Source organism: uncultured Thiothrix sp. (genome assembly GCF_937873765.1).
Classification (GTDB): domain Bacteria; phylum Pseudomonadota; class Gammaproteobacteria; order Thiotrichales; family Thiotrichaceae; genus Thiolinea.
Map to the genome: position 1 here is coordinate 1 of NZ_CALMZC010000050.1, position 57671 is coordinate 57671.

The following is a 57671-nucleotide window of genomic DNA, read 5'->3' on the forward strand; positions in this document are numbered from 1 at the left end:
TCGCTTAAGTTACTACCGCTTTAGTGGCTCTTCAACTCCTCTGGTGCATGACCTAAAATATATATAGTTTTTATACCACGAACAGTTGAGACTGAAAGTGAGACTGGACTAGCTTACTTTCCAGACAGAGCTAGCAATGAATGTTGGGCTGAGGTTTATTCTGGTGGTAGAAGTTTAGCTGAACCAGACTGGACTTCTTTTCTTATAGCCCATGAAATAGCCCATTGCTTTAGTTTTTATAATATCCATCACAGCTCGTATAATGTATTCGAACGTAATTTCGATAGAGATGAATGGAGAGAAGAAAGTGTGGCTGACTGGCTTGCTAACATTATCTACCCTAAAGCTAACTATGAGTTTAGACATACTCAAAAATTTGACTTAACTTCAAGAGACTTCAAACAGCCTTATAAGGCTAATTGGTTATTTTCTGAGTATGCGAGGAAACATGGGGATTACGCCACTGTGCGCTTTGCAAAAGATATACTCGATCATCAAAGAATTCAACAGTTAAGCCAGTTTCTAGCACGCACAGATTATAATACTTTATTTCATGATAGCTATTTAGGTTTATTAGATCATAATCTACCTGACTTAGGCGGAGGATTAATTACTAAAAGCGCAGAAGCTATTACTGAGTTGCCTAGTATACAATTAGATGATTCTCGTCAACAGATCTTAATACCACAATTACCACAAGGACGACTAAATATTATTAGCGTAACTTTGCCAGCTTCTAAAATCATTAAATTTAATTCTTTAGCTGACCCAAGTGTTCAACTTACTATTGAACCCTCACCTTCACAGCGCTTCCGCCCCACAGAAACAGAGCAATGGCTGAAGTCACAATGTAATCGAGAGCAGAGTATTAAACTATATCTTACTCATTTAAATGAGCAGGATTTGAGAAAAATCCCCTTATCTTATGAGGTAAAGCCTGATGAAGCTTGTACTTGTGATTTTAAAAAACCTATTATTGATAAATGTTTGATTGGCTCATGGCAACTTGATAATAAGCATTTAGTTGACTATATTTTAAACTACCCAAACACTCCACCTGATTTAAAAATAGAAAACTATGAAGATAGCCAGATTACTACTACATTTACTCAACAAGGCCTAGGAAGCAGCGACGATACTGTGAGTTATAAATTTACGTCAGGTTTTGGTCTTGATATGTCAATACTTTCGTCTTCGGTATCAAGTGAAAAGTTTGCATATACAACTAGATCTACCAATGGAACCACAATAATGTGTACTAAAATACTTGACTCAACGCTTAAGGGCAGCATGACTCTTCTTCCTAGTGGAGTATCAGAACCCATGAAGAACTTTCCTGATATAGGTCATATTGAGGACAATATAGCTTACTCCTGTAAAGGCAATGAACTCATGTTTTTAGCTCCACCCCCACTACCTTCTTTTCGTTTTTTACGTACAGGATTTTAGATATTAACTAATACCCATTATTAGCAATAAATGATGCCAAATTAATTAAATTAAAGTAGGCATAACGAGACCGGTTAAGCAAAATTTAACATAGCTAATGCCTTAAAATGCGTCGATAGATTTTATGGTCGATTAATAAAATTCGTCCACCAGTAGGCTGTATCTGAATCGTGCGTGGCTCAAAACCTTGGCTTTCCTCAGGTACTAAAGCTACTTGATAACCGCCCTGCTCACTCATCTCGAAAGCATAGTTGCCATACGCGTAAATATTAGGATAGCCGCTGACTCGAAAACGTCTCTGCTGAAACTCATAAGTTAAAGAGGATCTCACATGAGGCAGTACCCCATCTGAGTAGCGCCATACTCCCTGAATTTCCGGAATACCCCCCGACTCTTCGCTGACCATACTACAAGCGGTGTTCAGCATTAAACAAGCAAGCAGTATGCTTACTCGTTGACTTCCCCTTAACCAATTCATATTTATTGTCTATTCCAGCTTTACAAACAATCGCTTAAGTCTAGTGCAGAACTTGAGAGTTTTGCGAAAAATTCCCAAGCTAACGAACGCTGCTTTTTAGACCCGTGTCGGCAAAGACCTTGTATAGAAAGCCACCAATAACAAGAAGATACCAAAAATATAGTAGACCGTGTAGAAAGGTAGCATTAGCAAAATAATCGAAATGACCAAAGGCGTGAGTAACTCCGACATTTCCCGCCATGTTGAAAACACCATGGTCATTTCAGTACGCTCGTAAGGCTTTACCGTGCGCATAAAAGGTATATTACCGAGGACATCTACAAAAGATGCCCCCCAAGCCCCTGCCCACCACAATACCACACCAATTTTTTGAGCCTCACCCAATAAACCTAAACCTAATAAGGAAGCTCCACATAAAGATAAACCAAAAATCAGCACATTTTTAGTATGAAAACGCTCCGCTAAAGCTCTAACCCAAGGGCTGAAAAATAGCATGGCACAGCCTAAAGATAATAAAGCAGCGCCTACCCATTTAGGTAAACCCGCCTCCACCGCATAAATAGGGCCATAGACATATAAGAGCACCCAAAATACCGAACGGCTTAAAGTAATTAGATAAGAAATACGTAAGAATTTTTGCTTAAAAAAATGCGGGACTAAGATTAAAGGGTGAATGGCTTTGCGTGGTTTAGCAGCAGTTAGAACAGGATTATCACCTAAACGTAGACGCCAGAAGTAAGCCAGCATCACTAGTGCACTAATCATGGAAACTAAGAAGGCGCTGAACGGCATGCCATGTTCCCATAAAAAAATACCTAATAGCGGCCCGACTAACCAAGCAACTCCGTTATACAGCATACGCCGCGATTCAGTGCGTGCAAACTCGAGCTTTTCGATATAGTCCATGACATAGAGCGAAATACATACGGTAAAAATGGAAGCCGCCGCCGAACGCAAACCAATTCCCGTTGCGAATAGCCACCCACTGCCAAAATACATGAGGAGTGATGACACTACGAGCATCACTGCACCTAAGCTTAGCACCCAGCGGCGCTGTAAGAGCTTTTCTAACCGACTAAAATTAAGGGTTATCAATAGGGTAACGAGTGCGGCTACTAAATAAATTTGCGCAACCGCTTCTTTACTACCTAAAGCTTCAAAAGCAATGAGTGGAATAATGCCAACAAGAACTGCACGGGCTAGTCCCTCTAAAGCAGTTAAACGAGCTAAAGCTCCGCCAGTATCGGTGTCTGCCGCTAAGGCAATCACTCCGGACGGACGTGGTGGTAACATAGACGATGCCCCATTTTTGTGAATATTATCTGAAAACGCGCATGGTAACGCTTTCAACGAACACGAGTAAAAGCCTTTATTCTTAAAGATCTTTTAAGCTAACAATTCCATTCCAAGCCGTAGGAACTTGATAAGCACTAGCTTGCATACGTCTTAAAATTAATGAGTAATAATGACTCGGCTGCTGAAGATTTAGTTCCTCTAAATTAGCTTTAGCTAAGTCCCAATCCCCAGCTAAATAGGCTTGAATCGCGGTCTCGTGTTTAACCAATAAAGACTGCTCAGCAGCTAGCTCTGAATTTAAACCCAAGGGCTGATAAATCATGACTGGCTGTTGCCGCCCACGTACACACACATAATCTAACAGGCGAAATTGGATATTGGGGCAAAGCTGCACCGTTTCTAAACTAACCAAGCTTTCGACTTGGTAATATTTAGTTAATTCCTGTAGACGTGAAGCTAAATTGACCGCATCCCCAAGCACCGTATAAGCACGTCGATAACTTGACCCCATATCACCGACAGTCATTTCACCACTATGAATACCAATCCCAGCTTGTACTGTGCTTTGAATCCCCAAGTCATTGAAGCGTGGCTGGATAGCTTTAAGAGTTTTCTGCATCGCGAGCGCAGCCAAAACGGCGTGTTCAGCATGGGACTTATCCGGTAGGGGAGCACCCCAAAACGCCATAATCATATCACCTACATATTTATCGACCGTGCCGTGATATTGAAAAATAATTGAAGTGAGTGGAGTCAAGTAAGTATTAAGGAAAGTTTGTACTTGAGTTGAGGAAAGTTGCTCCGCTAAGGAGGTAAATTGACGAATATCTGAAAACAATACAGTCATCTGGCGACGCTCACTTGCCATACTGGTATTGAGCTGCTTGTTCGCTAACAACTGCTCAATATGTCCAGAAGGCACATATTGGCCAAACATCTCTTGGATTCGCTGCCGCTGTCGATGTTCGTTTAATAAACGCTCTAAGCCGAATAACAAACTTATCGCTAACACTAACAGCAACGGTGGCAATAACGGGGTATTGACCCGCCCATAGCCCCATAACCAGACATTCAAGCTGGTCACCAGAATAACCAACATGCCTCCAAATACTAGCATTCCATAGGGCTGCAGATGTGGATACAACCAGAGCATGGCACTACCCAATAACAACATTTCTAAAATAATGGCTGCATCCAACCACTCTGGAGTAACCGGAATAGTTTCTGGATGTAATAAGGCATAAATCAATGTGGCTTGCGCTTCTACCCCCGGCAAGCCAGACTGAAAAGGTGTCGAGCGTAGATCGGCCAAGCCTTTAGCCGAGGTTCCAATCAAGACAATAGCATCTGCCAAGTGAGCAGATACCGGCTGGCGTAAAATATCGGTAGCAGCGATAAGCTCAAACTGCCCCATTGCCCCCAGAAAAGGAATAATAATTTGCCCAGTAGGATCGGTACGAATGACTTTACCAGCGAATTCAATTTGGGTGATGACTTCAGCGTTGCCTACCCTGTTAGTAGTCAGTTTGATAGGCTGTTCATCCAGCAAATATTGGCGGGTCGCTTGTAAAGCTAGACTCGGATAGAGCTGCTGTTTAAACTCTAAAACTAAAGGCGCTGAGCGAATAACCCCATCATCATCGGGAAAAATATTTAAAAATCCAGTTTGTGCAGCTGCTTCAGCCAATTTAGGCAAATTGGCCGTCACCCCTAACATCACTAAGCTCGTAGGCAAGCTCTTAGCATTAGAGTGCCAATCAATCAGCGCTGGTTTTAATAAACCTTTTTGAAAATTATCGGATTGATGAAATAAATTACCTAGAATCACATTTTTTCCCACTAACACACTTGCTAAGTGCTCATCTCCATCTAATTGCTGGTAGTGCGCTAATAAGCTTGGGTCAAGTTGGCTAAAGCTCGGTAAACGCTGCTTAATTTCATCAAGTGGGTTGATTTCAGGCTCAGGGAAACTCATATCTAAAACGATCACTGCAGCACCCGCCGTATGTAAACGTTCAATCAGACTAGCGAGCTTGTAACGTGGCCACGGCCACTGCCCTTCGGTTTGCAGACTGACTTCATCAATATCAACAATCAGAATGGGAGGATTAGACTCTGGTTGCTGTTGTATGGTTAAACGCATGCGTAAGTCATAGGCTAGCGCTTCCATGCGTTGAAAAACTAAGGGAACTACTGATAGATGCCCTAGGTACATTAAACAACTGATAAGCAGAAGCGCTATGCCAAAACCTAAGACATATAATTCTTGCCCTCGACGCCAGCGCTGTAATAGAGGCTGATACATAGTGATTAAATGACTTAGTTTAACGCTTTAGCAGGCTTAAACCCGTTAGTTATGCACAAGGTTTGAACTTATATTGAGGATTTTACTACTAATTAGCAACTGGCTAATTTCTGTTAGTATAGAGTTTCTAATTTGGTTGCTTATAAAAAAGCAAATACGCTCTACGAGACTACACCTTCCACCTTGGATAAAACGAAGCAAGTTTACTTGAAGGCGAACCCCATTAATGCAGTTTTATATCAATCAGTTAACTCTACCAAAACTTTGCATCACTTGGTGGTTTATTTTTTCCAGCCCAAGCTGCTTGGCAACGTCACCTATAACACTCAATGGTTTACAACAAGCCATAGCCACTGATCAATATGCTCTGGCTTGGGAACAAGCCAAAAAATTAAAAAATCAATACGAAGGCGAGCCAGAATTTGACTATCTCTATGGTTTAGCGGCTCTAGAAACAGGTCATTTCGACTATGCTTTAATGGCTTTAAAACGAGCTGTAATCAATCAACCTAAGCAAGTCCGCCCACACTTAGAATTAGCACGCACTTATCTAGCTTTAGATAATCGAGATTCAGCTATACTTGAATTCAAAATGGCCTTAGAACTAACGATGCCTGCGATAGTCCGTAGCAATGTAGAACAACAACTACAAGCATTAACCTTAGAAACGCCAGATAATAGCCAGAGTAATTGGCACAGCTCGGCCAGTTTTGCTCTAGGACATGACAATAATGTGAATTTAGGGGTGAATAATGCCAGTATCAATTTGCCAATTTTCGGTGGAGTAACTCTCGATAACACTTCCATCAAGCAAGACTCTAGTTTTAGTGAACTAGGAGCGCAATTAAACTATAACCGCATTCAAACTGCTGAGCGCACTTGGTTTGTAACTACTAACTTTAATCATAAACAATACTCACATGCTGTAGCTTATAGCACTAACAGTTTGAATCTGAATGCTGGTCAAGTCTTTCTTAATGGTAAGAAACGGTATCAATTAGGTCTAAATCTGCAAACTTTGAATTTACGTGAACAGAATTACAGTAGCTCACAAACTTTAGAGGCCAGTATTAACTATCAACAAGACTTAGCGAGTTATTGGCAAGCTGCTATCCATTGGAATAATACAGATTATCATAAAGCTAATAACAAAAATCAGAATAACCAAACTTTACAAGTAAATACTCAATATCAATTCAATGCTAATGAACTAGGTCATCAACTAGGGCTTTCCATCAGTCACGAAACTCCAGAAAAAGACAAATTCAAATACCTAAATCGTGATGTAGTTAGCCTCGGTTATGGGGTCAGTAAAACTTGGAATCCCAAACATACTAGTTCCATAGGTATTAATGTACAGCGTCGAGTCAACCAAGATGTTGACCTAACTTACCGAGCTAAACGCAAAGATAGGCGTCTGACTCTACAACTTGCACATCAAATTCAACTAAGCAGTAAAGCAAGCTTTTTTACTAATGCTGGTTATGTTAATAATGCGAGTAATCTAGATCTGTATGATTCAGAAAAAGCCTTTATTAAAACAGGCCTTAATTACCAGTTTTAGCTTCAGGAGCACTTACCCATGCTAAATAAATCTATTGCTAGCTTTCTTTGCTTACTCCTGAGTTCCCCAGTCGTATTGGCTACCACCACTACGAGTGAACACTTAGGTACAACCTTGTTAGCTAAAGGCCGCATTCAAGCCGATCGCTATGGAGCACAAACTGCAATTAAACGCTTAAGCGCTGTGTATCGAGCCGACATTATTCGCTCTGCGCAAGATTCTACAGCCCAATTTCGCATGGTAGACGATGCCTATATTGAATTACATGAAAACTCTGAATTGCGCTTAGAAAAATATCAGCTCAATGCTGATGGCAAGCATGGTAGTGTAATTATGGAATTAATTTCTGGAGGCTTGCGTACTATTTCTGGAGCGATTGGCAAACAAGATAAATCTGAATACCAATTAAAAACTCCGACTGCAACCATTGGAATTCGTGGAACTTTTTATGAAGTTAGCCTTGCTAAAGAGGGTATGTATTTAGCAGCATGGAAAGGTGGTATTAGCGTTAAAACCTATTCAGGGGCTTGTAATTTAATGATTGGCAATGGACAAGCTGCAAATTTTGCCTTTGTTAATCCTAAGGGAGAATGCGAGCTTTTGCAGGAAGCACCTCGGGTCTTTACAGAAAAGAAAACTAAATCTAAGCCAACTGCCACTACAGTAGCTATGTTACCTAAGGAAACTTTCGAGAGCGAAGTGCTAGTAAAACCTAGAGACGGTGAACTACCAGAAGAGCCAATTGACCCTACGACTCTAGCGCGTAAAGCCATTATTATCACCCCTTCAAACGCTGCCGTTAATAAGGGTTCTGCCAGTAAAGACCAGCAAGGCACACCCACTTTAAAATTGAAGAATGAGTATTTGACTACGACGCTCAATCATGTAAAACAAAATGAGCAACCCTTGAATCAGTTTGATGTGAAATGGGGACGTTGGGATGACTACACTGCTCAATCGGGCAGACCCGTGCCTAATGAACAGGGACTGATGTGGATTTCCTACCAAGGCACACCGAAGACTATTTTAGAACAACGTAGTGGCTCAGCTAACTACAACCATATCCTAGCCAGTTCTGTACAAAGCAGTATGGGTTCAGTCAGTCAACTGAAGGTGGGTATGAATATTAACTTCGATAGTGGCAAAGTCACCAATGGACAGATTAGCGCTAATGTACCTGATCATACTTGGCAGGGACAATTTGATGGTCAGCTCAGCTCGGGTGACTTAAGCCTGAACTTCCAAGGTGGTCAATTAACTAACAATACAACACATCAATCCAGTCAAGTGAACGGCTCGATTAGTGGTGATTTTGTTGGTGACAACGGTCAAGGAATTGTGGGTGGCTTCAATATGACGGATAGAAATAATGCGGCTAACCATATCAATGGTGCTTTTCTTATCCAACAGCCAGATGGCAACTAAACTTAGCGTAATAAATCTGAGGAGTAAGCCATGCCTAGCCTAAATCGCACTGATTTTTTACAAGAGATGACGAATAAGAACCTAAGCACCTTCCACGCTAGCCAAGACCCACGTTTAGCAGGCTTAAACTGGTCAAGTTTGGATTTAAATCGTAATGGTGTGCTTAGCAGTACTGAGTTTACTTATCTCTTCACTGCCCTTGATCGCTTCGATGTCAATGGTTCTTCACTCTCATTGGATTTGGGTACGACCAACGCGCCCACAATTGTAGGAAAAATGGTCGCAGCTATCCGCGAATTGGTCACTACAACTTCAACACCCCCAACAAGCACTGGCAATTTAGCAGATAGAGCATTGGCCAAAGCTTTTCCGCGTGGACTCACTAGCAATTTGGTACGTGGATCTTCAGGTACGGAGGTCGTAGCTGTGCAATATGCACTTGGGCGCTTAGGTTTTTTGCGTGGCTTATGTGATGGTAGTTTTGGTGGCATGACAGAGCTTGCAGTCATTAACTTCCAAAACTCCAAAGCTCTAACTGCGACCGGTAGCCTTGATACGTCCACATTAATGGCTTTAGATCGAGCAGTCGCTGCTCTTGATCTGCGTGCACCTGCAGTTAAATCGACTGATCCTTTGGCTTATCTATCTAATTTCCGCGCATTAGGTTTGCCTGTTTTAAGTATTCACAGTACTGCAGAAGTCTTTACATGGGGTAGCCCAGAAATTCGTACTGCCTTTGGTCAGTTTGTGGCCTTTTACTGGGAAGTTATGAAGCGCAATCGGGTAGAGGGCGATTGTAAAAATATTGCTCTCTTCTTCATGGATCAATTCCGCAAGCAACTAAGTGAAGATCGGATGATCAATTTGCCGCATCCAGTATTACGTAGCGCGTTTGCTGAAAAGAAATGGATTATAGCAACCAGTGATAAAACCCAAGGTTTATTTAGCCGCGCTGATAAATTGCTGAGTAGTGAAGGTTTGCGTGTTTCGCGTCCCGGCTATGGGGCGATTGTAAAAGTGCAAGCGCTCGACTCGCAACATTCGATGTTATATGGCGTGAACGTACATTATCCCCAAATCAGTGCCGATCAAGTAGCCAAATCCTGTACGCGCTTATTTGATTGGCGTTCTAGCTACGATAATCGGGGGGATAGCTCCAAGCCTGAGTTGCCTGTTGACCAACTAGCTGCGGGTAATATTATTTTCATCGACCATAGCGGTGACGGAAAATTTGATCATACGGTTACAGTCGTCAAGGTGGAAAAAGATACTGCCGGACATACCCGTAAAATTGTTATGGCAGTAGGTTCTTATGATGATGTACGTGATACCTCTTCCGCCACTAGTGTTGAGGGTGTAGGCTTATCGATTGTAAATACCTATTCTGAAGAAGTGACGGTTGAACTGAATGAAGCAGGCCAGATCACAAGTTCTGAAGTGACTTACTCCTCCGAACCTAGTTATCTTGTTGATACCCGCTACAGTGCCCGCACGACCTTGATGGAACAGAAAGCTGGCGGCAAACTGATTGTAGCTCGCTGGGGCTAAAACATAAAAAGGGGCTTTAAGCCCCTCTCATTGCACTAATCCCCTTACTCAATGGTGTCCAGACTAATAGGACTAAACCACCTGCTACCACGCCAATAAAGGTGCTAAGCAAAGTAGGAGTGATAGCTCCTAGCCCATTACCAAGACCACTGACTTGACGCACAAACGCTGCACCCCCTTCTAAAAACTCATGTGAGTGTGGTAGACCATGCGCCAAAATACTCCCACCCACCATAAACATCGCTAAGGTGCCAACGATAGATAAAGTCTTCATCAGAATCGGTGCAAACGCTAATAAGCCGCGACCTAAGGAACGTTTAAACCCAGCCCAAGTACTTTGCGCGGTATCTTTCAATAAATGTAAACCGACATCATCCAGCTTCACAATCCCAGCCACTAAACCATATACCCCCACCGTCATAATCAGTGCGATGAGCGAGACCACTAAGACTTGCGAGCTAAAAGATGCATCTTTCACTGTGCCCAATGCAATCACAATAATTTCGGCGGAGAGGATAAAATCGGTACGAATCGCACCTTTAATTTTATCTTTCTCAAAATCCACCATATCGACAGCGGGATCAGCTAAAGCTTGTAGCTCTACATGATGGTGTTGCTCTTCCTCAGCTTGATGAAAGATTTTGTGATAGATTTTTTCAAAGCCTTCAAAGCACAGGTAAGCACCACCAATCATTAATAACGGTGTAATTAACCAAGGCGCAATGGCACTAATGGCTAGAGCGGCTGGAACTAAAATCACTTTATTCCAGAACGAGCCTTTCGCTACCGCCCACACCACCGGCAATTCGCGATCGGCATTCACCCCTGCAACTTGCTGAGCATTCAAGGCTAAATCGTCGCCTAACACCCCTGCAGTCTTTTTGGCAGCAACTTTAGCCATGACGGAAACATCATCTAAAATGGCAGCAATATCATCAAAAACAGCTAATAGACTGGCCCCCGCCATAGCGACTCCGAAATTTTATACTTTAAATGTTTATTTAATAGCCGGTGCTGGTGTAGTTTGCAAATTATTAGGCTGATTGGGCGTACCTACCACAGGCTTAGCTTGCACTTTTAGAGCTTCATCAGGCCCATCACAATAGCTCCAAGTTGCTTCCCAACGGGATGGAAAATTCTTATCCAAAAACTTTACATTGAAACGCCCCCAATAAGCTGTCATTTGCCCATTGATACCAGGGCGCTGTGTATCACAAGCTTTCTTCGCGGTATTCTTTGCCCAATATCCCGGATAACTAGTACGATTGCTATAGACTTTCGCTAAACCTAGCACGTAAATCACCCCCGGCTCTTGTTGATTCCCATACGACCACACAGCAGTTGGCCCCATTTCTGCTTCATAGACAACTCGCCCTGAATTACTGTCCCAGACCTCATCAGCCTGTACCTTATTCACCACAGCCAAACTAGCGAGTACGCCTAAACTCACCACAATTTTATTACGCATGATCTACTCCAACTGGTTAACGGAATTTTCCACGACCTAACCAACCAACTACTACTAAGGCAATCGTTAGGATAGGGATTAAGAACCAGTTGCCCCAGCGGATATAGGGAGTACTGCCTTGCATAGGTTGGGCAAACTCTTCAACAACCACTTCTTGATACTGTGGCCCTGTGACAACGATTTTGCCTTTCTCATTAATAATTGCGCTAATGCCATTATTGGTCGCCCGCAACAGATACCGCCCCGTTTCAATAGCTCGGAAGCGCGCTATTTGAGCATGTTGAGCGGGTTCAATCGAGCCAGTGAACCAACCATCATTGCTGACATTGACCAGCATAGTGGCTTCAGGCAAACCAGTAATCATTTCCTCGCCATAAGCATCTTCATAGCACACTGACATACGCATCGGCTGACCTGCAACCTGCAAATTAACTTTACCCTTCCAAGGAGCAACGTTCTCGTAAGGCAAGATAATAAAACTCTCTAGCCAGCGGAGATATTCCAAGAAAGGGGTATATTCACTGAAAGGCACTAAATGCCGCTTACCATACACATCCAAGTCTCGCACTGACATAATCGCGTTATACATATTGTCAGTGGATTGCTCATACTGAAAGCCACCCATTAGCAAGTCGGTTTCCGCGGCATTAAAAGATTCTTGTAAGGGCTTGACTACATCGTCCATCGACTGTTGGAAGGTATCAAAAATCGCTGTTTCCGGCCAAATAATAAGGTGCGAGCTAGTAATCCGCGGCTCCATCATATCAATATGCTTTTGAATATGCTGATTACGAAACTCTGGCAACCATTTTTCTTCTTGTGGAATATTGGCTTGGATCAGACTTACGAATAGCTTCTCACCTACTGGCTGAGTCCAATTAATGAAGCTCAAGCCATAACCACCCGCGAATAGCAAAGCAATCAAAGCAACCGCATAAATTTTCTGTAAGCGCTCGCCGATTAGAATTAAAACTAAAGCACCTGCACCCAACGCTACTAGCCAGCTAACCCCTAAAGAACCAAAGATGGGGGCATAACTAGCTAAAAACGTATCCGTTTGAGTATGCCCCAATTGTAACCAAGGAAAACCGGTTAAGAACCAACCACGAAACCACTCCGTGATACTCCAAGCGGCTGGGAATACCGGTAAGAGCTTCACCCAACTAGCCTGATAGGGAAAAAAGGACACAATCAAACCAAACAACATCAGCATCAAAGCAATGAGCACCACAAAGGCTGCCACCATCGTCGTTGCTAGGAAAACATTTGCACCACCAAAGTAGTGAATACTAAAATAAATCCAGTGTGCGCCCCCTGCAAATAGGCCAAGCCCAAACACCCAAGCAAGGCGTAAGCGTTGCCCACGTAATAGTGGCTTCAGATTTAACCAGAAAAATACAGCGGGTGTTAAGAAGGCCAGCGGCCACCAAGCAAAGGGGGCAAAGGCAAAAACCGACACTAAACCAGCGAGGAAGGCTAGGAAATAATCCCACCAAGAAATTTGGGCGCGAAACGACAACATGCAAGACGCTCAAAAGGAAAAGGCTGGATTATACTCCAGCCTTCTGCTTGTGCCATGCATTTTCTATGCTTTAGGCCAAAGCAACCACTGCATCCGGTAAATTCAGTGCGGCTTGTAGATCATTCAAATACACACGCTCGGCTTCTTGGCTCTTATCTAATAGCAGCGAAGATACCAAATACAGCTCTAAACCTGCCTGCTTATCTCCTTTAGCCAAAGCGGCAACTTCTTTTGCACCCAGAGGTCTAACTAATTCATTCATCAGCAGGTCGTTGACATCTTGCTCGAGATGTAACTCAGCCATTTTATTGCGAATTGTAGCCAGTTCATGCTCATCAACCTGACCATCCGCTTTAGCTGCCGCTACCATGGCTTTTAATAAGACTTCACCAGACAGCAACGGTTGTTTTTCAGGTGCTGGCAAAAGTGTTGGGCTTTGGCTATCCACAGTAGCTGTGGTGGTATTCTCTGTTTGCCAGCGGTTATACATCTGATAAGCCAAGCCACCTAAGGCTGCTAAACTGCCCACTTTTAAACCAACGCCCGTGACTTTACGCCCAGCGCGAGTCCCTAATAAGAGTGCTAACACCCCCGCTGCTGCTGCACCGGTTTTCATGCCTGAAAGCATTGAATCACGTTGCCCACCTTCAGCCGGAATACCCAGCTTCTGTTCAGCCATTGCTTGGCCTTTTTGTGCGGTGTCTTTGCCTGCTTTCAAGAGTTGTTCTAATAAATTATTAATATCCATGCTTTCCTCTCCATTTATTCATTAATAATGGGGTTCGATTCTGTTTGAACCTCTAATAGCAAAATTCGCCGACTATCGCTTTCGAGAATGCGGAATAGCACATCCTCCAACAAGACCTCCTCACCAATGTTTGGGATTTTACCCATCGCCTGCATGACTAAACCAGCTACTGTTTCATAATCGTCTAGTACAAAATTTGTACCTAAGACTTCGTTCAGCTCGTTCACTGTGGTCGTGGCATTGACTAAATAGACATTGGGTGCTTGTTGGCGAATATTCAAGTCCCCTTCGTCATCATGTTCATCATCAATCTCGCCGACGATTTGCTCTAAAACATCTTCAAAGGTTACTAAACCGGTAACCCCTGCATATTCATCTAAGACTACCGCCATGTGACTACGGCTATTACGAAACTCGGCCAATAAGCGATTGAGACGCTGACTTTCCGGCACTAATAAAGCCGGACGCACAATATCATTCATCGCGAAACTATCAGCCCGCCCAATATATTGGAGCAGATCTTTCGCAATCAGAATGCCAACCAGCTCATCCTTACTTTTATTCATGACCGGATAGCGCGAATGCTCAGTTTCAGCAATCGCCGTCAGAATTTCCGGGAAGTTCGCATCATGCTCGATGAAGCTGATTTGTGAACGCGGAATCATAATCTCCCGCACTTGGCGACTACCAAACTCCAAGACACCTTGAATCATTTTGACTTCATCAGTGTGGAGAATGTTTTTATCATTTGCCCGTTGTAAATCATCCATCAACTGGCTAGGCGTTTGGGAAGCCAGATCAAGATGATCAATTAGCCATTGTTTCCATCGCGGTCGCGGTTGGGAACTGGCTAGTTCATTGTTTTTCATGTTACCTATTCGTTAGATTCATAAGGATTGGGCATGCCCAATTGGTTTAAAATTGCTATTTCCCGCGCTTCCATGAGTTCAGCTTCGACTTCACTGTCTTCGTGATCAAAGCCTTGTAAATGCAATAAGCCATGCACAATTAAATGCGCCCAATGATGTTCTAGTAGCTTATTTTGTTCAGCAGCTTCACGTTCCACTACTGGCAAACACAAGACTAAATCCCCCAGATGCCCCAACTCTTCTGCATCTAAAAATTCCAATTCAAGCTCAGACGGCTCATAAGGAAAAGATAAAACATTCGTTGGATAGTCTTTCTGCCGAAAGCTTTGGTTCAACTCTAAACCTTCCTCAGTGCCGACAATGCGAATCACCACACTCGCTTCGTTTTCATCCAACCAAGCAGCACGCGCCCACTGTTCGATTAAGTCATCAGCAGGAATCGAATGAAAGACTTCCGGATTTTGGATTTCGACGACCAAGCTCATGCGCCACCTCGCTGCTGATCATGACGTTCATAAGCAGCTACAATCTTTTGCACCAACTCATGCCGCACCACATCTTGACCTTGGAACCAAGTAAAGCTAATCCCCGGGACATCTTTGAGAATCCCTAGGACATGCTTCAAACCTGAAGTTTGCTGGCGGGGTAAATCAACTTGCGTAATATCTCCAGTAATGACTGCACGCGAGCCGAAACCTAAGCGGGTCAGAAACATTTTCATCTGTTCAACCGTAGTATTTTGCGCCTCGTCTAAAAGAATAAACGCATCATTTAAAGTCCGCCCACGCATATAAGCCAAAGGAGCAACTTCAATCACATTATGCTCAATCAGTCGGTTAACCTTTTCAATACCGAGCATTTCAAATAAAGCGTCATACATGGGGCGTAAATAAGGATCAATCTTTTGTGAGAGATCACCCGGTAAGAAGCCTAGTTTCTCTCCTGCTTCCACGGCGGGTCTGACTAAGACTAAACGCCTAACCTCATCCTGCTCTAAAGCTTCCACGGCACATGCGACTGCTAGCCAAGTTTTCCCTGTACCTGCAGGCCCAATCCCAAAATTCACATCATGATTACGAATATTGTGTACATAACGAGCTTGCGTGAAACCTTTCGGGCGAATGTAGCCACGGCGCGTGCGAATTTTAACCCCATCCTGCCCTGCATAAGCGATTTGCTCTAAATTCGCGTCCTGCATGAATAAATGCAACTTACTGGGATTCAGCGTAGTGTGTGTGGTCTCTTCATAGAGATTTTGTAACAGATTAATCGTTTTTTGGACAATATTCGGATGCCCTGAGACTGCAAATAGATGCCCACGATTATTGATTTCGACGCCCAGCCTAGCTTCAATTTGGCGTAAGTGTTGATCAAACTGGCCACTGAGATTCATTAAACGCTCAGTATCCACTGGATCAAGCTCAAAATGGACGGTGGCTGACTCGCCTTCTTGAGCTTCTTGATTAGCAGTAGTCAAACTAAGTTACTTTCCTATTTTGAAAACTACCATTATAGCTTAATCTCTTAGGCTTAGTATTCTGTCTCTAGGGGCATGCCCCTTACCCTACCGAGTAGCCTATTGCTAAGGAAGCTTTAGCAGATCTCAAGCTTTGTTATTCTCAAGCTAATACTTAAATTTAAAGCAGTAAAAGATTAAGCCATAAACGGAAAAGACCTTAAACCGTTAGGATTCAAGGCTTTATGGATGTACTAGGCTAGGCTAGGCTAGGCTAGGCTAGATTTTAATTTGGTGCCGAGGGCGAGACTCGAACTCGCACACTGTTACCAGCGGCGGATTTTGAATCCGCTGCGTCTACCAATTCCGCCACCCCGGCAAGGTGTAGAGGCGCATATTCTACCAAGTTTTTGCCATTTGGAAAGTATTTTTATGCAGTGTTATCATACATACATGAAACTTAGTGATTTTGATTACCAACTCCCTGCAGAATTAATTGCTTATGAACCATTGACTGAGCGCAGTAGTAGCCGCCTATTAGTGGTTGATGAGGCAACTGAAACTTTTACCGATAAGCATTTTTACGAGTTAAGTCAGTTTTTAAAAACAGGCGACTTGTTGGTGTTTAATAATACAAAAGTCATACCCGCACGCTTATATGGGCAGAAAGCCAGTGGTGGTAAACTCGAAGTACTGATTGAGCGGGTTCAGACCCCCCAACAAGCTTTGGCACATATTCGTGCCAGCAAAGCACCCAAAGCGGGCACTCTGTTAGAATTAGAAGCTTCTTTTCAAGCAACGGTGTTAGGACGTGAAGGTGAATTATTTAAGCTAACTATTTCACCCGAGCAAAACTGGTTTGAGCTGCTCGATAAACATGGTCATATCCCATTGCCTCCTTATATCGAGCGCCCTGACTTAGCTTCGGATCGTGAGCGCTATCAAACGGTCTATGCACAAAAACTTGGAGCAGTGGCAGCGCCAACGGCGGGCTTACATTTCGACGAAGCCTTATTAACTAAATTAGCTGTGCAAGGAATTGAAACCACGACGGTCACCTTGCATGTGGGTGCTGGCACTTTTCAACCTGTACGTACTGAAAATTTGTCGCAGCATAGGATGCATGCCGAGTATGTGGACGTAAGTCAGGAAGCTTGTGATTCTATTCAGGCTTGTAAAGCTCGCGGTGGGCGAGTGGTTGCCGTTGGGACGACTTCTGTGCGCAGTTTAGAAACCGCAGCACAAACGGGTAAAATTCAACCTTATACCGGTGATACCCGATTATTTATTCAATTAGGCTATGAATTTAAAGTTGTAGACCTCTTAATTACTAATTTTCATCTACCGCAATCAACTTTATTGATTTTAGTATCTGCTTTTGCGGGTTATAAGACAATTAAACAAGCTTATCAACATGCTATTAAACAAAATTATCGATTTTTTAGTTATGGTGATGCTATGTTACTCACTCGTCGGAAAACTAGCCGTTTAACTGTCTAAAACTGATATTCATCAATGGTTTTTATGTGACTTTTTTACAACATATAGTATTCTAAACGTCTCTAAGCATACTGTACACTTTTACCGTGTCAGTGTTGGGTTGAAGTGTCACCCGAAGTACCATCATTCTCGATGGTTTTTAAGTTTGATCGAAGATGAAGACTCTCCAAACTAGCGGCCAAGTCTTTGTCATCGGAGGAAACATGAACAAGCAATTACTTAAAAAAATGATCCCTGCTGTCATTGCAGGAGCCTTTCTATTGACAGCCTCGGTTCAAGCATTGGCTGCTCCTTTAACTTTACCCGCAGATAGTTCAAAAATTTACCAAGTTAAGGGTAGAACCCCTGGCAATGTCTTAAAAATGTACAAAAAGCCGGGGGCGGATATTTTAGTCAACATCCCACACAATGCGACTTGGCTGGTACGCCGTAATGCCCAGCAACTAGTAGGTAATGTGCTTTGGGAAAAAGTCAGTTGGGATGATATGACTGGCTGGGTGGAATCCAGTGCTTTAAGTTATGATGCTGAATCCACTAGTATTGCTGCCGCGCGCCGCGCTTGCTTAGTTGACCCCAAAGTTCCACAAGATCAAAAAGTTTGCTGTGGTTATCCTGAAAAAGCCAAAGGCTTACCATTCCGTTCAGTGCCTATTTACTCAGTACGTGGCTTAACTCCCGGTCAAAGCTTAATGATGTATGTAGAAGAAGGTGACAAATCTGCGATTGCTGTGGAAATTCCGCATAATGCGACTTGGATTACCAAAATGGGAAAAGTAGCTAAGGGTGGTGATGTTTCTTTTGAATTAGTGCGTTGGGCTGGCCAAAATGGTTGGGTGAATGCAGCTTACATAACAGAAGATCCAGTAAAAACCAAAGAAGGCGATGCTAAGCGCCGTTTATGTAGTGGTGGTAAAGAACTCTTACCAGCCGCTGCCTCTGACATCGTTTGCTTGCCTGCTTCGGTAATTCGTCGCTTGCGTGAATCTGGTGCATTATCTGATGAAGTTTTACGAAAACTAGCACAACAACCCCCAAAGAAAAACTAAGCTTTTCACTAAAGCTCTAAACAAAAAAGGCATCTTCTAAGGATGCCTTTATTTAGGTTAACTAACCATTTTAAAACTGAATTCTAGAACTGATGCTTTTCGCAAGCACTCAAGGTATTACGCATCAGCATCGCCACAGTCATCGGTCCTACACCACCGGGAACTGGAGTAATCCAAGCAACCCTTTCTTTGGCAGCCTCATAATCTACATCCCCGGACAAGCGCCCTGACTCCAAACGGTTAATACCTACGTCTATCACTACAGCTCCCATTTTAAGCCATTCCGCTTTTACAAAGCCGGGTTTACCGACAGCTACCACTACAATATCGGCTTGAGCAATTAATTCCGGCGTATTGGATGTAAAACGATGGCACACAGTGACCGTCGCACCGACTAATAGCAGTTCTAAAGCCATCGGGCGGCCAACAATATTTGAGGCACCGACTACCACCGCGTGCTTACCTAAACAACTAATCCCTGCGGATTCGAGTAAACGCATCACGCCATACGGGGTACAAGGCCGCAGGCCAGGAATCCGCAACGTTAAACGCCCAACATTGGTCGGATGGAAACCATCTACATCTTTACCCGGATCAATCCGTTCGATCACTAAAGATGTATCAATATGCTCAGGCAGCGGTAATTGAATCAGAATACCATCGACCGTGTGATCCTCATTTAAACGATCTACAATCTTTAAGAGTTCGTACTGAGTGGTCTCGGCTGGCAAATCATACGAACGTGAAATAATACCCACTTCGTCACAAGCACGGCGCTTGTTATTAACATATACATGAGAGGCCGGATCATTGCCGATTAAAATAACCGCCAAGCCCGGTGGACGTTTACCCTGTGCTATTCGCTCTGTAACTCTATTTTTAACTTCTTGGCGAACTTGAGCAGCCACCTGCTTGCCATCAATGATTTTTGCGACCATCGTCCGACCTCTGCACACAAAGAATCGCATCTTCGCATGTCTTAATGGCTGCTGTCACTGTCCATACAAATGACGTTTTAAACCACTGCCATTGAGAATAATGGTGCTGATTTCTTCGATAGAAATATTAGTGGTATCAATATAGGGAATATTTAACTGTTTATAGAGCTTTTCCTGCCAATCAAGCTCGTGCTGGCACTGTGCCACTGAAGCATAACGACTATTTGGACGACGCTCTTGGCGGATAAGATGCAACTGCTCGACATTCAAAGTTAAGCCAAACAATTTATGTTTATACGGCTCCAAAATTTTGGGTAAGCGTAAAACATCCATGTCTTCTTCAGTGAGTGGATAGTTAGCAGCGGAAATACCATATTGCAGGGCTAGATATAAACAAGTCGGCGTTTTGCCTGAACGCGAAACACCCACCAGAATAATATCTGCTTCATTAAAATTCTTTGCAGATACCCCATCATCATTGCTCAAAGTATAATTAATCGCCGCAATCCGATTAAAATAAGAAGAATTGTTTTGCAATCCATGTGAACGCCCCACCGCATGGGCCGAAGGTTGCTGCAGCTCTTGCTCCATTGAACCGATGAAAGTACCAAAAAAGTCATAAATCATACAGTTAGCTTGAGCTATGACTGCACGAATATCATCATCCACTAATGTACTAAAGATTAAGGGTCGACAACCATCGCGCTCGGCAGCGGCGTTAATACGTGCTGCTAAGTCGTTGGCTTTGGCTAACGAATCGAGGAAGGGAACATTAATTTTATTCCAGTCAATACCATCAAATTGGGTCAGCAGACTGTGACCCAAAGTTTCTGCGGTAATACCAGTACGGTCAGACAAATAGTAAACCGTACGTTTTTGCCTGCTCATACTGAACTCCTTAACTAATTAGTGCTTTTCAAGACTGGCTAAATGCAACCAAGTATTGACAACGGTATCGGGATTCAAGGAAATACTACTGATCCCTTGCTCATGTAACCAAGCTGCAAAATCAGGGTAATCAGAGGGGCCTTGACCACAAATACCAACATATTTTCCTTGTTTTTTACAAGCTGCAATCGCCATGCTCAAAAGCTTTTTCACTGCGGGATTACGCTCATCAAACAGATGCGCAATTAAGCCAGAATCACGATCTAAGCCTAAAGATAGCTGAGTCATATCATTAGAACCAATTGAGAAACCATCGAAATATTCTAAGAATTCTTCCGCCAAAACAGCATTGGATGGAATCTCGCACATCATAATTAAGCGTAAATCATTTTCACCGCGCTTAATCCCTTGCGAGGCCAAGAGCTCGGTCACTTGCTGAGCCTCTTCCAAAGTACGGCAGAAAGGAATCATGACCTCAACATTGGTCAGCCCCATCTCGTTACGGACTTTACGTAAAGCTTGGCATTCCAGCTCAAAACAACTGCGGAAATCAGTCGATAAATAACGCGAAACTCCACGATAACCAATCATAGGGTTTTCTTCATGCGGCTCGTAACGATCACCCGCTAATAAATTCGCATATTCATTCGATTTGAAATCGGACATGCGCACAATCACTTTATGCGGATGGAAAGCAGCCGCTAAAGTCGCAATACCTTCCACTAACTTTTCCACATAAAAATCGACCGGACTTGAATAGCCCGCAATTTTCTTACCGATTTTTGTTTTGAGTTCTTCTGGCAAGAGATCGAACTCCATCAACGCTTTCGGATGAATCCCAATTGTATTGTTAATGATGAACTCTAAACGCGCTAAACCCACACCTTCATTTGGCAAACGCGAGAAAGAGAAGGAACGCTCAGGATTGCCCACATTCATCATGATCTTGACAGACAAATCAGGCAAATTGCCGGTATCTGCGGTCATCCGCTCAAAACCAAGCAAACCTGCATAAATGAAGCCCGTATCACCTTCGGCACAAGACACCGTGACTTCATCACCATTGGCAATCAAATCGGTTGCATTCCCACATCCAACCACCGCAGGAATGCCCATTTCACGGGCAATAATGGCCGCGTGACAAGTACGCCCACCACGATTAGTCACGATGGCAGAAGCACGCTTCATGATCGGTTCCCAATCAGGATCGGTCATATCAGTAACCAGCACATCCCCTTCTTGGACTTCATGCATTTGCGCGATGCTCATGATGATGCGCGCTTTACCTTGGCCAATTTTCTGTCCAATCGCACGCCCCTCCGCAATTACTTCACCTCTACTAGCTAATTGATAGCGCTCAACCACAGTAGTTTTGGCACGGCTTTCTACGGTTTCAGGACGGGCTTGTACAATGTACAGCTTGCCATCGCCACCATCTAAAGCCCACTCGATATCCATTGGGCGACCATAGTGCTTTTCAATGATTAATGCTTGGCGAGCTAAAGATTCAACTTGTGCATCGGTCAAGCAGAATCTTTGCCGACGGTTATCATCTACCTTACGAGTTAAGGTGGCTTTATTATGTGCACCACCTTGAATGTCATAGATCATCTCAAGCGCTTTTTCACCTAACCGCCGTGATAAAATGGCAGGGCGATTAGCGGCTAAATTCGGCTTATAGACATAAAACTCATCAGGATTAACCGCACCCTGTACCACGGTTTCACCTAAACCATATGCACCCGTGATAAAGACTGCATCGCGGAAACCAGATTCGGTATCTAAAGTGAACATGACACCGCTCGCACCAATATCGCTGCGTGCCATTTTTTGAATACCAGCTGATAAGAACACCTTGTCATGCTCAAAATGCTGATGCACCCGATAAGCAATTGCACGGTCATTGTATAAAGACGCGAAAACTTCTTTAATCGCTGCAATGACATTATCTAAGCCACACACATTTAGGAAAGTTTCTTGTTGGCCCGCAAAGGAAGCATCCGGTAAATCCTCGGCAGTCGCCGAGGAGCGCACTGCGAAGGAAGCCGTATCCCCTGAACCTTCTGCTAGTTTTTGATAAGCTTCGGTCACAGCGCTTAATAGGGCTTGTGGTAAGGGCGCATCCATTAACCAACCACGAATCGTTTTTCCCGCATGGGTTAAAGCATTGATATCATCGACATTTAGAGTAGCTAGGAGCTGATTAATACGCGTATCTAAGCCATCGTATTGTAGAAAATCACGATAGGCATCCGTAGTAGTCGCAAAGCCGCCGGGAACGCTAACACCCCTATTCGCTAAATTACTTATCATTTCCCCGAGTGACGCATTCTTGCCCCCTACAGTATTGACGTCATGCATGCCTAGTTGATCAAACCACAAAATATAATCAGCCATTATAAAACTCCCAAAAGATTAAAATTTGGCTAGTACAGGGGAAGATTAGCTTATCGAAAAAATGCTAAGAACGCATCTGAATAGAAGGAGTGGTAGAAAAGAGCGGCATCCACTAGGAACGCCGCAAGCACCACAGTTAGCATGAGATAACATTGCATGAATGTTTGATGGCCGTAATCTTAACAAAGCATGACTGATTTATTAAAATCAATTGTTTCAATTTTTACTATTAACTAGCACAATAGTAGAGCATACAACTATTTACTTTAAGCACCCAGGAAAATCATGCACTACTATAAACAGACACGTTACAAGCTGTTGCGTACCTTTTGTGTGGTCGCACAAAAAGAAAACATTACTCATGCCGCCGAGCAGCTGCATATCAGTCAACCCACAGTGTCTTTACAAGTGCAAGCTTTAGAACGTGAAATGGGACAAAAGCTGTTAGAGCGCCGTGGCCCGAGTGTCAAACTCACGCCAGAGGGCAAAGTGCTCTATCAATTAGTGCAGCCTTTAGCTGCAGGTATTGATAGCTTGCGCGAAACCTTTGCGGCGAGCTTAGGCAAAATGGAAATGGGTGAACTCGATATTGCTGCCGGTCAATCTACTTCGCTGTATGTTTTACCCGAATATATTCAACAGTTTAAACAGGCTTATCCTGGCATCCGCATCAATATGCATAATGTGGAAGGTCAAAGTGGCATGAAAATGCTGCTGGAAGATCAAGTGGATTTAGCCATTGGCCCGCTGCTCCAAGTACCTGATAGCATCATTTATCAGCCTTTTGCGAATTTTCGCTCAATCTTAATTGTGCCTGAAGGACATCCACTCACTCAGCAAGTGAATATCACTTTAGAAGATATTAGCCCGTATGGCCTAATTCTCCCACCTAAAAATCAAAGTACGTGGCGAATGGTGGATACAGTATTCCGCCAACATGAAGTGTCTTACTCCGTGAGTATGGAAGCAGGCGGTTGGGAGATTGTTAAAAAATATGTCGAACTCGGTATCGGTATTTCTATTGTTACCGATGTTTGCTTAAACTCTTATGATAAAATCGTGGGTATTCCGTTAGACCATTACTTTCCATCACGCAATTATGGGCTGATTGTACGTCGTGGTAAATTTTTCACCCCCCAAGCCAAACGCTTTATAGAAATGTTTGATCCGTTCTTTTTTAGCCGTACCAGTGATGACGACGAGGATGAACTTTAAAATGAGCTTATTTTAAATCGACCGCATAACCATAGCTTCGACTAAAAGCTGATGCAGATCAAATACTCTTGAGTTTTTGATTAGCTGATGCCAGTTAGCCTCCCACTATTGACTTTAGTCATGCTAGTTTTTAAACAAAGCCGCCATGCTAGGACACTTTTTAGAACTTCCAGCCAGCGGCTGCTCTTTAAACCCTGTACGTATTTGTCGAGGTTCAGTATGAAAAGTATAAGTTTTGACCCAGACTTGATACGCCGTTATGACATTGCGGGACCACGTTACACGTCCTACCCCACTGCGGTTTCCTTTAAAGACTTCTCAGCGGCTGACTATATAAGTCAGGCACGCCAAAGTAATGAGGATTTAATTCCCCTACCCTTGTCTTTATATTTTCATATTCCTTTTTGTGCGACTGTTTGCTTTTATTGCGCTTGCAATAAAATCGTTACGAAAAACCGAGAACAAGCTAGCCTGTACTTAAATTATTTGTTTCGTGAAATTGAGCTACAAGCCGCCCTGTATGATCCTGATCGGCGCGTCAATCAGTTGCATTGGGGAGGCGGCACGCCGACCTTTTTAAATCATGCGCAAATCGCTGCTTTGATGACTAAAACTCGTCAACACTTTAATCTGTTAACAGATGATAGTGGCGATTATTCAATTGAAATTGACCCGCGCTCAGTGAATGCTGAAACTATCCAACTGCTTCGTGAGCAAGGCTTTAATCGCTTTAGTTTAGGTGTACAAGACATTGATGAACGTGTGCAACGAGCCATCAATCGTATTCAGCCGACTGAACAAACTCTAGAAATTATTCAAACCTGTCGAGCACAGGGAGCGAAATCAATCAGTGTTGATTTGATTTACGGCTTGCCTTTACAAACCTTAGCAGGCTTCAGTCAAACTTTAGAAACCGTGATTGACTGGTCACCAGATCGTATTTCGTTGTTTAACTACGCTCATTTACCCACGCTTTTCATGCCACAGCGACGAATTAACAGTGCAGAATTACCCTCTAGCGAAGAAAAACTACAAATCCTACAACATGCGGTTCAGCAACTAACTGCTGCAGGCTACGTATATATTGGCATGGATCATTTTGCTAAACCTAATGACGAATTAGCTTTAGCCCAAGAACACGGCAGCTTACATCGCAATTTCCAAGGTTACACCACCCATGCCGACTGCGACTTAGTCGCGATGGGCGTCAGTGCCATCAGTAATGTTGCAGATTGTTATAGCCAGAATGAAAAAACCACTGATGCCTACTATGCTGCTTTAGATGCGGGTCGTTTAGCAGTGACAAGAGGTGTTACACTCACTGAGGATGACCACATCCGACGCTATGTTATTCAGCAACTCACTTGCCAATTTGCGGTGGATTTAAAAACAGTTGAGAACGAATTTAAGATCGACGCAGCGAGCTACTTCAAAAGCGAACTAGCTCAATTAGCGAGTATGCAAGCTGATCATTTGCTGGAAATCGATGGTAGTAACCTTACCATTACTCCGCGTGGACGGTTTCTAGTTAGGAATATTTGTATGACTTTCGATGCGAGTTTAAAACAAGCATCGGCTACGCAGCGGTTTTCTAAAGTGATCTAAACTCACACTAGTCTAGCGGCACTGATGATGCCCTAAACCTTTGAGTCGCTCAGGTGACAAGATTTCAATCAGACGGTGATTCACACTAATAATGCCGTCTTCTTGTAAACGCGAGAACATGCGGCTTAGAGTTTCTACTGCCATACCTAAGTAATTAGCTAAATCATGGCGCGGCATCGGCAAATAGAATTCACGACCAGAAAAGCCGCGCGATTGATTACGCTCAGAAATGCCGGTTAAGAAGGTGGCTAAACGTTCTTCGGTGCGCATCTGCCCTAAAGTTAAAAGTAGTTGATGCTCACGCCCGATTTCCATTCCCACTTGGCGCATCATGCCATTGCGCATACTCGCAATACTGCCACAAAGGTCATGGAAGGAGTTCATGTTCAGCTCGCAAACAAAGGTGTCTTCTAAAGCTTGTGCGTCACAACTGTGCTTACTATTCGCAAAGGCATCAAAACCGACCAAGTCACCGGGCAAATAAAACCCTAAAATTTGTTCTTCTCCATCTAAAGTCGATAAAGAAGTTTTAATCGAACCCGACTTCACCGCATAAATAGCTTGATGAGGATCGTCACGGCGATAGAGATAGTCTTTCTTATTGATTTTAATAGCCTTATCAATAGCAGACTCTAGCCTTGTTAATTCTTCTTTGGTTAACCCCCGTGGCAAGCATAGCTCACTTAAACTGCAATTATTACAGGCCACAGTAGTTTTTTTATTGGTAGAAATACGGCTAGAAGACATCATCTTTGCCTCCAAAACAGTTGAAACACTCTAGTTTTTCTCTTTGCAGGTTAAAGGAATGCTTGACTTAGATCAAGCTTTACTGTTGTGCGGTGCACCTAAACTAGGCATAAAAGTTGTAAACCTCATAATTAATATACTCAAGGTAAAAATATAAAAAAATTTAATGGGTTCAAGCGTTGTTAATTTAACTCCACCTATACTGCGCCTATGGATTCAAGATTGAACGGAAGGTCTGAGATCCAGCCACATAACAACAAGAGTTGCATTGTAGCGACCAGCTTCCTTAAAGTCTTCTGCGGACCTCCGGGTCCGCTTTTTTATTTCTGCTATTTGCAAAACTCCCCTTTTTAGCTCATTCTTACGCGCTTTTCTCAGTCACCCTCAATAAACTGAACCTCAACAACCGTGCGCCTAAGTAAAATTCGTATAGCCGGATTCAAAAGCTTTGTTGATCCTGTCACTCTCAATCTACCCAGCAATCTAGTAGGGATTTTGGGGCCAAACGGCTGTGGCAAATCGAATACGATTGATGCGGTACGTTGGGTGATGGGTGAAAGCTCAGCAAAAAACTTACGGGGTCAATTGATGGATGATGTCATTTTCAATGGATCATCGGCGCGCAAACCCGTGGGCTTAGCTTCAGTTGAATTAGTCTTTGATAATAGCGCGGGTAGTCTCCTTGGTTCTTATGCTCATTACGCCGAAATTGCCATCAAACGCCAAGTCAGTAGGGATGGTGGCTCTAAATTTTTCTTAAATGGTACGCGCTGTCGGCGGCGGGATATTACTGATATTTTTCTTGGCACGGGTTTAGGTGCACGCAGCTATGCGATTATTGAACAAGGGATGATTTCGCGCTTGATCGAGGCAAAACCCGAAGAACTACGGATTACCTTAGAGGAAGCGGCAGGCATTTCACGCTATAAAGAACGACGGCGGGAAACTGAAACACGCATTCAACACACCCGCGAAAACCTCGAACGCTTAACAGATGTCCGCGAAGAGCTAGAAAAACAACTACAAAAACTCGATAAACAAGCCAAAACTGCTGAACGCTTTCGCGAGCTACGCTTAGAACAACAGCATTTAGCAGCTTTACATATCGCAGCACAATTACAGATTCTGCAACACGCTGCTCAGCAACTGATTAACGACCTAAATCTAAGCTCTAATCAGCAGCAGGCTGAACTAGCCCGAATTCAAAACCTCGCTGAACTTATTGCAAAACTGCGCCTACAATTCTCCCAAGTCGCTGAAAACTTAAGCTGTGCCCAAGAGCATTATTATGCAGTCGGTGCAGAAATCAGCCGCCTTGAGCAAAGTATCCGTCATCAACAAGCAAACACACAAAACCAGCAGGAAAACTTACAACGCTTAGAACAAACGCTAGCAGAAACTTTAGCACACCAGCAAGCTGATCAAAGCCAGTTACAGGTCGGTCAAACTCAACTGGCAGACTTATTGCCACGCGCTACGGCTATAGAGGAGCAATTGACAATGGTGGAAACATCTTTGCAGGAGGCTGAGCAAAATGCCCTAACCTTAAACACTCAATGGCAAGCATTACAAACGCAGTTAGCACAGCCTACTCACCAAATACACAGTGAAACGGCGCGGATTGAGCAATTAGAACGCCAAGTTCAACAAGCCCAACAACGCTTTATTCGCCTCCAAACCGAACTCGACCAGCTTAAACAGCAAACATTCTCCACTTCAATCCAAGGCTTGGAGCTTGAACTAGCCACTGCTTTAGACACTCACATACTCAAGCAAGCCGAAACCCAAAATCTGAATGAGCAAATTCAAAACCAGCGACAACAACAGCATACTCTTAATCAGCGGCTCGCCCAAGAACGTATCCAACTACAAACACTGCAAGGACAACTGTCTGCTCTGGACACCTTACAGCAGGCTGCTTTAAAACAAGATGACCAAGCTTATCAGCGTTGGCTACACCAGCATCAACTTGATAAGCAAACTACCTTAGCCATTGAATTGAAAGTTGAAACCGGCTGGGAACAAGCGGTTGAAGCCGTGTTAGCTCACATGTTAAAAGCACTATGTATTGAGGATTTAACAGATCTTGATTTAGACAAGCTTCCAAGCACAAGTTTAAGCTTACTCGAAACGGTAAGCTCAACCCTTGAGCTACAAACAGCAAGCTTAGCGAGTAAAATTCTTAGCCCCACTAGTGCCCATTATTTAGTACAAGGTGCTCTCTGTAGCCCAGATTTAGCCAATGCATTAGCGCAGCGGCAGCAACTGGCCACGCACGAATTTTATGTCACTCCAACAGGGATTTGTGTAGGAAAAAATTGGCTGACCAGCCCCAGCCAGCCAGTAACTGGCAGTATTCTGGAGCGCCAGCAAGCGCTTCGCTCCTTAAATGAGCAGTTTAATCAAGTCACTGACGCCTTAGAGCAGACTGAAAATGAGCAACGAGTATTACGCACCCGAATCCAAACCTTAGAGCAAGTTCAGCACCAAGCGCAAACTGAGCAGAACCAATTACAACGCCAAGCATTAGACTTAAACCATCGTCTGCAACAACTCAAACAACAACAAAGGCAGCAACAGCAACGCACTGAACAACTCCGTTTTGAGCTACAAGAACTAGCCGAACAACGGGCACAACAGAAACTAGAGCTAGCCAGTGCCCAAGAGCGTTTGGCGGAGGCGGAAGCTTTAAGCACAGAGCTAAAAGCTGAACAAACTGATCTAGCTCTGCTGAAAGAGCAAGAGCAACGCAAACTCCAAGACTTACGCAGCCAACTACGCCACTTACAGGATCAGCAACAGCAGCTAGCTCTAAATGTGCAGAACTGCCAAAACCAAATTCAATATAGCCAGCAACAACTTGAGCGTGGGCAAACACGTCTAGACTTACTCACTGAACAACGCCGACAACTCTTAGCTGAGTTAGCGCAACAAACAGAACCATTGGCAGATTTGGAAGTAGCTTTAGAACTTGCTAAAGCGCAGCGCCTAACTCATGAACAAGCTTTACATACGGCACGTCAGCAAACATACACCATTGAACAGCAAATTCGCACTCAAGAGCAATTACGCTTACAGCATGAACATCAACTAGAGAATGTTCGTACACAACTCGAACAACTTAAACTCGCATGGCAAACCAATCAAGTGCAACACCAGCATTTACACGAGCAATTAGCACCCAGTGGTTTTGAACTAAACAAACTTATTGCAGAGCTTGCCCACCAAGATAGCACAGCGATCAGTGAACGCTTAAGTACCATTACGAGCAGGATTGAACGGCTAGGAGCGATTAATCTGGCCGCGATTGAGGAATATCGTGAGCAACATGAACGAAAAACCTACTTGGATCAACAGAATGATGACTTAGTATTGGCACTTGAAACCTTAGAAACGGCCATGCATAAACTTGATCGTGAAACTCGTGCCCGTTTCAAGGAGACTTTCGATTTAGTCAATCAGCGCTTACAGGAAATGTTCCCGCGTTTATTTGGCGGCGGTGAGTGTTATTTAGTGATGACTGAAACCGAGGTACTCACCACCGGTATTAGTATAATGGCGCGCCCGCCGGGAAAGCGCTTATCCAGCATTCATTTAATGTCGGGTGGTGAAAAAGCCTTAACAGCGGTGGCTTTAGTGTTTGCGATTTTTGCATTAAACCCAGCGCCTTTTTGCATGTTAGATGAAGTTGATGCACCTTTAGATGAAGCGAATGTGGGACGCTTCTGTGAGCTGGTCAAGCAGATGTCGGAGCGAGTACAATTTATCTTCATCACGCATAATAAAACCACCATGGAACTTGCTGAAAACCTTATCGGTGTTACCATGCGGGAGGCTGGCGTATCACGTTTAGTGGCTGTTGATATGGCGCAAGCACTGCAATTGGCTAATGAGTAGAGCAAACCTCAAAACTTTCAGGGATCGAAAGCGCATTAGAAGGATGATACTGTGGAAATACTAAGCCTGATTATTATGATCATAGGGCTACTAGCCTTAGTTTTTATCTACTGGGCTAGCCGACGCTCACGTCAAGATCTACCCAAACATACGGGTAAGCTGCCGCCTATGACGCACCTTACTGCTGAAAATGGTAGCGAAATGTCCTCAGTTATTGCGGATTTTCCCGCACGTGATGGCAAACTACCCAATGAAAATGCACCCGATATGGCTGATGTCATGCGAAGCAGTCATAAGCCCCTGATTACGAATTCTAGCAATCCTCATTCAGAGCATCTGCCTACCAGCCATGAAGCAGTTAGTGATTTACCACCACAATTAATTATGTTTATCGCTGCTGAGCAAGAGGACTTTGAAGGTGGTGCAGTATTGAATGCTTTAGATAATGCTGGCTTACAATTTGGTGAAAAAGAGGTCTATCACCGAATGATTCTTACCAAATCGGGCGAACAAAGTCTTTTTTATGTAGCTAATGGGGTTAAACCTTGGACTTTAATCCCTGAACAAATCGCGGAAGAAACCACACCCGGCTTATCCCTCATCTTAAATCTGCCAAGTCCAATTGATAATCACGAAGCTATTCACGATTTTGTTAAAACAGCCGAACGCTTAAATTATGAATTAGGTGGTGTGATTAAAAATCAAAACCAAGAAGTGATTAGTGAAGAAGAATTACGCGCTTATTTTGCTATGGTTTAGAACTATTAGGCTGTACTTATAATCAGCACAGCCTTTGGCAACTCAACATCAACCAGCTATTGCACGCCGCACCGCCTCAATGCGTTTTTCCTGACTAGCCAAAGCATCTACCGACATGGCTCCCAACTGATACCAAGCCTTGAGTAATTGCAAGGCCTGCACCCGCAAGTCACCACCCTCTTTTAAACCACGCATGGATTCAGACATATGTGCCACTTGATATTGTATGCGTGCTTGGCGAAACTCCTCAGGAGTAGCTACATCCAGCAGAATCTCTAGTTGCAAGCAGAAACCTTCACCGGCTACTTGATTACTCGCTAAGTTGGCCATACTAGCGCTTGCCTGCTTGTGCAGTTTGGACTCAGTTGCTAATTGATCTACTTCAGCTAATTTGCTTTGCCAACGTAGTTGAGTGCGTTTTAATTGCAGTGCTTTTTCAGCACGTTGGAAACGCTCTTCTAGCTTTTGCCAAACTGGCTTCGGCAAGTCACGAATCGCATTAAAGCTTTGGCGTAAACTCTCAGCCTGCTTACTCGCTTGTGCAAACGCCTCACCGTTTAAAGTTTGTAGGGCTTCTAGTTGAGTACAAATTTGCTCTTTCTGTTCAATACGCAACTCAGTTTCTGAGCGTTGTGTTTGACGACTTGCTTTTAGGCGTGCAAACAGCTCATCAATCGGTGCACGGAATTGCTTCCACAAAGCTTGCTCATCTTTAGGACGCGCGGCTACGGTAATTTTCCATTGTGCTTGTAAAGCTTTCGCTTGCACCGTCGCTGCTACTAAATCTTCTTGCTCTAATAAGGTATTGGCTTGAGCAATGAGATTTTCCCGTAGTGCCCAATTCTGCGTGCGCTCAGCAGTTAGCTTGGCTTCCAAAGCGTCCATCGCATCATTGAAGCGCTGATTAATTTGCTTCCACTCTTTGTGCCCAACCGTACCACAAGTTTTCCAAGCTTTACGCTGATAATTTATGGCATTTTGCACAGCATGCCAATCGGCTTGTTCCCAATCGGTATCAGTATGCAAAGCCTCTAAAGCTGCACAAATTTTTTCACGACCCTGTAAATGCGCTTCACGCTGCGTCGCTTGCTCCGCAAAATATTGCTTACTTACTTCATAAGCGGCAGTCACTTTGCTATCAAAGGTTTTCCATTGCTTACGCTGCTGACCGGGGTCCATTTGGCCTAACTTCCTCCACTCTTCACGTAGCGCTTTAATTTCTTTAGCACGCGCTTGTGGATCCATCAGTTCGTCACGTTCTAAACGCTCAGCCGTTTCAATTAAATGCTCACGCGCCTGATCTGTCCCCCAACGCCGCCAATCCTTTAGCTCTAAAAGCAAAGGAGTAGCGGCTTGCAAACGCCGTTTAATCCGTACCACCTCACTTGCAGGTAAATCTAAATCCTCACTCAACGCATGACTCAATTTCTGATGCAGATCAATTGCCTCGCCATATTTTTCCGCCTCAAGATCGCCCTCCATTTGCTGCAAATCGGCCTGCAAACCTTGTAGCAGTTGATCGCGTTGAGCAGCTTGCTTTTCAAGCCGTGCTGTTAAGCTACTGACAGCTTGATGAAAACGCTGTTCTAAGCTGGTAACTACCTCACGCAAATGCAAAGGACGCTTTAATTTAGTCCACTGACTCTGTAAATCAGTGACACGCTTGGCTTGCAGAAACTTATCGCTAGCCCGTAAAGTTTCCGCTTGGTGGCAGCACTCTTGTAAAGCAGCTAAAGCCTGTAAATCACTCGCGACCGCATCCCGTGCATCCGTTAAAGCCATGAACTGCGCTACCCAACGCTGATCTAAGCTAGCTTGTAAGTTTTCCGGTAAACGTGTTGCTTGCACCCAACGCTCTTGAAGTTGCAATAAGTCTTGGTCAATTGTATCTAGGGTTAATCGTTCAGGATGTTGCTGAATCGTGTTATGCAAGACAGCAGCTTCTTGCAAACATTGTTCAAAGCTGGCTTGCAAAGGTGCTTGGGCTGCTTGTTCAGTCTCATAAACTTGTAAGCGCGTCTTGAAATCCTGCTCAGCCGCCACAAAGCGTTGTTTTATGCGGCTAGGCACCATGCCTAAATCCGCTTGCTGTTTCCAAGCTTGAGCTAATACCCGTTGACGTGTTTTATCCTGCGCCCACTGCCCTGCTTTCCCCAAGGCTTCCATATCGACACAGAGTTTTTCTAAGCTGGCTTGACGCTGTTGGAGCTGTTGAGCCTGTTCTAAACGCTCTTTGAGCAATTGGCGCAAACGCTTGTTATTCTTGCCTTGAGTACGTTCAAGTTGCTGTAAAGTCGCTAAATCAGTGATTTGGCTAGCTGCTTGGAACTGGATATCTTTGGAAGCTTCCTGCTCAGCAATCGCTAATAACAAGGTTTGATCACGAATTTCCGCGACTGCTAATTTCCGCAAACTCACATCCCGCTTCGGATTTTGCGCTAAAGCACTGATTAAGTCTGGATACGGCTTAAACCAAGTAAACACCTCGACCAAGGCGGCATCTTGGCGTGTATCCCCTTGGATCAAATCAGCAACCCGAGCTTGTGCAGCACTACTCACCATAGCATCATTAGCTTTGCCTAATTTAATCAACAAGGGTAAATGGGTGAGGCGCTCAATTGCAGCCACGCGCACGCTTTGGTCAGGATCGCTTTCTGCTAAACTCGTTAACTCACTGCTTTCGGGAGCTAAACTCGCTAGCGCTTGTAAGCGGACTTTGGCATCTTTATGTTGCCATTTGGGTTTAAATAAGCTTCCAAGCATGATAATTCTCAATTTTTTGTAGTAGATGCTTCTCAACCCACAGTTGAGAAGAGGTCAAATAGAGTTCAAGCGCAGTATAAATGAATTATTTTACGCGCATACCGGGTTCAGCACCGCTATCGGGAGTGAGTACGAAAATATCTTTTCCACCAGGGCCTGCGGCTAACACCATACCTTCGGAGATACCAAAGCGCATTTTACGCGGCGCTAAATTCGCAACCATCACGGTTAAACGCCCTTCTAAATCGGCGAGTTGGTAGGCTGACTTAATGCCTGCAAAGACATTACGGGTCTCACCGCCCAAATCGAGGGTCAGTTGCACGAGCTTATCTGCCTCATCAACTGCAGCGGCTTTCACAATTTTCGCGACCCGAAAATCCAATTTAGCGAAATCCTCGTATTGAATTTCAGGGCTAATAGGATCGGTACTTAAATGTGTTTTTGCTGACTCCAAAGTAGTTGGGATTGGTGCAGTCGCTTGTTCTAAAGCTTGTTGGTTATCGGCAATCATCGCATCCACCGCAGTGCGCTCAATGCGCGTCATTAAGGCTTTGAAGGGGTTAATTTGGCTAGCGACTAACGGCATTGATACGCTAGCCCAAGTCAATTCACCCGCATTTAAGAAGGTTTCTGCATCAGCCGCCAATTGCGGCACAACGGGTTTTAAATAAGTGACAATCGCACGGAATAAGTTAATACCTTGTGTGCAAACGGCTTGCACCTCAGCCGCACGCGTTTCGTCCTTCGCTAAAACCCAAGGTTTATGCTCATCTACATACTGATTGGCTTTATCCGCAAGCTGCATAATTTCGCGAATTGCCTGACTATAACGAAGGCTTTCAAAGGATTCTGCAATACTTTCACTAGCAGACACAAATTCTGCATATAAAGTCTGATCAGGTAATTCAGCGGCTAATTGATTGTCAAAGCGTTTAGTAATAAAGCCTGCACAGCGTGAAGCAATATTCACAACTTTGCCGACTAAATCACTATTCACGCGCTGAATAAAATCATCCAAACTTAAATCAATATCATCCACGCCATTACTCAGCTTGCTAGCAAAATAATAACGCAGACAATCTGGATTTAAATGCCGTAAATAACTCTCGGCTTGAATAAAAGTACCGCGCGATTTTGACATTTTCGCGCCGTTTACCGTCAAAAAGCCGTGACAGTGCACCGCAGTAGGGCTACGGAAACCGCCACTTTTTAGCAAAGCAGGCCAGAATAAGGTATGGAAATACGCAATATCTTTACCAATGAAATGATGCACCTCTGCGCTAGAGTCAGGCTTCCAGAACTCGTTAAAATCTAAGCCGATGTGATCACAGAGATTTTTGAAGCTGGCTAAATAGCCAATCGGCGCATCCAGCCAGACATAGAAATACTTGTCGGCTGTATCCGGAATCTTGAATCCCCAATAAGGCGCATCGCGGGAAACATCCCAATCGCTCAAGCCTTGATCCGACTCGAACCATTCCATTTGTTTATTAGCGATTTCTTTTTGTACTGCACTGCTTTGTAAAAATTCGCGCAAAAAGCTTTCAAAATTGCCCAGCTTAAAGAAATAGTGTTCGGTTTCCTTCTCAACTGGCTTTGTGCCAGAAATTGCTGAGACGGGATTTTTTAAATCGGTGGGTGAATAGGTTGCACCACAGACTTCGCAATTATCGCCGTATTGATCCGGTGTACCACACCGTGGGCACTCGCCTTTGATAAAGCGATCAGGCAAGAACATTTGTGCTTGCTGATCATAAGCTTGGCGGATTGTACGCTTTTCAATATCCCCATTCTTGCAAGCAGCCTTATAAATGAATTCGGCAAAATAGCGATTTTCTTCGGAATGCGTCGTATAGAAATTATCGTAGCTGATCTTAAATCCCGCGAAATCGCGGGTGTGCTCTTGATAGACACGATCAATCAACGCTTGAGGCGTAATGCCATCTTTTTGCGCTTTCAACATGATGGGTGTGCCATGAGCATCATCGGCGCACACGTAATAGCATTCATGACCGCGTAAGCGCTGAAAACGCACCCAAATATCGGTCTGAATATGCTCAACCATGTGCCCAAGATGAATGCTACCGTTGGCATAAGGTAAAGCTGAAGTGACCAGTATTTTTCTTGGCTGCATTGCTGAATCCGGAGTCCTGACTAAGGGCGATAAGGTAGCAGGTTGTGGGGTTTTGTGCTACTTGTGCCAAAACTTAACTGCAGTTCCAAACCCAGTTGCGCTTCTGTCCACCACTAAAATGCTAAACAGCCCTAAGCGCTGATGTGAATACTTTCAACACTTCATTTAAGCATTTAAAGTTGATTTAATACCCGCACCAAGTAGCCTTAAGCTAAGCTAAAACTTTGAAATCAATTTAAACTAGAGAGCCTCAATATTTATGTGGAATCCCTTTCGCAACAAGCCTTTGCTACTAGAAAATGACTTTGTTATTTCAGATTGAATGTTTTCGTTGGCTGCTTCGACATTTTGGTGGAGATTATTTTTATAAACAGACTCAGCTAGTACTCCCTACTAGAGAATTCTTTCCGTCTATTGTTAACTCCGATGAACTAGCTGCACAGATGACTTTTGAGCAAGTTAAGCAATTAGCTGGGCTAAAAAATTGGCCTGTTAAGCTACAAGCTCAAACACCAGATCCTGAACTAAAAATCGCTCCTACTTTAAGTATTAAATATCCGAATAGCAGTCCTTTAGGCACTTTTTCAGTCACTGCGAATCAAGAAGCAATCATTACTTACAATCCAAAAATACTGGCTGATCCAGAGCAAATGGTAGCTACTTTCGCACATGAATTAGCTCATTATTTGACAGCTAGTACGCAAGAACCACCGCCTGGAGGTTGGGCTAACTGGGAGTTTGCTACTGATTTATGTGCTACTTTCTTAGGGTTTGGAATCTTTCAGGCCAATGCCGCTTTCAAATTAAAACAATACAGCACTATTGATGCCTCAGGCTGGCAAACCTCTAGTGGTGGCTATTTAAGTCAGGCAGAACATAGCTATGCTCTAGCGCTTTTCTTAAAACTCAAAGCTATACCCTTGGAAAATGCTTTATCTCACTGCTCGACAAATGTTAAAGGCTTTCTTAAACAAGCTTTCAAAGAGTTAGAAAAGAACCATGCGCTCATTGATGAACTAAAACAAGTGAAATACGAAGGGCTAAAACTCATTATGCAAAACAACAAAACAGCTAAAACTAACTATGACTTATCTATTAGCTTATCAACCACTTTGGTACCTGAGCAAACCATCGATCTACACGCAGAGACACTAGATGAATCGGATGCAACTTATGCCTTCAACCCAAATAACATACCTGAATTTGGAATTACTCATTTCACACCCTATAAAACTAACTAAATTTTCAGAATAGCTAAGCACTTACAGATAACTTGAGCCAAGCTCGCTTTTATTGCACCATGCCCAACTCAAAAAGCACAGATCGACCAGCCAAGGAGTCCCCTATGTCCCAAACCCGCTTCCAAGATTTAGGCGATGGTATTTATTGCATTGACACGGCCTTATGCCGCGATGATTTTGCCGCCTGTTATTTAATCGTAGAAGGCGATGCGGCGGCGTTTGTAGATAGTGGCACTTATCACAGCGTCCCCTTGATTATGCAAGCTTTGGCAGATGTGGGTTTGCAGCCAGAAAATGTGAAATATGTGATTCCGACGCATGTGCATCTCGATCACGCAGGTGGTGCGGGTGAGCTGATGCGCTTGTGCCCGAATGCGACCATGCTTGTGCATCCCAAAGGTGCGCCACACATGATTGATCCTGCAAAACTCATCGCGGGGGCGACGGCAGTCTATGGAGCTGAAGTTTTTGCCCGCGATTATGGAACGCTAACACCCGTGCCCAAGGAGCGCGTGATTGCCGCAGAAGATGGTTTTGAGTTTGAGTTAAACGGGCGCAGGCTCAGTTTTTACGATACACCCGGCCATGCCAATCATCATGGCGGCATTTTTGATGAAAAAACTCAGTCATGGTTCACCGGCGATACTTTCGGTATTTCCTATCGCGAATTCGACACCAATAACGGTGCTTGGTTATTCGCGACCACAACTCCTACAGCTTTCGACCCCGAAGGCTGGAGAAACACACTCGTTAAATACGCCAACAAACAGCCGCAAGCCATGCTGCTCACTCACTATAGCCGTGTCACTGAATTAGAGCGGCTCTTTCCACTGTTGCGACAAAGTTTGCAAGATATGGTTGAAATCGCCTTAAGCGAGGAGTCACAGCCCGAAGGCCGTTTGGAGCGCATTCAAGAAAAAATTGCCCAGAACTTTATAGCGAGTGCCAAAGCTCATGGAGTGAGTTTCAGCGAAGAAAAAATCCGTGACTTATTAGCACTCGATATTAACCTTAATGGTCAAGGTTTAGAAGTTTGGCTGCAACGTCGGGCGAAAGCAGCCTAAATGGATGGGAGCATACAAGCATGGCTGCTGACTGTTGTCGCGGTCAGCATTGTTGGGATTTCTAAAGGTGGCTTTGGTGGCGGCTTCGGTATGCTTGCCGTACCCATTATGGCGCTTGCCATGCCACCAATGCTTGCGGCTGCAATTTTATTGCCCGTACTTTGTACGATGGATTTGATGGCCATGCGGGCTTATTGGCGACGTTGGTCATTGGAACATATTAAAATCACGGTTCCCGCTGCCTTAATCGGCACAATAGTGGGCGCATTAACTTTCCAATATCTCAACGCTGATCACATTCGCTTTGTGATTGGCCTCATTTCGACCGGCTTTGCCTTAAACAATTGGTTCAAACCCGCACAACGCTGGATTAAAAATAAACCGGGGCCCAATGCGGGGCGCTTTTGGGCATTTACTTCTGGTCTGACTAGTTTTGTTTCCCATACGGGTGGGCCACCTTTGAGTGTTTATCTGCTACCCCAACAGCTCGATAAAACCACCCTACAAGCCACCACTGTGCTGTTTTTCACCATCGTGAACTACTTCAAACTCATTCCCTATGCACTACTTGGGCAACTCAATCTCAGCAATATCAAAATCTCACTACTGCTCTTGCCACTCGCTGCCCTCGCAATTGGAGTGGGCGTATACTTACATAAGCGCGTATCGGATAAGCTGTTTTATCAGATCACTTATATTGTACTGTTTGTGACGGGCTTGAAATTAATGTACGACGGTTTGAAAGGATTTTAGGAGAATTTATGCGTTTAGGAACTTGTCGTTATCAACATCAAAACTATGTATTTATTGAACAAGACGATCATTTAATTTTACCCGCACTCGAACCCAGTTTTGTGCAAGCTAGCTGGCAAGATTTGCAAAGCCTGATTGAGCAAAATATCGATTTCAAGGCAGTTCTAAGCCAAGTCACGCCGAAGATGCAAGTGGCTGCAAAAGATGTGCAATGGCTCGCCCCCATTCCGCGTCCCCGCAAAAATATCATGTGTCTGGGTTTAAACTATTTCGAGCATATTGAAGAAGCATTAAATCTCACTGGCAAAACCGCAAAAAAACCCGCTTACCCGATAGTATTTACCAAATCCGTGTCGAGTGTGATTGGGCATGAAGCTGATATTCCTTATGATCCAGACACTTGTTCGCAATTGGATTGGGAGTCGGAGTTAGGGGTCATTATTGGCAAAGCTGGGCGTAAAATCAGCCCTGAAAATGCGCTAGATTATGTGTTCGGTTATACCGTGATTAATGATATTAGCGCACGTGATATTCAACTGAATCATAAGCAATATTTTTTGGGTAAAAGTATTGAGGGTGGCTGCCCGATTGGCCCGGTGATTGTTACCAAAGATGAAATTGCTGATCCACACAATCTCAAGATTTTTTGCCGTGTGAATGGCATCACCAAACAAGACTCTAATACTGGCTATATGCTGTTCAAAATCGCGGAAATCATTGCGACTTTATCGCGTGCCATGCCTTTAGAAGCAGGTGATATTATTGCCACAGGAACACCCAGTGGGGTCGGGTTTGCACGCAATCCGCCCGAATATTTGCATCCGGGCGATATAGTGGAATGTGAAGTGGAAAAGATTGGGGTGTTACGGAATCAGATTGGGTCAATTAGATAGGCTAAATAACTCTAGGCACTCATCGCTGCTAAACGATCCAAAGCACGATACGACAAAGCTTCCGATAAATGCTTGGTCTGAATACCTTCACTTTCTGCCAAATCGGCAATGGTGCGCGCTACTTTCAAAATGCGATGATAAGCCCGTGCTGACAGTTTAAATTGTTCCATCGCATGGCTTAATAAGTTTTGATCTTTTTTGCTCAAGGTACAGTATTGATTGACCTCTGAGCCTGCAAGCTGATTATTGATCTTGTGCTGACGTCGCTGTTGGCGCTCACGGGCACGCTCTACTCGGCTACGCACTTCAACACTACCCTCAGCTACGACTAGAGATTGCAAATCCTCTTGACGCACTCGTGGCACATCCACCTGTAAATCAATCCGATCTAAAAAAGGTGCAGAAATACGCATCCGATGGCGTTTTTGCTGTTCAGGCGTACATTCACAGTTGGTTTGAAAATCACAAGCACGCCCTTGAGGACAAGGATTCATCGCCGCGACTAACTGAAATTGTGCGGGATAAGTGGCTTGGCGTGCCGCACGTGATAAGGTGATCTTTCCTGTTTCTAAAGGCTCGCGCAGGGTATCTAAAGTTTTACGCTCAAATTCGGTGAGTTCATCTAAAAATAAGACCCCATGGTGTGCTAATGAAATTTCCCCAGGTAAAACTTGTGAACCGCCACCGACTAAAGCCACACCGGACGATGTATGATGCGGTTCGCGTACCGGACGTTGCCCCCAACGACTAACATCAAAACCTTGATGGCTGATGGAAGCAATCGTCGCAGACTCTAAGGCTTCTTGTTCACTTAAATCGGGCAGAATTGTGACTAAACGACTAGCCAACATCGTTTTACCTGTTCCGGGTGGCCCTACCATTAAAAGATTATGTCCACCGGCGGCGGCAATTTCTAAAGCGCGGCGGGCTTGGAATTGGCCTTTAACATCAGCAAGATCAACAGGATAACGCTGAGCCTGAACTTGAATCGTTTGTTCCCAACGCGGCAAGGCCTCATCACCTTGCAAGTGCTTAACAACTTCTTGCAAATTACGCGCCGGATAAACCTTTAAGCCTTTAATGAGGCAAGCTTCATCCGCATTATCTAAAGGTAAAATCAATTTACGGCGCATGCTATGAGCTTTTACTGCCGTTGGTAAGACGCCTCGCACACCGCGCAAATGCCCACCTAAAGATAACTCACCTAAAAACTCATAACCCGTTAATTGCTCCTGAGGAACTTGTTCACTAGCCGCCAAAATACCTAGGGCAATCGGTAAATCAAAGCGTCCTCCATCCTTAGGAATATCGGCTGGCGCAAGGTTGACGGTAATACGCTTCACTGGAAAATTTAAACCCGAATTAATAATGGCAGCGCGTACTCGATCACGACTTTCTTTGACGGCAGTTTCGGGCATCCCGACAATCGAAAAGCTAGGTAAACCATTGGCTAAGTGCACTTCAACACTGACTAAAGGAGAATCAAGGCCGGCATTGCTGCGGCTATATACAATCGCAAGGCTCATGGGGTATTTTTTATTATGGTTATTTTTAATGCATGGAAAATCTTGCGCGTTATACACCTCAAACTCAAGCTGGAACGATAAAAGGCTATTACTAGCAAATGCCTACTAAGCAAGCATTTGCTAAAGCATAAAAACCGTTTACGTTTTAGTGTAAAGACGGATTATTCAGCGTTACACGCTCTTTATTTGTCAATTTAGCTTGAATCGTGCGCTCAGCCCAACGTAGTAAAGTTAAGAGTTGACGGCGTTCATTCGCTTGTAGCCCATTTTGGCGAAAGCGTGCTTCAATGATTTTAATTCGATTTTGTTGATTGATGAGGCTAGTGCGCTCTTGCTCAGTTAAGGCACCAGTACGATACCCTTCAGCGATTTTCCTAGCATGCTCTGCTTGAATAGCATTGACACTACTTTTCAATGCAATGGGTGAGGCTTGTGCTAATGATCCTACTAACACCAAGACCAAGCTGTAAAGCAAACCTCTCAACAAGATCGATTTGTTATTCATGTTATGCTCCTTAGATTATTTTGTTGCCCTAAAGTGAACCTTATCCTAAGTTCACTGCTTAATAAGACGCCATATTGAAAAGAAGCGTTTAAAGTTCTGTCATTAATTCATTTTATTTACACATTTTGTCCCGGATTTATACCCAGTTAGTCTAAATGTGCATTAACTCAGCAACTCCTCCTGCTATAAGACTTAGATGAACTTGCTAAACTCCCGCCCCATCATCTACTTTACTATTGGCCTAATCTTAGGAGCTAGCTTGGGCTATGTCTTTGAATTCTATGCTAAGGCTGATATAACCGTTGAGCCACAGTTACTCAAGCCATTATTAAACTTATTGCTGTATTTAACTATTTGGGGGGTAATACTTGGGGGTTTAACGGTTTTGTTGAGTCGAGGCTTAGCTTTAGTATTTTTGGAAGAAACAAAAAAATCTAAAACGAGTCGCAAAGGTAAAGCTTAAAATTTTAAAAATGATTAAATCAATTTATAAAAAAACGCCACTGCAATGAGTGGCGTTTTTGTTGCTAGTATCCTTGATTGCTATTGTTGACAGCCAGCCCACCAACACGGACGACTACGGATAAAGTTTAACAAGGCTTGATGTTTGTAAGCTTGTCCTAAAGGTTGATTAATATATTCTTTACTCCCCCACGAGCCGTAGCGACGATAAGTACGCGGGGAAGAATAGTGTGCGAATAAAGTTCCCCCCTCACGCTTCCAACCTTCTAAAAACTGAGTATATAGAGCACCCATGCGTGGATGACGGTTAGCTTGATAAAGCAACGGATTGGGCATTTGCATATCATGAGTCGTTTTGAAATCGACCAAACCTTGCCCACCCTCATAGGCCATTAAAGGTAAGCCATATTTATCAGCAATCGCTTTTTGCTTACGAATAAAACCCAGTAGATTGTTAATGGAATAGCGATACTGATCATCAGTCATCAACCGAAAGGTTTCATCTAGATTGCGAACTAACTGAATTGATTGATGGTCACCGAAGAAATAAGGAGCAATCGCGAATGCATCCGCTGACTTATAGGCATCTTTATGGCTTAAAATCGTTTCAGCCACTTCCTCATTGATCGTCCAACCAGAAAGAATCCGCACTAAGCGCTGAGAGCCGCCAAAAACCTGCTCCCAAATCCGGAAAATTTCTACCGAACGTTCAGAGTAATAGCGATAACCTGCACGATTTTTATTCGTATCTAAGCGCCGCGCCATGCCCATATCACGTACATGATTACCTTGGAGGAAAATAAAGTTCCAAGTTTCATTACTGTATTCAATATGGGGCTTCAAATTAGGACGTAAGCGCTGCTTAACCAACTGTGCAAATTGCATCACATAATTATTATCCGCAGCATGATGGATGGTAAACCACGGATGTGCATTTAAACGATTGGCTAACTCAATTTGAATCTCAATCGGAGCGCCCCGATTCGTTTGATTTCCTCCCCAAGTCGCATCAGTGAGCTTCTGACGCTGATTCCAAGAGCTTTGCGGATTATTGTTAATTCCACTCATATTCATGAAGCGAATCGATTTGAAATCCTTCATGTAATCCAAATAATCGGGATTAAAAATCTGCTGTTGGTAATTTTGTACAAAAGCTTGGTAATTGCCGGGACATGTACCCGCATTAGGCACACGCTTAAAAGGGTTATTGGTACAAACTCCATCAGGTGGGAGGATACGGATATCACGAATATAATTGTTCGGATTAGACTCGATGATCCGCAAAGTGGCATCAAATTTATTATCATCACCCGCATACAAATCAATGATATCTTGACCTTGGGCAGCTTGAACTAATTTAGCATCACCCCCATATTGAATTTTGCCCTGCCCTTCATAGAGCACTGTATAACGCCCACCCGGAATGGCTTGAGCTGGCATATTGCTTAAGAAGCGCGTACCTGCAATTTGTCCATTGAGGCGTGCAGGCCAGCCATTAGCATCTAATTGTACATTCGCACCGGTCAACCAAGGACGTGCATCCTCAAAGGGTAAAGCCGCACGGAATAAATCAATGAAGGGGACGCTAGAGTCATCCTCAGTCAGCTCATTGGTATTCGACGCTAAGGGTGAGTTTTGGTTACTTGCTAGAGCCAAGGGTGCAACCAAAGCAACGCAAATCGTCGCTACGCCTAGCCTTATGTGTTTCAACAGTAATGACATTAGCCTTCTATCCTCGTGTTTTTAGCTCATTCAGGTGGCACTAAGCCTAGCGCCTTGAGCGGTGCTTATAAAGTAGTGTAAGACTAAATGTGTTGTTTTTTGCATAAAACTGCGATTTAAAGCAGTTTACCTAAGCTTCTCGCAAGCATTACAATGTCGCCCCCAACTAAAACTTTATATCTCTATAAACTTATCGGAGGCCACTGTGGCTATCGAACGTACTATTTCTATCATTAAGCCGGATGCGGTTGCGAAAAATGTCATCGGCCAAATTTATGCACGTTTTGAAAATGCAGGTCTGCAAATCATTGCTGCACGCATGATTCATTTAAGCCAAGCTCAAGCTGAAGGCTTCTATGCTGTACACAAAGAGCGCCCTTTCTTCAAGGACTTAGTGAGTTTCATGACTTCTGGCCCTGTGATGGTGCAAGTATTAGAAGGCGAAAATGCAGTGGCGAAAAATCGTGAGCTGATGGGTGCTACTAATCCAAAGAATGCTGACAAAGGTACTATTCGAGCTGATTTCGCCGATAGCATTGATGAGAATGCAGTGCATGGGTCGGATAGCTTAGAAAACGCAGCAATTGAAATTGCTTATTTCTTCGGTAAAGACGGCGATCTTTGCCCACGTACTCGTTAATAATCTCTGAGTAAGGCTAAGGTCATCTGTGTCTGCTAGCAAGGTAAAAGTCAATCTCCTCGATTTTAGTCATGAAGCGCTGAAAGAATGGTTCGCCAGTGTAGGCGAAAAGCCGTTTCGTGCAACGCAAGTGATTAAATGGCTACATCAAATGGGGGTAGATGATCTTACACAGATGACCAATCTCAGCAAAACACTCCGTGCCTTCTTACAGGAAAACGCTGAAATTCGCGCTCCAGAAATTGTCATGGAGCAACAATCCGCTGACGGTACTTGTAAGTGGGTATTGCGCTTAGCGGATGGCAACGCCATCGAGACGGTGTTTATCCCTGAAGAAGATCGCGGTACCTTGTGTGTTTCCTCACAAGTTGGTTGTGCACTGGATTGCACCTTTTGCTCCACTGCCCGCCAAGGCTTCAATCGTAATCTAACCGTTGCCGAAATTATTGGGCAATTGTGGATTGCAAAACGTACTTTGCAAAAAGATCCAAAAGGCGAACGCGCAGTAACTAATGTGGTGATGATGGGTATGGGCGAGCCTTTACTCAATTTTGAGCCGGTGGTAGCAGCTTTACGTTTAATGCTTGATGACAATGCTTATGGCTTAAGTCGGCGGCGTGTCACCGTCAGTACCTCCGGCGTCTTACCGGCGATGGGACGTTTAGCGGATACTTTAGATGTATCTTTAGCGGTATCATTGCATGCGCCCAATGATGAGTTACGTAATCGCCTAGTTCCACTGAATCGCAAATATCCAATTAAAGAGTTACTGGCCGCTTGCCAAAGTTTCCTTGATAAAAAAGATACCCAACGTAAATATATTACTTGGGAATATGTGATGCTCGATGGCGTGAATGATACGGAGCAACATGCGCACGAGTTAGCCGCTCTATTGCAAGGGATCCCTTCTAAAATCAATCTGATTCCATTCAACCCCTTCCCTGATACCCGCTATAAACGCTCAAGTAATAATCGCATTTATCGCTTTCGCGACATCCTGCAAGAGTCCGGTTATACTGTAATGACTAGAAAAACCCGAGGCGATGATATCGACGCTGCTTGCGGTCAATTAGCCGGGGAAGTGAATGACCGCAGTCGTAGAGAGATACATTTCGCCCGTATTGAACAAGGGCATTAAGAGCAAATAACAACGATGAGAATAACAACTAAATCGCTAGCCGTCACGGTGCTGGCCGCTAGCCTATCTGCTTGTGCTAACTCCAGCAGTACTAGCAAGAAACAGACTGCAGAGTATTATGCACAACTCGGCGCAGGCTATTTACAGAAAAATCGTTTAGAACTTGCTCAAGAAAACCTCGATAAAGCCTTAAAAGTTAATCGCAACTCCAAAGATGCTTTGCATTATTCCGCTCTCCTACAAGAGCGTTTAGGCAATATGCAAAAAGCAGATAGTTTGTTCAAACGTGCTATGCAATTGGATAGCAAAAATCCTGAACTCCTAAATAATTACGGCTCCCATTTGTGCAAGCAGGGCCAATATAAAGCGGCTGTCACTGCCTTTAATGCTGCTTTGCAAGACCCTTTATATGAAACCCCCGAGTTCGCCTATACGAATGCTGGAGTGTGCTTGCAGAGTGCGAAAGTGTCGGATCAAGCTGAAGGTTACTATCGTAAAGCCTTGGAACGTAACCCAAATTTCCCGCTCGCCTTATACCAAATGGCTGAATTAGAATATGCACGTGGTGAAAATGCCAAAGCACAAGCTTTCCTTTATCGGTATAATGAGCGCGCTCAGAGCACAGCAGAAACCCTATTCTTATGTTATAAGATCAATCGGGCATTAAATGATTCAACCGCCACAGAAGAATGTGTGACTAAGCTGATAGCGCAATTCCCAAATAGCGTTGAAGCCAAACAGATTAACTGAAACTTGAACTATTAAGTATTTTGGAGTGGGGCGTGACGGACACTAACGCAGACATGGATGTAAAACCAGACGAGCAGCCTATTGTTCAAGCTGAAGTGGAAAAACGTGATGATGGTATTGTGCGTCCGGGTGATCTTTCAGCCAAACTACAAGCTTGCCGCGAACGAGCTGAGTTAGATCAAGATCAAGCCGCGATTGCAATGCGCTTATCGCCCGCCATGATCAAAGCGCTCGAAACTGAGAACTTTGCTGAACTACCCGATCCTCCTTATGTACGCGGTTATTTACGTAGCTATGCACGCTTAGATGAGAGTAATCCACAGGATTTGATTCGCACCTATGAGTTATTGCGCGGTGCTGATCCCGATTCATTGACAATACCACCGCCGATCTCCTTGACACGTGTTCAGCATAAGCAAGGTATTTCCCCAACCACCATTCGTATGCTAGGACTAGTGGCATTAGTATTACTCCTTGGCGTGTTGTCGATGATTCCGGGGATTAATCAGTGGGTGCGTCAAACCTGGCAATCCTTCGCAGCCGCTCAACCCGGTTCAGTACCGACTAGGGTATCTAAACCTGCTCCTGTAGCAGGTACACCTATACCTGCTACAGGAACTAGTACTGACCTTACTGCTTCTGATCCAGTACCAGCGCCTACCTCCCCAGCCTTAGCAACTACTACACAAGATACTCCTGCGTCAGTGACTAGCTCTGAAGTAGTACAACCTAGTAGCGCTAGTCCTGCCACTGATCCAACGGCTAGTAATACAGCTTTAACCAATGCCACTCCTAGTGCCGCCACTAGTTTAGGTTTAGCAAACCCAGCGACGGCTATACCTCCAGCAAATACTCCAAGTACTGAAACTGTAGTAACTAGCACTCCAACAACGATACCTCCCACTGTTACGAGTCCTACGGCAGTGATTGGAACTACGCCTGATACTGCACCTGTTACTAGTACAGTCGCTCCTATACCTGCTGGCACTACGAACACTTTAGACACTGTAACTCCACCAGCAACTGCAGCCATAGAATCTACAGGCTCTACACCTACATCAGCAGTGGACCCAGCTACGACACTCGCAGCAGTGGATCCCAATAAGCCGACTGAAACAACTATTACTACCCAGCAGCCTATTGATGGTGAAGTTTTAGTACGGATGGAGTTTACTCAAGAAGTGTGGATGCAAGTTAGAGATGGCAATAACCGCGCCATCTTCGAATCACTCAACTCACCGAATACTTGGAAACAATTTAAGACGCGCACGCCTTTAACTTTTAAAATTGGCAATGCACCGGGAGTAAAATTGTATTTGAATGGTCAGGCTTATGATCATGCTAAATACACGCGGGGCAGTGTCGCGCGCTTTACAGTGAACTAATTCATGGCAAAGACAATTCAATCCATTCGCGGGATGCATGACATCCTGCCAGAGCAGTCTGCTGCTTGGCAGTATCTAGAAAGTACAGTGCGTCAATTATTGGCACGTTATAGCTATCGCGAAATTCGTACCCCGATTGTAGAAGTGACGGAACTTTTCAAACGTGCAGTGGGTGAAGTCACTGATATTGTTGAAAAGGAAATGTATACCTTTGAGGATCGTAATGGTGAAAGCTTGTCATTACGCCCAGAAGGGACGGCTAGTTGTGTACGTGCAGGCATTGAACATGGCCTATTTTATAATCAACAGCAGCGTATTTGGTATACTGGCCCGATGTTCCGCCATGAGCGCCCACAGAAAGGCCGCTATCGCCAATTTCATCAAGTTGGGGTAGAAGCTTTTGGGATTGCAAGTCCTGATATTGATGCTGAATTAATCGCGATCAGCGCGCGTCTTTGGCAAGAACTAGGCTTAAAAAATGTCCGGCTTGAACTCAACTCCTTGGGCACACCTGCCTCAAGAGCCGTATATCGTGAGAAATTAATTGAATATTTCTCCGCCCATTTAGATGCCTTAGACGAAGAAGCCAAGCAACGCCTACATAGCAATCCTTTGCGAATTTTGGATACTAAACATCCAGCAACCCGCCTGATTGCTGATGCAGCACCGAGCCTACATGATTATTTAGACCCAGAGTCTAAGCAGCACTTTGAGCAACTGTGTAACATGTTGGAGGCAATGGGTATTCCATATCGGATTAACCCGCGTTTGGTGCGTGGCTTAGATTATTACAGCCGCACGGTATTTGAATGGATCACCGAAGAATTAGGTTCGCAAGGCACTATCTGTGCGGGTGGCCGCTATGATGGTTTGGTCAGCCAAATGGGTGGGCAGGAAACACCTGCTTGCGGTTTTGCAATGGGCATGGAGCGCTTATTAGAACTAATGCAAACCCAAGAACAAACTCTAAATGCAGTTGCACCGGATCTTTACCTCGTTTTGGCAGGTGAACACGCCAGTGCTACAGGCATAGTCTTAGCAGAAAAATTGCGCACTGAATTACCAAAACTTAAGCTGCAAGTGAACGCCGGTGGTGGCAGTATTAAGACGCAAATGAAACGTGCGGATAAATCGGGTGCACGTTATGCCCTAATTTTAGGTGAGCAAGAATTAGCAGCAGGCACCATTGGTTTCAAACCGATGCAAGACGCTGCAATCGAGCAAGTTAGTTTGAAACTCACTGAATTGAGCCACTATCTGGCTAGTAAATTCAATTAAACAGTTAATAAGTAAATAGAAGCATTTGGATGAAGGGGTTTGAGCATGATTGATTATAATAAGACTGATGACGAACAGGCCGAGGATCTTAAAGCGTGGTGGAAAGAGAATGGCATTTCAGTCATTGCTGGGATTGCCTTAGCGATTGCGGCCTTGTTTGCTTGGGAATATTGGCAAAAATATCAAATCAAAACTATGGAAGGCGCTTCAGCCCTGTATAGCACGCTGCAAACCACTGCAGATGATGCGGTAGCTGCAAAAAGCATTCAAGAATTGCAAACTGCATATCCCAAATCACCATATGCCGCTCTAGCCTCCTTAGAAACTGCTAAAAAATATGCTGAAAAAGGCGAATATGAGCCTGCGATTACTGCTTTACGGTGGGCAATTGATCATACCAAAGATGTCGATTTAAAAAATGTCGCCTCGATACGTTTAGCACGCGTATTAGCCTCCGCTGGCAAGTATGACGAAGCTCTGCAATTAGCTAGCCAAAGCTATGGTGCTTCTTATGAATCAGTTCTAGAAGAAATAAAAGGCGATATTTACAGCGCACAAAAGAAAACTGAGGAAGCGCGCAAGGCCTATGAACGTGCTATTCTGTCTGCAAAAAACAATTCTAGCGAACTGATTAAAATCAAGCTCGATAACCTAGGTAAGGGAGCCTAAGTGCATCCATGAGATCTTTAGCCACACTGATTACTGGTTTGTTTTTAGCAGCAAGCTTAACGGCTTGTAGCAGCTTTTCCAGCCTGATGCCTGCTAAAGATCCTAATCCGCCTAAAGAATTGACAGCGCTTCAAGCCACCGCCAATGCGCAAACTTTATGGAAAGTCAGCACTGGCAGCAGTGATAAAGCCTATGTACGCTTATTTCCCTATGTCGATGAAGCATTGGTCGTGGTAGCAGGTGGTGGCTCAGCCAGCGCTTGGGACAAACGTACCGGCACTTCGATTTGGAAAACACCGATCAGTGAAGAAATCACTGGTGGGGTGAATGGCGGTGAAGGCTTAGTTTTTTTGGGGACGAGTGAAGGCAGTGCGCTTGCTTTAGACCGGCAGACCGGCAAAGTACGCTGGATAGAGCATCTAAATAGTGAAGTGCTATCCGTTTCTACCGCCAGTAAAGGCCGTGTCGTCTTTCGCACAGGCGATGGGCAATTAAGTGGTTTATCGACTCAAACGGGTGAAATTGTTTGGCAACAAATCCGTGAAACGCCGGCTTTATCCTTACGGGGTGCTGGTGTCCCCTTGATTGTTAGCGGTGCAGTCGTGGCAGGTTTTGATAATGGTACGGTGACTGCGTTTGATGTAGAAACTGGCACTGGCTTATGGGAAACGATTCTCTCAGTGCCGCGTGGTAGCAGCGATTTAGACAAGATTATCGATGTGGATGGCCGGATTAAACACGTGGGCTCTGCACTATTTGCTGCCAGCTACAATGGACAGATTGCAGGTATTCGCCTGCAAGATGGCGCCCTAGGTTGGGCACAGCCCTATTCTAGCTATGCGGGTGTCGATGCCGATGCAGGTGGTCTCTATAGCACAGATGTAGAAGGTAATATTTGGAAGATTAATCCACAAAGCGGTGCACCGCTTTGGAAAATGGACGATCTACAACGCCGCACCCCTACAGCCCCTACTATTTTAGGTGGCTCTATCGTAGTGGGAGATTATGCAGGCTATTTACATTGGATTAATAGCAGTAATGGTCAAACGATAGCACGTCTACAGGTTGATACTGCTGGTTACACAGTTCCGCCGGTCAGTGATGGTCAGGTGATTTATACGTTTGGCAAGAGTGGCGTGTTAGCCGCTCATGCCCTAAAATGATGATGAGTAAATGAGACCGGTTTTTGCCCTTGTTGGACGCCCGAATGTCGGTAAGTCTACCCTTTTTAACCGCTTAACACGCTCCCGTGATGCCTTAGTTGCGGATTTCCCCGGCTTAACACGTGACCGTAAATACGGCACGGGCGAAATGTTCGATCGTGACTATTTAGTTATTGATACGGGTGGACTGAGTGGTGAAGATGTAGGGATTGATGAGCAAATGGCACGTCAAACCCTAGCGGCGGTAGCTGAAGCAGATGCCATGATGTTTATTGTTGATGGCAAACAAGGCTTGAATGTCGGTGATGAATATATTGCCCAACAGCTACGTGAGACTGGCAAGCCGGTATTTCTCATTATCAATAAAACCGATCGAGTTGATCCTGACCAAGCGGCCGCAGAATTTTATGGCTTAGGTTTCTCTGAAGTTTATAGTATCGCAGCAGTACATGGTCGTGGTGTCACTTCCATGATGGATGACATCCTAAGCCATTTTCCTGCAGATGAAGTCGATGAAAACCTTGAGCTTGAAGAAAGTGAAGAGCGGGCTATTCGGATTGCTTTTGTCGGCCGACCGAATGTGGGTAAATCGACTCTAGTGAATCGCATTTTAGGTGAAGAACGGGTCATTGCCTATGATGAACCAGGTACTACTCGCGATAGCATTTTTATTCCATTTGAACGTGATGGTAAGCAGTACACCTTAATTGATACTGCCGGAGTGCGTCGTCGTAGCCGGGTGAATGAAACCATTGAAAAATTCAGCATCATCAAAACCTTAGATGCGATCCGTGAAGCGCATGTAGTGATTATGCTGGTGGATGCGCAGGATAGTGTTACGGATCAAGATGCGCATTTATTGGGTTTAATTCTGGATGCTGGTAAAGCACTGGTGTTAGCCATCAATAAATGGGACGGCCTAGAAAGTGATGAGCGGGATCGGATTAAGGGTCAACTTGAAGTTAAGCTGCCTTTCTTAGATTTCGCCGAGAAACACTTTATTTCCGCATTGCATGGCACGGGGGTCGGTTTATTATATAAATCGATTCATGCGGCTTACGACTCTGCCATGCTGAAAGTTCCGACCTCACGTTTAACTCGTATTTTAGAAAATGCGGTACAAATGCATCAGCCGCCTTTAGTCAGTGGTCGCCGCATTAAATTGCGCTACGCTCATCAAGGTGGCAGTAATCCTTTCTTGGTGGTGATTCACGGTAACCAAACCGATAAAGTACCACCCGCTTATGAGCGCTATTTAATTAATTATTTTCATAAAACTTTGAAATTAACCGGCACTCAAGTCAAAATTGAATTTAAAACGGGCGAAAACCCTTTCGAGGGTAAGCAAAATAACCTAACACCCCGTCAGATTCACAAGAAAAAACGTTTAATGAAGTTTGTCGCTGGGAAAAAATAACCACTAACACACGAGGGCAGTGTGGAGCACAGTACGAACCTGTTACAAGGTATTCTATTGCTATTGGTCATGTCAGTAGCCTCTGTGGCTGCATTCCGTACTTTCAAACTGCCTCCCATTCTTGGCTATCTGCTGGTAGGCGCTCTCAGTAGTGAAAATGCTTTGGGTTGGCTACCTGAAAACCACTCTATTGAATTCATGGCTGAAGTAGGCGTTGTTTTCCTCCTATTTGCTATTGGCCTAGAGTTTTCTGTCAGTCAATTTATGGCTATGCGCCGCACTGTCTTAGGTTTAGGCGGCTTGCAAATGATTTTTTCCACTATAATTGGCTTCATTCTTTTAAATTATCTGAATGTTAGTTGGCAAGGTGCCATCGTAGCAGCTGGTGCTATGGCTTTATCGTCAACGGCTATTGTAGTCAAACAATTGACGGATCAAGGCGAGATGCATGAGCGCCATGGGCAATTAGCTCTGGGCATTTTACTTTTTCAAGATATTGCAGTCGTTCCTTTTATCATTGCAATTCCTTTACTCAGCACTAATACCACTGCTGATCCTGATTTTATCGTAATGGCGCTGCATGCTTTTGGAAATATTCTAGTTTTGGCTCTAATGCTAGTGACTGCTCACTATGTCCTACGTCCCTTGTTCCACAAGGTCGCGAACGCGCAATCGGTTGAGTTATTTAATATTACAGTTTTACTTGTGGCTCTGACCTCTGCTTGGGTTACCCAATCTTTGGGGATGTCCTTAGCTTTAGGTGCATTTTTAGCAGGAATGTTGCTCAGTGAAACCGAATATAAGCATCAAATTGAAACCGAAATCCGTCCCTTCCGCGATATTCTAATGGGTTTGTTCTTTATTACCGTAGGTGCCAAATTAAACCTCGCGGTGCTGCCCGAATTGTGGCTATCAATTCTCTGGCTACTACTAGGCATTGTAGTATTTAAAGCCATCTTAATTGGCTGCTTAGTGCGCTTGTTTGGAAATAATAAGGGTATCGCGGTACGTACTGGACTGGTACTAGCACAAGGTGGCGAATTTGGTTTCGCCCTACTCTCTTTAGCTTTAAGTTATGGCCTACTGACTGCGGATGAAGTCCAAGCCGACTTGGCAGCGATTGTGATTAGCATGGCCATTGCGCCTTTAATTATCCGCTCTAACGATAAAGTCACTCGTAAGCTCCTGCGCGATAGTTATTTGCGCCAGCGCTATAAAGATGCTCATGCTTTCCGTCAAGAGGTTAGGGAAGTCGATAATCATGTCATCATCTGTGGTTATCGACGCGTAGGCCAAGGTTTAGCTCGCTTACTTGAAGAACAGGGTGTGCCTTATTTAGGTTTGGAACTCGACTCTAAAATTGTTACCGAAGCTTGGGAAGCCGGTGAAAGCGTATATTATGCTGATGCTAGCCGTACTGAAATTTTAATGGCTGCTGGTATCCAGCGCGCTCGATTGGTGGTCATTACCGTCGTAGATACTGAAATCGCCAAGGAGATTACTGAGGCAGCCCGTAAAAAGAATAAGAATATTCCGATTGTAGTGCGTGCCCGTGATGACACCTATTTGGAAGCCCTTATTAAATTAGGTGCTACTGAAGTCCTACCAGAGTCTTTAGAAGCCAGTGTGATGGTGGCACGCCGAGTTTTAGAAAAACTAGAGTTACCTAATGAAGAAATAGAGCAAGTTGTTGGCCGTATCCGTATTGAAGGTTATAAGCAGCTTAAAAGCTTCTTCCACGGAACCCCCCAAAAAGCTACCAGTAAGTCTGAGACCTTCTTACATAGTATTGTCTTATTGGAAACCGACAAAGCCGTTGGTAAGCGGATTGCTGACTTAAATTTAGAAAGCATGGGCATTACTTTAAAAGCACTGAAACGTGGAGAAATCCGTGGTGATCAACCTTCACCCGAGATGGTCTTACAAACTGATGATACCTTAATCCTTGAAGGCAAAGCTGATCGGTTTAAGGAAATTGAGAAAAAGATTCATGGTGAACGTAAAGAGAAAGAAGCTAAGTCAGAGGCAAAGCCAGCAAACTCTGTCACACCAATAGCGTTAGCTCAATTAGAAAGCAATTTATCTAAAACCGATCATTAATAGCCAAGCTTTGTTCTATTTTTCCACAATTTTTCAGCATTTCTTACATACTGTGTTGATTAAATAGGCCTATTATACTCGAGCTTTTCGGTTTGGAGATGACTATCAAACCCCACTTATCTGCCTAAAATCTACGCTCATCCAGCATTTCATGCATAATTTCTAGACCGTGGTACTCTTTTAGGCAGCTTATGCGTTTAGTAGGTGGTTTCTAGCGATTATTTTGCTAAAAATTCATGCTAATTAAGTACTGCTATACATTTTAAGCAAGCTATACTTTCAAGCATACCTCCTCAGGATCAGTAGTAGGAGTAAAAACTAGGATTCAAAGCACAAGCATTAGAGAAATTCAGAAGCTTGTTAATGACTAATATGCATGCTGGGTATCTGATGATGGGTAAAGGCTTTAAGTTTCAAGGCTCTAGATTAAGGACAACATTAAGAACTTATCACTTAATTTAGAATCTAACAGGAAGCTTGTGACACCAAGTATCAGGGCTATACATGACTTTTACAGCGTGGACGCTGTGATCTGGGCAAGACCAACACGGATGGCCTCTGGACAGGACAACCAGTGAGTCAGGTTATAAAACGGTATGTTTACAATCTTGTCCTGTACATCTAGCTGCAAATACTGCAGTTAGTATTAAGTGCTGCACAAGGGCTTTATATAATTAAAGGTTACAGAAAATGAATACAGCAACTCGCTCTTTAGACTCATCACTCTCTGAAACGGTATCTCGTACCCTGCAAGAGTATTTAGATACTTTAGGTGACCACGAGGCCAGCAATATTTACCGCTTAGTAGTGGATGAGGTTGAGCGTCCTATGTTAGAAATCATGATGCGCTACACTCACGGTAATCAATCACGTGCAGCTCAATGTATGGGGATTAATCGCGCCACCTTACGTACTAAATTAAAACGTCACAATTTGCTGTAATGCTAACTCAGTTCACAGTACCATCCTCCAAATTGGCTAAGCTTCCTGTGCTATAAGCAGGAAGCTTACACTCTCTCTTCTAAATCTCGACCCCATACTGCTGACGGTAGCTTTGAATAGCTGCTAATAATTGCGGTTCAGCAATCTGCTCTCGCACATGCTGAATCACATTATTTAAACCAACAATACTAATCACGGGTACACCAAAATTTTTTTCTACTTCCTGCACTGCAGATAAAACCCTTTGTCCACGCTCTTGCCGATCAAGTGAAATCGCAACACCTGCTAGACTTGCACCTTGTCCCGACACAATGATAGCTGCTTCACGAATCGCTGTGCCAGCCGTCATAACATCATCAATCACTAAGACACGCCCTTTTAAGGCTGCACCGACAATAGTTCCACCTTCACCATGATCTTTGGCTTCTTTACGATTAAACGCATAGGGGTAATCTAAACCATGCTGTTCATAGAGGGCGATAGCCACTGAGGCGGCCAAAGGAATACCTTTATAAGCGGGGCCAAATAACATGTCGAATTGAATCCCCGACTCAACAATAGCCTGTGCATAAAACTGACCTAAACGACTTAAGGCTGAGCCTGTTTGAAATAAGCCTGCATTGAAAAAGTACGGACTAAGACGCCCAGATTTTAAGGTGTATTCACCAAAACGCAAAACACCTTGTTGCAAGGCAAACTCTAAAAAAGCTTGTTGATAGGGTTTCATCGGGCACTCTCTCATTAATCATTTAGCGCCAAGGATGATACCAGAAAAGCCGTCAACAAAATGCTTTTAACCACGTGGCACATGTTCCCAAAGCAAACAGCCACTGGGTAGTCGATAGCTAGCTAAATCTAACCCCAGTTGACTTGCAGCTTCAGAATCAATTTCCGTGATACAAGCCTCTTTTAACTGCTCCACCTTCAGCCCTCTGGCTGCAGTAAGATTGGTAAACTCAATCAAAGCTAGCTTCAACGAAGTATTAGTCAGATCAGTATGACTTAAATCGGCCAAGCTGAGATTGGTATAATCAAGATTTGCGTTTTTGAAGCTTGCACCACTGAGCTTGCTGTGTGCAAAATCGGCAAGACTTAGATTCGCTCCTTCAAAATTGCGCCCTGTTAAATCAGTATTTTGGGCTTGATACAGCGGTGTACTGAGCGAGCCAACCGCATAAGCGGCTGAGTGAAGACCTACACTTAATGCTAGACAAACATAGCAGACTAAGCTCCTTATCCTTGGAACTTTCATCGTAACACTCCATGTTATTTTAATTCATTTGCTTAAAGTGTAGTGCTTTAGTTCAAGTTTGCCAGCTTCTTATGAACTAGCAAGCTCCGCTAATTGCATCCCCATTTTCACGGTTTGACCTGCTTGGGTCTCACCCCAATTCCAGTTGTCCCTTTCTAAAAGCACGATGACCGTTGAACCCATATTAAAGCGCCCCATTTCAGCCCCTTTAGCTAAGTTAACACTGGAATAATGCTCAACACGAACCGCTGAGTGATTTGGCGGTGTAATCAAGCCCGCCCAGACCGTTTCAATGGCAGCGACATTAATCGCGCCCACTAAAACCAGCGCCATTTTGCCTAATTCAGTCTCAAAAATAGCTACGACGCGTTCATTACGCGCAAATAAACGTGGAATCGTACGCACGGTATGCCCTGCTACACTAAACAGTCTTCCGGGTATATATACCTGTTCAATTAGCTGACCCGCTAAGGGCATATGGATGCGGTGATAATCGCGGGGGGAGAGATAAATGGTAGTGAACTGACCATTCAAAAAATGGGCAGCACGCGCTGCATCACCCCCTAATAACTCCACTACCGAATAATCAAAGCCTTTAGCTTGAAAAATACGCCCGGAACAAATCGCCTCGACTTGGCTAATTTTGCCATCGACTGGACTGGCTAAAACCTTCGCTCCGCTAGCAATCGGTCGTAGTTCAGGTTTTAAACTGCGCGTAAAAAATGCATTAAAGGTTTTATAGGTATTAGGATCA

At 44.1% G+C, this 57671-nt stretch carries 47 protein-coding genes and 1 tRNA gene (1 of these 48 running past the window's edge); 25 read left to right on the forward strand and 23 right to left on the reverse strand.

What is annotated here, in order from left to right:
• Window positions 1-309: 309 nt before the first annotated feature.
• A complete protein-coding gene (locus Q0307_RS14260) occupies window positions 310-1449 on the forward strand; it encodes a hypothetical protein (RefSeq protein WP_298661478.1) in 1140 nt (379 codons plus the stop codon).
• Between the two features lie 94 nt (window positions 1450-1543).
• On the opposite strand, the gene Q0307_RS14265 is transcribed toward Q0307_RS14260, so the two are convergent.
• The 3 genes from Q0307_RS14265 to Q0307_RS14275 form a co-directional block, all read right to left on the reverse strand.
• Window positions 1544-1927 carry a hypothetical protein gene (locus tag Q0307_RS14265; RefSeq protein ID WP_298661479.1) on the reverse strand — a complete coding sequence of 128 codons (384 nt, stop codon included), beginning with the start codon at window positions 1925-1927 and terminating at the stop codon, window positions 1544-1546.
• A 96-nt stretch (window positions 1928-2023) separates the two neighbouring features.
• Entirely contained in the window at window positions 2024-3220 is a 1197-nt protein-coding gene (locus tag Q0307_RS14270) for an MFS transporter (RefSeq protein ID WP_298661480.1), read from the reverse strand.
• Between the two features lie 82 nt (window positions 3221-3302).
• Complete coding sequence (locus Q0307_RS14275) at window positions 3303-5528, reverse strand: CHASE2 domain-containing protein (protein ID WP_298661481.1); 2226 nt, start codon at window positions 5526-5528, stop codon at window positions 3303-3305.
• Window positions 5529-5754: 226 nt separating this feature from the next.
• Here Q0307_RS14275 and Q0307_RS14280 point away from each other — a divergent pair, with 226 nt between their 5' ends.
• The 3 genes from Q0307_RS14280 to Q0307_RS14290 are packed head-to-tail and all read left to right on the forward strand — an operon-like array spanning window position 5755 to window position 10065.
• Window positions 5755-7092 carry a hypothetical protein gene (locus tag Q0307_RS14280; protein ID WP_298661482.1) on the forward strand — a complete coding sequence of 446 codons (1338 nt, stop codon included), beginning with the start codon at window positions 5755-5757 and terminating at the stop codon, window positions 7090-7092.
• Between the two features lie 18 nt (window positions 7093-7110).
• Entirely contained in the window at window positions 7111-8517 is a 1407-nt protein-coding gene (locus Q0307_RS14285) for a FecR family protein (RefSeq protein WP_298661483.1), read from the forward strand.
• Between the two features lie 30 nt (window positions 8518-8547).
• On the forward strand, window positions 8548-10065 hold the full coding sequence (locus tag Q0307_RS14290; RefSeq protein ID WP_298661484.1) for a peptidoglycan-binding domain-containing protein: 1518 nt from the start codon (window positions 8548-8550) through the stop codon (window positions 10063-10065).
• A gap of 16 nt (window positions 10066-10081) precedes the next feature.
• On the opposite strand, the gene Q0307_RS14295 is transcribed toward Q0307_RS14290, so the two are convergent.
• The 8 genes from Q0307_RS14295 to Q0307_RS14330 form a co-directional block, all read right to left on the reverse strand.
• Complete coding sequence (locus Q0307_RS14295; RefSeq protein ID WP_298661485.1) at window positions 10082-11032, reverse strand: DUF808 domain-containing protein; 951 nt, start codon at window positions 11030-11032, stop codon at window positions 10082-10084.
• A gap of 30 nt (window positions 11033-11062) precedes the next feature.
• The gene (locus tag Q0307_RS14300) at window positions 11063-11533 is read right to left on the reverse strand and encodes a hypothetical protein (protein WP_298661486.1); all 471 of its coding nucleotides are present in this window, start codon (window positions 11531-11533) and stop codon (window positions 11063-11065) included.
• A gap of 16 nt (window positions 11534-11549) precedes the next feature.
• The gene (gene lnt, locus Q0307_RS14305) at window positions 11550-13055 is read right to left on the reverse strand and encodes an apolipoprotein N-acyltransferase (protein ID WP_298661487.1); all 1506 of its coding nucleotides are present in this window, start codon (window positions 13053-13055) and stop codon (window positions 11550-11552) included.
• A gap of 70 nt (window positions 13056-13125) precedes the next feature.
• Window positions 13126-13803, reverse strand: coding sequence for a DUF533 domain-containing protein (locus Q0307_RS14310; RefSeq protein ID WP_298661488.1), 678 nt, complete (start codon window positions 13801-13803; stop codon window positions 13126-13128).
• A gap of 14 nt (window positions 13804-13817) precedes the next feature.
• Window positions 13818-14672 carry a transporter associated domain-containing protein gene (locus Q0307_RS14315; protein WP_298661489.1) on the reverse strand — a complete coding sequence of 285 codons (855 nt, stop codon included), beginning with the start codon at window positions 14670-14672 and terminating at the stop codon, window positions 13818-13820.
• A 5-nt stretch (window positions 14673-14677) separates the two neighbouring features.
• Complete coding sequence (gene ybeY, locus Q0307_RS14320) at window positions 14678-15157, reverse strand: rRNA maturation RNase YbeY (RefSeq protein WP_298661490.1); 480 nt, start codon at window positions 15155-15157, stop codon at window positions 14678-14680.
• Window positions 15154-16065: a PhoH family protein gene (locus Q0307_RS14325; protein ID WP_298661556.1), complete on the reverse strand. Its 912-nt coding sequence runs from the start codon at window positions 16063-16065 to the stop codon at window positions 15154-15156. Before Q0307_RS14325 ends, ybeY begins: the two co-directional genes overlap by 4 nt.
• A 355-nt stretch (window positions 16066-16420) precedes the next feature.
• Window positions 16421-16507: transfer RNA gene (locus Q0307_RS14330), tRNA-Leu, on the reverse strand.
• Window positions 16508-16581: 74 nt separating this feature from the next.
• Here Q0307_RS14330 and queA point away from each other — a divergent pair.
• A complete protein-coding gene (queA, locus tag Q0307_RS14335) occupies window positions 16582-17628 on the forward strand; it encodes a tRNA preQ1(34) S-adenosylmethionine ribosyltransferase-isomerase QueA (protein ID WP_298661491.1) in 1047 nt (348 codons plus the stop codon).
• A 203-nt stretch (window positions 17629-17831) separates the two neighbouring features.
• Window positions 17832-18674: a hypothetical protein gene (locus Q0307_RS14340; protein ID WP_298661492.1), complete on the forward strand. Its 843-nt coding sequence runs from the start codon at window positions 17832-17834 to the stop codon at window positions 18672-18674.
• 83 nt (window positions 18675-18757) lie between these two features.
• On the opposite strand, the gene folD is transcribed toward Q0307_RS14340, so the two are convergent.
• Genes folD through ppsA form a run of 3 tightly spaced genes read right to left on the reverse strand, consistent with a single transcriptional unit; the run spans window position 18758 to window position 22897 of the window.
• Window positions 18758-19612 carry a bifunctional methylenetetrahydrofolate dehydrogenase/methenyltetrahydrofolate cyclohydrolase FolD gene (gene folD, locus Q0307_RS14345; RefSeq protein ID WP_298661493.1) on the reverse strand — a complete coding sequence of 285 codons (855 nt, stop codon included), beginning with the start codon at window positions 19610-19612 and terminating at the stop codon, window positions 18758-18760.
• 54 nt (window positions 19613-19666) lie between these two features.
• On the reverse strand, window positions 19667-20500 hold the full coding sequence (locus tag Q0307_RS14350; protein ID WP_298661494.1) for a pyruvate, water dikinase regulatory protein: 834 nt from the start codon (window positions 20498-20500) through the stop codon (window positions 19667-19669).
• A gap of 18 nt (window positions 20501-20518) precedes the next feature.
• Window positions 20519-22897, reverse strand: a complete 2379-nt coding sequence (gene ppsA, locus Q0307_RS14355) for a phosphoenolpyruvate synthase (protein ID WP_298661495.1) — start codon at window positions 22895-22897, stop codon at window positions 20519-20521.
• A gap of 285 nt (window positions 22898-23182) precedes the next feature.
• Between ppsA and Q0307_RS14360 the strand changes: the two genes are divergently transcribed.
• Both Q0307_RS14360 and hemN read left to right on the forward strand, forming a co-directional pair.
• Window positions 23183-24112 carry a LysR family transcriptional regulator gene (locus Q0307_RS14360; RefSeq protein WP_298661496.1) on the forward strand — a complete coding sequence of 310 codons (930 nt, stop codon included), beginning with the start codon at window positions 23183-23185 and terminating at the stop codon, window positions 24110-24112.
• Between the two features lie 219 nt (window positions 24113-24331).
• Window positions 24332-25717 carry an oxygen-independent coproporphyrinogen III oxidase gene (gene hemN / locus Q0307_RS14365; RefSeq protein WP_298661497.1) on the forward strand — a complete coding sequence of 462 codons (1386 nt, stop codon included), beginning with the start codon at window positions 24332-24334 and terminating at the stop codon, window positions 25715-25717.
• A 12-nt stretch (window positions 25718-25729) separates the two neighbouring features.
• Here the strand turns inward: hemN and fnr are convergent, their stop codons facing one another.
• Window positions 25730-26467 carry a fumarate/nitrate reduction transcriptional regulator Fnr gene (gene fnr / locus Q0307_RS14370; protein ID WP_298661498.1) on the reverse strand — a complete coding sequence of 246 codons (738 nt, stop codon included), beginning with the start codon at window positions 26465-26467 and terminating at the stop codon, window positions 25730-25732.
• A 405-nt stretch (window positions 26468-26872) separates the two neighbouring features.
• Here fnr and smc point away from each other — a divergent pair, with 405 nt between their 5' ends.
• Both smc and Q0307_RS14380 read left to right on the forward strand, forming a co-directional pair.
• Window positions 26873-30361, forward strand: a complete 3489-nt coding sequence (gene smc / locus Q0307_RS14375; RefSeq protein ID WP_298661499.1) for a chromosome segregation protein SMC — start codon at window positions 26873-26875, stop codon at window positions 30359-30361.
• A 51-nt stretch (window positions 30362-30412) separates the two neighbouring features.
• Window positions 30413-31120, forward strand: coding sequence for a cell division protein ZipA C-terminal FtsZ-binding domain-containing protein (locus Q0307_RS14380; protein WP_298661500.1), 708 nt, complete (start codon window positions 30413-30415; stop codon window positions 31118-31120).
• A 48-nt stretch (window positions 31121-31168) separates the two neighbouring features.
• Here the strand turns inward: Q0307_RS14380 and Q0307_RS14385 are convergent, their stop codons facing one another.
• Window positions 31169-33883 carry a DUF349 domain-containing protein gene (locus tag Q0307_RS14385; RefSeq protein ID WP_298661501.1) on the reverse strand — a complete coding sequence of 905 codons (2715 nt, stop codon included), beginning with the start codon at window positions 33881-33883 and terminating at the stop codon, window positions 31169-31171.
• Between the two features lie 85 nt (window positions 33884-33968).
• Window positions 33969-36017, reverse strand: coding sequence for a methionine--tRNA ligase (gene metG / locus Q0307_RS14390; RefSeq protein ID WP_298661502.1), 2049 nt, complete (start codon window positions 36015-36017; stop codon window positions 33969-33971).
• 443 nt (window positions 36018-36460) lie between these two features.
• On the opposite strand from metG, the gene Q0307_RS14395 reads away from it, so the two are divergent.
• The 4 genes from Q0307_RS14395 to Q0307_RS14410 all read left to right on the forward strand — a co-directional run bounded on the left by Q0307_RS14395 (window position 36461) and on the right by Q0307_RS14410 (window position 39968).
• Complete coding sequence (locus tag Q0307_RS14395) at window positions 36461-37258, forward strand: hypothetical protein (protein ID WP_298661503.1); 798 nt, start codon at window positions 36461-36463, stop codon at window positions 37256-37258.
• Between the two features lie 104 nt (window positions 37259-37362).
• Window positions 37363-38322 carry an MBL fold metallo-hydrolase gene (locus tag Q0307_RS14400; RefSeq protein ID WP_298661504.1) on the forward strand — a complete coding sequence of 320 codons (960 nt, stop codon included), beginning with the start codon at window positions 37363-37365 and terminating at the stop codon, window positions 38320-38322.
• Complete coding sequence (locus tag Q0307_RS14405) at window positions 38323-39075, forward strand: sulfite exporter TauE/SafE family protein (RefSeq protein WP_298661505.1); 753 nt, start codon at window positions 38323-38325, stop codon at window positions 39073-39075.
• An 8-nt stretch (window positions 39076-39083) separates the two neighbouring features.
• Complete coding sequence (locus Q0307_RS14410; protein WP_298661506.1) at window positions 39084-39968, forward strand: fumarylacetoacetate hydrolase family protein; 885 nt, start codon at window positions 39084-39086, stop codon at window positions 39966-39968.
• An 11-nt stretch (window positions 39969-39979) separates the two neighbouring features.
• Here Q0307_RS14410 and Q0307_RS14415 read toward each other — a convergent pair whose 3' ends face one another.
• Window positions 39980-41494: a YifB family Mg chelatase-like AAA ATPase gene (locus Q0307_RS14415; protein ID WP_298661507.1), complete on the reverse strand. Its 1515-nt coding sequence runs from the start codon at window positions 41492-41494 to the stop codon at window positions 39980-39982.
• A gap of 145 nt (window positions 41495-41639) precedes the next feature.
• Window positions 41640-41999, reverse strand: a complete 360-nt coding sequence (locus Q0307_RS14420) for a hypothetical protein (RefSeq protein WP_298661508.1) — start codon at window positions 41997-41999, stop codon at window positions 41640-41642.
• Window positions 42000-42258: 259 nt separating this feature from the next.
• Between Q0307_RS14420 and Q0307_RS14425 the strand changes: the two genes are divergently transcribed.
• A complete protein-coding gene (locus tag Q0307_RS14425; protein WP_298661509.1) occupies window positions 42259-42462 on the forward strand; it encodes a hypothetical protein in 204 nt (67 codons plus the stop codon).
• An 80-nt stretch (window positions 42463-42542) separates the two neighbouring features.
• Here Q0307_RS14425 and Q0307_RS14430 read toward each other — a convergent pair whose 3' ends face one another.
• Window positions 42543-44183 carry a hypothetical protein gene (locus Q0307_RS14430; RefSeq protein ID WP_298661510.1) on the reverse strand — a complete coding sequence of 547 codons (1641 nt, stop codon included), beginning with the start codon at window positions 44181-44183 and terminating at the stop codon, window positions 42543-42545.
• A 205-nt stretch (window positions 44184-44388) separates the two neighbouring features.
• On the opposite strand from Q0307_RS14430, the gene ndk reads away from it, so the two are divergent.
• The 10 genes from ndk (at window position 44389) to Q0307_RS14480 (ending at window position 55665) form a co-directional block, all read left to right on the forward strand.
• Window positions 44389-44823 carry a nucleoside-diphosphate kinase gene (gene ndk / locus Q0307_RS14435; protein ID WP_298661511.1) on the forward strand — a complete coding sequence of 145 codons (435 nt, stop codon included), beginning with the start codon at window positions 44389-44391 and terminating at the stop codon, window positions 44821-44823.
• 28 nt (window positions 44824-44851) lie between these two features.
• On the forward strand, window positions 44852-45961 hold the full coding sequence (gene rlmN, locus Q0307_RS14440) for a 23S rRNA (adenine(2503)-C(2))-methyltransferase RlmN (RefSeq protein ID WP_298661512.1): 1110 nt from the start codon (window positions 44852-44854) through the stop codon (window positions 45959-45961).
• 15 nt (window positions 45962-45976) lie between these two features.
• Window positions 45977-46711, forward strand: coding sequence for a type IV pilus biogenesis/stability protein PilW (gene pilW, locus Q0307_RS14445; protein ID WP_298661513.1), 735 nt, complete (start codon window positions 45977-45979; stop codon window positions 46709-46711).
• Window positions 46712-46743: 32 nt separating this feature from the next.
• Window positions 46744-48096, forward strand: coding sequence for a RodZ domain-containing protein (locus tag Q0307_RS14450; RefSeq protein WP_298661514.1), 1353 nt, complete (start codon window positions 46744-46746; stop codon window positions 48094-48096).
• A 3-nt stretch (window positions 48097-48099) separates the two neighbouring features.
• Entirely contained in the window at window positions 48100-49374 is a 1275-nt protein-coding gene (gene hisS, locus Q0307_RS14455; RefSeq protein ID WP_298661515.1) for a histidine--tRNA ligase, read from the forward strand.
• A 45-nt stretch (window positions 49375-49419) separates the two neighbouring features.
• Window positions 49420-50043, forward strand: a complete 624-nt coding sequence (locus Q0307_RS14460; protein ID WP_298661516.1) for a tetratricopeptide repeat protein — start codon at window positions 49420-49422, stop codon at window positions 50041-50043.
• 8 nt (window positions 50044-50051) lie between these two features.
• Entirely contained in the window at window positions 50052-51206 is a 1155-nt protein-coding gene (gene bamB / locus Q0307_RS14465; protein ID WP_298661517.1) for an outer membrane protein assembly factor BamB, read from the forward strand.
• A gap of 10 nt (window positions 51207-51216) precedes the next feature.
• Window positions 51217-52623, forward strand: coding sequence for a ribosome biogenesis GTPase Der (der, locus tag Q0307_RS14470; RefSeq protein WP_298661518.1), 1407 nt, complete (start codon window positions 51217-51219; stop codon window positions 52621-52623).
• A gap of 21 nt (window positions 52624-52644) precedes the next feature.
• Window positions 52645-54723, forward strand: a complete 2079-nt coding sequence (locus Q0307_RS14475) for a monovalent cation:proton antiporter family protein (protein WP_298661519.1) — start codon at window positions 52645-52647, stop codon at window positions 54721-54723.
• A 690-nt stretch (window positions 54724-55413) separates the two neighbouring features.
• The gene (locus Q0307_RS14480) at window positions 55414-55665 is read left to right on the forward strand and encodes a helix-turn-helix domain-containing protein (protein ID WP_298661520.1); all 252 of its coding nucleotides are present in this window, start codon (window positions 55414-55416) and stop codon (window positions 55663-55665) included.
• 79 nt (window positions 55666-55744) lie between these two features.
• On the opposite strand, the gene pyrE is transcribed toward Q0307_RS14480, so the two are convergent.
• The 3 genes from pyrE to asd all read right to left on the reverse strand — a co-directional run.
• The gene (gene pyrE / locus Q0307_RS14485) at window positions 55745-56392 is read right to left on the reverse strand and encodes an orotate phosphoribosyltransferase (protein ID WP_298661521.1); all 648 of its coding nucleotides are present in this window, start codon (window positions 56390-56392) and stop codon (window positions 55745-55747) included.
• A gap of 66 nt (window positions 56393-56458) precedes the next feature.
• Complete coding sequence (locus Q0307_RS14490) at window positions 56459-56917, reverse strand: pentapeptide repeat-containing protein (RefSeq protein ID WP_298661522.1); 459 nt, start codon at window positions 56915-56917, stop codon at window positions 56459-56461.
• Window positions 56918-56986: 69 nt separating this feature from the next.
• Window positions 56987-57671, reverse strand: the 3' portion of a protein-coding gene (asd, locus tag Q0307_RS14495; RefSeq protein WP_298661523.1) for an archaetidylserine decarboxylase. Its footprint extends 167 nt past the window's final position; the window shows 685 of its 852 coding nt (coding positions 168-852); its start codon lies off the right edge, out of view; the stop codon is at window positions 56987-56989.

What these genes read in the sequence shown, in the direction of transcription:
- Q0307_RS14265 (WP_298661479.1), bottom strand. Translation starts at nt 1,927, where the DNA reads ATGAATTGGTTAAGGGGAAGTCAACGAGTAAGCATACTGCTTGCTTGT.
- Q0307_RS14270 (WP_298661480.1), bottom strand. Translation starts at nt 3,220, where the DNA reads ATGTTACCACCACGTCCGTCCGGAGTGATTGCCTTAGCGGCAGACACC.
- Q0307_RS14275 (WP_298661481.1), bottom strand. Translation starts at nt 5,528, where the DNA reads ATGTATCAGCCTCTATTACAGCGCTGGCGTCGAGGGCAAGAATTATAT.
- Q0307_RS14280 (WP_298661482.1), top strand. Translation starts at nt 5,755, where the DNA reads ATGCAGTTTTATATCAATCAGTTAACTCTACCAAAACTTTGCATCACT.
- Q0307_RS14285 (WP_298661483.1), top strand. Translation starts at nt 7,111, where the DNA reads ATGCTAAATAAATCTATTGCTAGCTTTCTTTGCTTACTCCTGAGTTCC.
- Q0307_RS14290 (WP_298661484.1), top strand. Translation starts at nt 8,548, where the DNA reads ATGCCTAGCCTAAATCGCACTGATTTTTTACAAGAGATGACGAATAAG.
- Q0307_RS14295 (WP_298661485.1), bottom strand. Translation starts at nt 11,032, where the DNA reads ATGGCGGGGGCCAGTCTATTAGCTGTTTTTGATGATATTGCTGCCATT.
- Q0307_RS14300 (WP_298661486.1), bottom strand. Translation starts at nt 11,533, where the DNA reads ATGCGTAATAAAATTGTGGTGAGTTTAGGCGTACTCGCTAGTTTGGCT.
- lnt (WP_298661487.1), bottom strand. Translation starts at nt 13,055, where the DNA reads ATGTTGTCGTTTCGCGCCCAAATTTCTTGGTGGGATTATTTCCTAGCC.
- Q0307_RS14310 (WP_298661488.1), bottom strand. Translation starts at nt 13,803, where the DNA reads ATGGATATTAATAATTTATTAGAACAACTCTTGAAAGCAGGCAAAGAC.
- Q0307_RS14315 (WP_298661489.1), bottom strand. Translation starts at nt 14,672, where the DNA reads ATGAAAAACAATGAACTAGCCAGTTCCCAACCGCGACCGCGATGGAAA.
- ybeY (WP_298661490.1), bottom strand. Translation starts at nt 15,157, where the DNA reads ATGAGCTTGGTCGTCGAAATCCAAAATCCGGAAGTCTTTCATTCGATT.
- Q0307_RS14325 (WP_298661556.1), bottom strand. Translation starts at nt 16,065, where the DNA reads ATGAATCTCAGTGGCCAGTTTGATCAACACTTACGCCAAATTGAAGCT.
- queA (WP_298661491.1), top strand. Translation starts at nt 16,582, where the DNA reads ATGAAACTTAGTGATTTTGATTACCAACTCCCTGCAGAATTAATTGCT.
- Q0307_RS14340 (WP_298661492.1), top strand. Translation starts at nt 17,832, where the DNA reads ATGAACAAGCAATTACTTAAAAAAATGATCCCTGCTGTCATTGCAGGA.
- folD (WP_298661493.1), bottom strand. Translation starts at nt 19,612, where the DNA reads ATGGTCGCAAAAATCATTGATGGCAAGCAGGTGGCTGCTCAAGTTCGC.
- Q0307_RS14350 (WP_298661494.1), bottom strand. Translation starts at nt 20,500, where the DNA reads ATGAGCAGGCAAAAACGTACGGTTTACTATTTGTCTGACCGTACTGGT.
- ppsA (WP_298661495.1), bottom strand. Translation starts at nt 22,897, where the DNA reads ATGGCTGATTATATTTTGTGGTTTGATCAACTAGGCATGCATGACGTC.
- Q0307_RS14360 (WP_298661496.1), top strand. Translation starts at nt 23,183, where the DNA reads ATGCACTACTATAAACAGACACGTTACAAGCTGTTGCGTACCTTTTGT.
- hemN (WP_298661497.1), top strand. Translation starts at nt 24,332, where the DNA reads ATGAAAAGTATAAGTTTTGACCCAGACTTGATACGCCGTTATGACATT.
- fnr (WP_298661498.1), bottom strand. Translation starts at nt 26,467, where the DNA reads ATGATGTCTTCTAGCCGTATTTCTACCAATAAAAAAACTACTGTGGCC.
- Q0307_RS14385 (WP_298661501.1), bottom strand. Translation starts at nt 33,883, where the DNA reads ATGCTTGGAAGCTTATTTAAACCCAAATGGCAACATAAAGATGCCAAA.
- metG (WP_298661502.1), bottom strand. Translation starts at nt 36,017, where the DNA reads ATGCAGCCAAGAAAAATACTGGTCACTTCAGCTTTACCTTATGCCAAC.
- Q0307_RS14395 (WP_298661503.1), top strand. Translation starts at nt 36,461, where the DNA reads ATGACTTTTGAGCAAGTTAAGCAATTAGCTGGGCTAAAAAATTGGCCT.
- Q0307_RS14400 (WP_298661504.1), top strand. Translation starts at nt 37,363, where the DNA reads ATGTCCCAAACCCGCTTCCAAGATTTAGGCGATGGTATTTATTGCATT.
- Q0307_RS14405 (WP_298661505.1), top strand. Translation starts at nt 38,323, where the DNA reads ATGGATGGGAGCATACAAGCATGGCTGCTGACTGTTGTCGCGGTCAGC.
- Q0307_RS14410 (WP_298661506.1), top strand. Translation starts at nt 39,084, where the DNA reads ATGCGTTTAGGAACTTGTCGTTATCAACATCAAAACTATGTATTTATT.
- Q0307_RS14415 (WP_298661507.1), bottom strand. Translation starts at nt 41,494, where the DNA reads ATGAGCCTTGCGATTGTATATAGCCGCAGCAATGCCGGCCTTGATTCT.
- Q0307_RS14420 (WP_298661508.1), bottom strand. Translation starts at nt 41,999, where the DNA reads ATGAATAACAAATCGATCTTGTTGAGAGGTTTGCTTTACAGCTTGGTC.
- Q0307_RS14430 (WP_298661510.1), bottom strand. Translation starts at nt 44,183, where the DNA reads ATGTCATTACTGTTGAAACACATAAGGCTAGGCGTAGCGACGATTTGC.
- pilW (WP_298661513.1), top strand. Translation starts at nt 45,977, where the DNA reads ATGAGAATAACAACTAAATCGCTAGCCGTCACGGTGCTGGCCGCTAGC.
- hisS (WP_298661515.1), top strand. Translation starts at nt 48,100, where the DNA reads ATGGCAAAGACAATTCAATCCATTCGCGGGATGCATGACATCCTGCCA.
- Q0307_RS14460 (WP_298661516.1), top strand. Translation starts at nt 49,420, where the DNA reads ATGATTGATTATAATAAGACTGATGACGAACAGGCCGAGGATCTTAAA.
- bamB (WP_298661517.1), top strand. Translation starts at nt 50,052, where the DNA reads ATGAGATCTTTAGCCACACTGATTACTGGTTTGTTTTTAGCAGCAAGC.
- der (WP_298661518.1), top strand. Translation starts at nt 51,217, where the DNA reads ATGAGACCGGTTTTTGCCCTTGTTGGACGCCCGAATGTCGGTAAGTCT.
- Q0307_RS14480 (WP_298661520.1), top strand. Translation starts at nt 55,414, where the DNA reads ATGAATACAGCAACTCGCTCTTTAGACTCATCACTCTCTGAAACGGTA.
- pyrE (WP_298661521.1), bottom strand. Translation starts at nt 56,392, where the DNA reads ATGAAACCCTATCAACAAGCTTTTTTAGAGTTTGCCTTGCAACAAGGT.
- Q0307_RS14490 (WP_298661522.1), bottom strand. Translation starts at nt 56,917, where the DNA reads ATGAAAGTTCCAAGGATAAGGAGCTTAGTCTGCTATGTTTGTCTAGCA.